This is a genomic window from Neorhizobium puerariae (assembly GCF_042429745.1).
In the GTDB taxonomy this organism is placed as follows: domain Bacteria; phylum Pseudomonadota; class Alphaproteobacteria; order Rhizobiales; family Rhizobiaceae; genus Neorhizobium; species Neorhizobium puerariae.
In genome coordinates this window covers 1-56794 of the sequence record NZ_JBHMAA010000014.1, presented here as the reverse complement: position 1 = coordinate 56794, position 56794 = coordinate 1, and the positions used below count along the sequence as shown (strand labels likewise).

Below are 56794 nucleotides of genomic sequence, written 5' to 3'. Positions count from 1 at the left end.
TGCCAAATTTGATGGCAGTGTGAATTGCCGCATATATATTGTCAATAGTTGAAATTATTTTCCCAAATATTGGGAAATATAGAGTACTGCGTATGCCTGCTCGGGAAAACTCGACGTTCGCGAAGTCCTTGGAAAGGGATGCCAAAGGCGCGCCGGCAAGGCTTTTGCCGGCATCGGGGCAGCGTCATCAGGCCTGCACGAGCCTGACGATACTCGGCCGGCTTGCCGGAAGGGCGGCAGCCCAACCCTGCCTGACCGTGTGCATGGGCTGCACCGCGAAGAGTTCAGTACAGCGCAAGGGCCGAGCTCGCCGTCATCCGGGCAAGACGGAGTTGTCTATTATTGGAAAACCGTCGGAAACGCGTTCTCAATCAAGGCGCGGCGGCCTTGCAAGACCCATGCGATCGCGCAGGGTCGTTCCCTCGTATTCCGTCCGATACAATCCCCGCTCCTGGAGGATCGGCACGACCATGTCCACGAAGTCGGTCAGGCCCTGCGGGAAATGGGACGGCATGACGTTGAAGCCGTCCGCCGCACCGGTCGTGAACCAGGTCTCCAGCGTATCGGCCACATATTCCGGCGTGCCGCAGAGGACCCAATGGCCACGCGCCGCAGCGACGAGATTGTAGAGATCCCGAAGCCGCATGTTCTCGCGCCTTGCCTTGTCCAGCATCACCCGCGCGAAGGCATGGTAGTTGTCGGAGGGACCGAGATCGGGAACAGGCCCGTTAAGATCGTATAAGCTCATGTCGACACCGAAACGGTCGCTGAGCAGGGAAAGCGCATTGGTCTCGCTGATGAAGCCCTGCAGTTCGGCAAGCTTGTCATGCGCCTCGCGCTCGGTCCGCCCGACGATCGGCATCACGCCCGGCAGAACCACGAGCGAATCCGGCGTCCGGCCATATTTCGGCAGCCGGCCCTTGAGCGAGGCATAAAAGGCGCGCGCCTCGTCGAGATTCTGGGTCACGGAGAAAACGACATCCGCCGACTTGGCGGCGAGTTCCTGCCCCGGACCCGATCCGCCGGCCTGGAGGATGACTGGTTGCCCTTGCGGAGACCGGCCGATGTTGATCGGACCCTTCACCTTGAAATGGACGCCGTCATGATCGAGCGCGCGAACCTTCGCCGGATCGATATAGACACCGGTTTTCCGGTTCGCGACGATGGCGTCGTCCGCCCAGCAATCCCACAGGCCGCGTACGACCGTCAGGAATTCCTCGGCGATCTCGTAACGTTTGGAGTGATCCGGATGGATCGTCCCGAAATTGGCCGCGGCGGCGGGGTTGGCCGTCGTGACCGCGTTCCATGCCGCCCGTCCGCCGCTGATGTGATCGAGCGAGGCAAAGGCCCGGGCAACGGTGAAGGGATCGCTGTAGGTGGTCGATACCGTTGCCCCGAGGCCGATGTGGCGCGTCGCCCCCGCCACCGTCGCAAGAAGGGTCATCGGCTCCAGCCGGGCCGTATAGGAAGGATGCGCGCCGGGGTCCGCATTGAGATTGTCGCCCATGAATATCAGGTCGAACAGGCCGCGCTCCGCCTCCATGGCGATGCGCCTGATCATCTCGATATCCTGGAAACTGTCCATCGCCCCCGGCATCCGCCAGCCGGCGACATGGCTGCCGGTACCGAGAAGAAAGAGGCCGAAGTGAATATTGCGCGTCATCCTGATGATCACCTCCAGAAGATATAGCGTCGTTCGATGAAGCTGATCACGCCGAAGAAGGACAGGCTGATCGCCGACGCGACGATGATGGCCGCCCAGACCTGGACGAAATCGATCTGCAGCACGGCCTGGTAGATGACCCAGCCGAGACCGCCATAGGCGCCCAGCATTTCCGTGACGATGGCGACGATGACACTGCGCACGGTGGAAACCCGCATGCCTGCGATGATCAGCGGCAGGGCTGTCGGAAGCCTGAGCCGCCACAGGACGGCCAGACGGCCCGCGCCGAAAGAGCGGATGAGGTCGACCGATTTCCGGTCGACGCGGTCGAGTCCCGCGATCGTGCTCAGAAATACCGTGAAGCTGACGGCGACGGCCACCATGACGATCTTGGACGCCATGCCGATGCCGAACCAGAGCAGGACGAGCGGCGAGTAGGCGACCACCGGCACGGAGTTGACGGCCGTCGCCACGGACAGGACAGCGCCGCGGCTGCGCGGCGCCATGCTGACCGTCACTGCCGCGGCAATGCCGACGGCACAGCCGAGCAGATAGCCGGCCAGGGCCTCCACGGCGGTGAAACGTGCCGCCTCCGCAAGCTTGCCCGCATCGGCGACCAGGCCCGAGAAAATGCTGCTCACGGACGGCAGCACATAGGCCGGCAGGTTGAACCCGCGCGCACAGAGTTCCCACAGCGCGGCGAGGAGAAAGGCGCCGGCGAAGCCCCGGCCGATACGCCGCGCGCTGCTGCTTTCGACGGTGCTGTTCATTGTTCCGCTCCCCAGAAGACGAGGCGTCGCTCGATCTCGGAAACGAGGGTGTAGAGCCCGATTCCCAGGCACGCGGACGCAACGATGGTGACCCAGATGCCGACCACGTTCTCGTTGTACATGGCCTGCAGCAACAGGACGCCGAGGCCGGTCGTATCGCCGAACCACTCGCCGACGATCGCACCGATCAGCGACAGCGAGGAGGCAAGTTTCAGGGCGACGAAGATCTGCGGCAGGGCTGCGGGAAGATAAAGGCGTCTCAGGATCTGCCCCTCCTTCGCGCCGAAGCTGCGCATCAGCGCCACCTGGCGCGGATCGACGGTTGCAAAACCGAGAAGCGTGTTCACGGTGACAGGCAGGAAACTGATGTAGAAGGAGATGACCGCCTTCGCCAACAGCGTGTTACCGAACCAGAGGACGACGACGGCGCCGAACGCGATGACCGGAATGGTCTGCGATACCACGAAGAGGGGGAAGAAGAGCTCCTTCAATGCCGTCCAGCGATGGAAAAGCACACCCATTCCGATTCCGAAAAGGCTGCCCGCCGCAAAGCCGATGACCGTTTCCAGCAGCGTGCGCCACATGCCGAGAAAATAGGCTTGCGGCGTGGCCGCGAAGGCGGCGGCGATCGCGCTGGGCCGCGGCAGATAGTAGGGCCGGATGCCGAGCGCGAGGATGATCAGTTCCAGGGCCAGCAGGAACGCGATTATCCCGATCGAGGTCTTCAGGAGCGACGCAAACCTGCCCGCCTTTGCGGCGGACAGGAATGCACCGGCTGTGCCGGACATGCTCATAGGCGCTTTTCCGCCGGCGGGATTTTCGACAGGAAATCGTCGTTGAACGCGGCGTCGAGATCGACCGGCTTGGAGATGACCTTGTATTCGGCGAGCAGGCTGTTGGCGGAGCCCACGGCAGCCTTATCGATGGCGAAGAGGCCGTCGGCGCCCGCCTTGCCCGCGATCATCAGCTTCTTGATCTCGGAAAGCATGACTTCCTGCTGCTGGCGGTTGAGGGTCGGCGCCACCTTCATGACGATGTCGATCGCCTCCTTTTCGTTCGTCAGGGCGTCCTTCCATCCCCTGATGCTGGCGCGGAGGAATTTTTCGACGAGTTCCGGCTTCTCCCTGGCCGTCTGCTCCGACACGATCAGGGTATCCCGGGGAAAGGAAACGCCGCTATCCTCCGGAACGAAGATGCGAAGGTTCTCCATCCCGGCGCGCTGCGCGACGATCTGCAGTTCGTTGTAGCGCGTCGCGGTGGCCACATCGACCTGCTTGTCGATGAAAGGCGTCATCGAGACCTGCTGCGGCTGCAGGTCCATGTCGCTCGTCTTGACGCCCGCCTTGGCCAGCATGGCCGAGAGGACATGGTTGGCGCCGGTGAACCAGGCAGTGACCTTCTTGCCCTTGAAGTCCTGAAGCGTCTTGACCGGACCATCCTTGTACGTCACGAAAACAAAAGGAGTGACCTGATGCGCCACGCCGATGCAGACGATCGGCATTCCCTTGTCGCGCGCGGCAAACACGCTGTCCGTGCCGCCCGAAAGACCGAACGTGTCGGCGCCCGTAGCCACCAGGTTCTCGGTCAGAAGGTTCGGCCCGCCGGGATTGATCGTCAGGTTGATCCCCTCGTCCTTGTAATATCCCTTTTCAAGCGCGACGTAGAAACCCGCGAACTGCGCCTGCGTCAGCCATTTGAGGCGCAGGCTGGCATTCACCATGTCCTGGGCCGCAGCCGGCCTTGCGGCAAAGCCGAACCCCTGGACGCCGATGATCGTTGCGGCAAGCGCCGCCAGTAGCTGTCGTCGATTAAGCATGGTTCCCTCTGTTGGTTTATGGTTGGGTACGTCTTCCTCCTCCCGTCCCTATCGGCGGTAGTCCGATCCCTCCCGGTCAAGCTGGCGGAGGAAGGCCGGCCATTCCCGCTCCCCCGCGATCAGGATATCGCCCTTGTTCTCCCAGAATTGCCGTGCCGCCTTTTCGCAGACCTCATGGGGCGGGATCAGGAGATCGGCGCCGGAAGCCTGCAGGTCGAGCTGGATGCGGGCAGCCCGCTCGAAATAATAAAGCAGCATGAAAGCCTCGCCCGGCGTGCGGCCGAGCGTCATGATGCCGTGATTGCGCATCAGCATCACGCGGTTGTCGGCGAGATCGGCGATGATGCGGGCCTGCTCGTCCATGTCGATGGCGACGCCTTCGTAATCGTGGAAAGCCTGCCGCCGGTAGAAGCGCATGGCGAATTGCGTCAGCGGCAGAAGCCCGTCTTTCTGGCAGGAGATGGCGGTGCTGGCGTCCGAATGGGTATGCAGGACGCAGGACGCATCATGCACCGCCTTGTGGATGGCGCCATGGATGACGAAGGCGGCCTTGTTGACCGTATAGGGCGTGTCGTCGAGCTTGTTGCCTTCGATATCGATGCGAACGAGGCTCGACGCCGTGATCTCGCCGAACAGGAATCCGTATGGATTGAGCAGGAACTGATCTTCATGCCCCGGCACGCGCATGGAGATATGGTTGTAGATCAGATCGTCCAGGCCAAGTCTCGCAACCATGCGGTAGCAGGCGGCGAGATCGACGCGGGCCTTCCACTCGGCCGCGGGAATGTGGGCGGGGCGGTCTGCATATTCACTGGCCATGAGCATTTCCTCTTTTCTTTTAATGTCCTGAAGCCATGAACGACTTCATGCTCTCCTCCTCGATGGCGTCGAGGAGTGTCTTCTTCAGCCCGATGAATTCGGGGGACGTGACGATATCGGCCTTGCGGGGGCGTGGCAGCTCGATCTTCTGCTCCAGTTTCACCCGGCCGGGCCGGGCGGTCATGACGAGGACGCGATCGCCGAGGAAGATCGCCTCGTCGACGTCATGAGTGATGAACAGGACGGTTCGCCGGTGTTTCTGCCAGACATCGAGCAGCCAGCGCTGCATCATCGTCCGCGTCAGCGCGTCCAGCGCCCCGAACGGTTCGTCGAGCAGCATGAGATCGCGCTTGAAGAGGAAGGTGCGCATCAGCGCCACGCGCTGGCGCATGCCGCCTGAAAGCTGGCTGGGATATTGCGCTTCGAACCCGGCAAGCCCGAATTCCGGCAACATCTCCAATGCTTCGGCGCGTGCCTGCGCCCGCGGCACGCCTTCGATCTCCAGAGCAAGGATCGCATTGTCGATGACGTTCCGCCACGGCAGCAGCAGATCCCGCTGCGGCATGAAGGAAACCTGTCCCAGCAATTCGGAAGCAGAGGAGCTCCGGCCGCGGAAACGCAGGATATTGCCCGGATCGGGTTCGTCGAGACCAGCGAGGATGTTGAACAGGGTGCTCTTGCCGCATCCGGAAGGCCCGACCACGGTGACCAGTTCGCCGGGCCGGATTGCAACCTCCAGGTCCTGAAGCGCCATCACGGGACCGAAACTCTTGGAGATCTGCCGAAGCTCTATCAGCGGCCTGTCTTCCGATGGTATCCAGGCAGGCGAGGCGACTGCGACGCTTTCGGCCTTTGCCGGCCCCAGCAAGCCCGCCAGGCCGCGCGCCCCGGAATTCAACCCGCAGGCATATTCCTCGCTCCAGGCGATAGACATATCCGTCATCGAGACCGCATCTCCTTGCATGCAAATATTACCTTTAAGGATACAAGCAAGTGACGTGCCAAACTGGCCTCGCGGTTGATCGCCGGAAAGACGGTTTTCGGGCATGTGTTTCCGCAGAAATTTGCCTTTCACAATGATTGCGAGGGTATCATTCCCAGTATAAATATCCAATATTGAAAACTATGAATACGATATGCCCATTTTTCGGACACAGGTTTGATGCCTATTGCGGCAATCGGATGTGGATGCCTTCGACAAGGCATCCACATCCGGCGGCCGCGGTGACCGAAGGGTGATGGCATGGCGTTTGCTTCGAAACGAAGGAAGCGCCGCCGCGGCCGGCAATCGCGATGACTCGGTTGACCGCAGGCCCGAAACGCCAGGAGGTGAAAATCATGGAAGATGAACCGAGGCGCGTTGCCTATGTCGCCCACTGTCTCATGAACCAGAATGCGAAGGTCAGCGAGTTTGCCAAGTGCGCCGGGGTCTTTTCCCCGCTCGTCGAACGCCTGGTCAAGAACGGCTACGAACTGCAGCAACTGCCGTGCCCCGAGATGAGCCATATGGGCGCCGTGCGCTGGTGGGCGTCGCGCGAACAATACGACACTCCCGGTTACCGCCGCCACTGCCGCAACCTTGCCAGGGGCGTCGTGGACCTCGCGACCATGCATCAGGATGCCGGTTACGACGTCGTCATCGTCGGCCTCGACGGCAGCCCGTCGAGCGGGGTTCGCCTGACCAGCACCAAGGCGTCCTGGGGCGGGCGTCCCGAAGGCGCTGTCCACGGCGGCAGCGACCGGCGGCCGGGCATGGGCGTCTGGATGGAGGAGCTGAAGTTCGAGTTCGAGGAACGGGGCCTTGAATTCCCGCGCGCAACCGGCGTGGCAATGGACGCGCAGGATTTCGACCTGCAGAAAGCCATGGTCGAGCTTGACGAGTTCCTGACCGAAGACAAGGAGAATGCCGCGTGATCCGGGAAGACCTGAGAAGCCGCCGGATTGCGGTCGTCGCCGATTTCGTCGTCAATCCGGGCTCCGCGCTCTACGGCAGGCGGCAGGCGCCGCCGACGGATTTCGTCGACGCGCTGATCACGCGCGGCTGGGGCATCATGAAGATGCCGCCGCATGTCGCGAAATTCGAGAGCTGCGAACGGCTGATCGAGGTTTCGGTGGGCGACCTCATCGACTATCGGAAGAACGGCTACGATGTCGTGATCGCAGCCGTCGAGGACCTGCCGCAGCAAGGCGTCTGGCTGGACGCGATGACGGCCTGTTTCAGGAAACTCGGCAAGGATCTGCCACCTGTCGTCACCATCCGGCCGGATGCCGCGGCCACCGATGCGGATCTGCTTGAGACCGCGCTCGCGCCCGCAACCTGCCCGCAACCTGAATGACGGCATCCGACGGAATGCCGGATTTCTCCGGCATTCGATCCCGCCACATCACGGCTGGTCTTCGGCGAAAGCCTGTTTCATCATCCGCAAGAAGCCATCGTTCGAGGCTTTTTCGATAACGCGGGCATTGACCTTGTATTCCGGCCAGCGATTGCCGAGCTTCGGCGGATGGATGGCTGAAAAGCCGCGGGTGATCTCACCCATCGTTTCGATACGGACCACGGCCTCGCGCGAGGACTCGATCAGTTCCGGATTGAGCGCGCAGGCGCAGGTGAGTGAATCGGGATGGGTGCTCACCGGGCGACCATAACGGGCTTGCGCCGTCTCGCGCGGCACGCGCGAGACCTTCCGGTAGAATTCCGAAAGCGGCGTGTTCATCGCGAAGATCTCATCGAGCTGATCGCCTTCGAACAGCCCGGAACGCATCGTCAGCGTCCAGGTCGACAGCGTGATATCGAAACCGGCCTCGAAGACGATGCGCGCCGCTTCCGGATCGATGAAGAAATTGTACTCGGCACAGGGCGTGATGTTGCCGACGGCATTGTCGGTGCCGCCCATGATCCACAGATGCCGCACCGCCTTGGCAATCCGCGGCTCCTTCATCACGGCGAGCGCGATGTTGGTGAGCGGCGCCTGGGCGAGGATGTCGATCTTGCCGGGCTCGGCCATCACCCGCTCGATGATGGCGTCGACCGCATGCTTGGTTTCGGGCCGCTGCCGGGCGATCGGCAGGTTCGCGCCGCTCATCCCATCGTTCCCGTGCATGGTCGACGGCTCCCACGGCTTGACCATGGGACGCCGCGCGCCGGGATAAACGGGCACCTTGCCGGAAAAGCCGGCCGCCTCGATGGTCGCCAGCGCGTTTTCCACCTGCTGGTCGAACGGCACGTTGCCGACGCAGATGGTCACCGCCTCTAGCGTCGAGCCGGGCGTGCGCATGGCAAGCAACAGCGAATAGGTGTCGTCGCCCGCCGTATCGGTATCGATGATCAGCCGCATCTCAGTAGAACTCGAAGCCCATGGTGCGCGCATGATAATAGAAGCCGCCATCCTGTACGATCAGGAATTCGGCGCGCGTATTGCCGTCGTTGTGGTGGCTGTGCCTGGCGGCCGGCGGCGTGACCAGCGTCGCCCAGGGCGACCAGTCGCATTTGGCGTCGGCCACCATCGAATACGCAGGATCGCCATTTAGAACCAGTGTGATGGCGGCCGAATTGTGCTTGTGCGGCGGCTGGGAGCTTTGCGGCTTCAGCGTGTTGAGCGACAGCGTCATGGTCGGCGTGATGTTGCGGCTCGGCTCGGTCTTCTCGGCCGAAAAGATCAGCGCATGGCCGGACGTGCTGGCATTGGCATTGGAAGCGTAGACCACATCGAGCTGATGGGCGATCTCGTCGGCCGGATAATGCACGAAGCTGACGGCCGCGCCTTCGCCGGTAAGCGGCGCCGAAGCGTCGAATTTCAGCTGCGGATCGTTGCCAACCAGCCAGAAGACGCTGTCTTCACCGGCGGTGATCTGCGACGGCACGCCGCCCGGCAGGAGGAAGACGTCACCCTTGCCGAGCACGGCCTTTTCCTCGCCGACGGCCAGATCGGCCTTGCCCTTGATCATGTACCAGATCGACGCCGTGTTGGTGAGCGTCGAATCCAGCGTCTCACCGGCCTTCACCGCCGCATAGCGGGCAAGCATCAGCGGCGTCGTCGCCGGGAAAGGGCATCTCATCTGGTCGGAAAGATCGCAGTTGACGAAACCGGTCCTGTCCAGCGCGAACGCCCTGGCCGGTTCTTCGGTGAAGATCTTGCCCGGAACGGGAGGAAGCTTGATGTTGAAGGCGTTGCCGGAATTGAAATAGCGGCTGCGGGCCTCTGCGGCGTTGGCGGGATCGCGCGGCAGCTGGACCGGCATCTCGGCCATATCGTTGACGGTGCTCATCATGCATCTCCTTGTTTCGGCGAAAGACCTGCCTGTTCCAGAAGCAGGTCGAGAAGAACGGTCGCACCGGCCGCGACATGCGCCGGCTCGGCCCACTCGTCGGGATGGTGGCTGATGCCGCCACGGCACGGGATGAAGATCATCGCACTGGGCGCAAGCGGCGCCATCTGGCGGGCATCGTGCCCGGCGGCAGAGAGAAGGTCCAGCGTCTTGTAACCGTGCTCCGCCGCCGAGCTGCGAATGGCGGACTGCAGCCCTTCATCGAACCCGTTGGACGGCGCATCCACCAAACGCCGGACCTGAAAATCGCAGGGGCTCGCCTCCTCCGCCACGATCTGCTCGATCCGCAGGCCGAGCCGGTCGAGCATCCCGTTTTCCGGGTGCCTCAGGTCGATGCGGAAAACGACCCTGGCCGGAACGACCGAGGGAGCGTTCGGCTCCACCTCCAGCCGCCCGATCGTGAATTTCACCACATCGTCCACGGCCATGTCCTGCTGCATGTGCAGCGCCATGCGCGCGAAAGCCTGCAGCGCGTCCTGCCGGCGCTCCATGGGCTCGGTGCCGGCATGCGCTTCACGGCCCGTAATCGTTATCTCGTAGGTTTTCTTGCCCTGGATGCCCGAAACGACGCCGATCACCGCACCCGCGCGTTCGAGCACATCCGCCTGCTCGATATGCGGCTCGATATAGCCATGCACCGGAAAACCGAGCGGCCGGCGTTCGAGTTCGGGAAAAGCCTCGTGAACCGCCTTCAGCGCCTCGGCGACGGAGACGCCCGCGGCATCCCGAACGGCCATGACCTCCGCCATCGTCCGCTTTCCGGCGAAGAGCTCGGACCCCATCATCCCCGGCGCGAACCGGCTGCCTTCCTCGTTCATCCATGCGACGACCGTCACGGGCCGCTCCGGCGCCAAGCCTGCCTCGGCGATTGCCGTCACGGCTTCCAAGGCCGCCAGCGTGCCGAACGCCCCGTCAAAAAGACCGCCCGTCGGCTGGCTGTCGACATGACTGCCGGCGACGACGGGCGACAGGTGGGGAAACTTGCCGTCAAGCGTGAGAAAGAGATTGCCGGCGGCATCCGTCGCAGGCTTCAGACCGGCCTCACTCCCCCAGGCGATGATCCGGCGCCAGGCGAGGATGTCTTCTGCGGAGAGGGCCTGGCGATTGACGCCCTTTCCCGGCAGGGCGCCGTCCCTGCCGAGCTCCATCAGCCGCGACCAGAGACGCTCCGGGGATATCGAGGCCCTGCCCGCCATCGCCTTACTCCGTCCGCATGACCTGCCCCGGATCGGCGCGAGGGTCGCGCGCCGTCCAGGCACCGGCTTCGACCTGGGCGATGAAGTCCGAAACCAGCGCGTTGAACATGGCCGGTTCTTCCAGATTGAGCGTGTGTCCGGTCTTCGGCAGAATGGAAAGGCCGCTGGCGGGGATCGTCCTCTTGAGGAAGAGGCTCGGCTGCAGGCAATGGTCGTCCTCGTCGCCGGTCATGATGAGCGTCGGCACCATCATTGTCTTCAACTCGTCTTCCAGATCCCAGAAGGACGGCCGGCGGCATTGCACGCCCCGCATGGTATTGGCCGCGCCGACCGCGGAATGGCGCGACAGCCGCTCGGCAAACGCAGCCCAGCCGCGCGGGTCCTTGTTCTGGAATTGCACGCGGCTCGCGCCGAGCGAATAGATCTTCGAAAAGCCGACCGGGTCCTTTTCGAAATTGTCGGCCACCTTCAGCGACGTGTTGCGGAAATAATCCGCGGTTGCGCGCTCCGTGCCGTAACCGGCACCGGCGACCGTCAGCGACAGCGCCCGTTCGGGAAAACGCAGGCCGAAATGCAATGTCGCGAAGCCGCCCATCGACAGGCCGACGATATGCGCCTTTTCGATACCGAGACCATCGAGCACGGCCAGTGCATCCTCGGCCGCGAGCGCCTGGGAATATCGTTCGACATCCGCCGGAATATCCGAGGGCGCATAACCGCGCGCCGCATAGGCGATGCAACGGTGACGCCGCGGGAAGAAGTTCATCTGCGGTTCCCAGGCATCGTAATTGCCGCCGAACTCATGGACGAAAAGAATCGGCGTACCGGTTTCACCAGCCGTTTCGCAGTAGAGCTTAATGCCGTCCTTGGTGGTCACGAACATGAGGCCATCATTCCTTGCCTTGCAATGCTTGTCGGCGCTCCGGCCCTTAGAAAAGGGCCGGCACGTCATTCAGCGTCCGGGCCGTCGCGATATAGCCGGGAAGCCCCTCGCAGAAACGCTCCGCCCATGCAGTCGGCACCGACGTCGAGACCTTGATGAACCGGTCTCCGAACCGGGCCGTATGGTATCGGCCCTGCCGGATCATCACGCCTTCGCGCCGCGCCGCCTCGACGATCGCTTCCGGGGAGACGCCCGTCGCGACAGTTTCCAGCACGAGGAAATTGCCGTGCGACGGCTGGACCGGCACCGCAAGGCCGGCCGCTTCGGCCGCCGCCACGATCATCGCCTTGTTCGCCCGATCGATGGCGCGCACCTGCCTCATCCACTCGGCCTTGACCGAAAGACCCGCCATGGCCGCCCGCTGGGCGATGACGGACGCGCCGAGCACGGATGTCGACGCCGCGGAGAACTCGTCCACCAGCCTCGGCTCGGCGACAAGGGCGCCGATGCGCATACCGGCGAGCCCCAGCCACTTGGAGAAACTGAGCGAAACGACCGTGCCTTCCGGAGCGACCTGCAGGACCGGCGTATGGCCGTCCGCGAAATCCCGGTAGGTGCAGTCATGGATCATCAGCGCCCCGACGGAGCGGGCGATCTCGGCAAAAGCCTCGATTTCCCCGCGTTCGTAGCGGATGCCGAGCGGATTGTTCGGATCGACGATGTAGATCAGCGCGCAACGTTCGTCGACGGCGGCGCGAAGCGCATCCGGCGTCAGCTTGTAGTTCGTCGCCGGATCGTAGATCGGAATCTGGATGACCTCTGCTCCGGCCTGCTCGGCGAAGAGGCATGGCCATTTCCAGGTCGGATCGGTCGTCACCAGCGTCGTGCCGGGCCGGGCGCGCGCCTTGCAGATCATCGCAAGCGCGTTGACCCCGCCTTCGGTTACCAGGGCCTCGCCGGACGAAACGCCGAGATCGGCGACGATCGCGCTTCTCAGGGCCTCGAAGCCCATCGGAGGTGCATAGGCGTTGAATTCACCCGCCTCGACGGAGCGGATCATCGCCTCCCGCACCGCCGGATGCGACGGGACGTGATTGGTGTTCTGCCCCATCCAGGCCAGGTCGGGCGTGGAGAACAGATCGTCGAAATACCGGTTGCGAATGCGTGCGTCGCTCATGGCCGTCAGATGACCGAGCCGCGGGCGGCGATGCCGCCATCGATGGTCACGACCGTGCCGGTGATATAGCCGGCCTTGGGCGACGCGAGGAAGGCGCAGAGATCGGCGACTTCCTCGGCGGTTGCCGGACGCTTGCCCGGATATTTCGCATAGAGTTCCTGCCAGCGCGATTCGTCACCGAGCATGTCGATCGCCTTGCGCTTCATGATCTTCAGCATCCGGGCGGTATCGACCGGGCCGGGATTGACGCCGATAACGCGGATGCCGTGATCGAGGCTGCGGCCGCCGAGCGCCTTGGTGAAGCTCATGAGCGCGGCATTGCCGGTCGAACCGGCGAAATAGGCCGCATCCCAGTTCTCGCCGGAATTGCCGATGACGTTGATGATCACGCCGCCCTTGCCCTTGCGGCGCTTCCAGAACTCGCGGGAAAGCGTGATATAGCCGAACACCTTGAGATCGAAACCGCGGCGGATCGCTTCATCCGTCACGTCCTCGATCGTGCCGGCCGGGATATCGCCGGCATTGTTCATGAGAATGTCGTAGTCGCCGCACGCCCTGTCGAGGGCGACCATGGCTTCCGTCGTGCCGAGGTCGCCCTCGTGAACGGTGACGTCGACCGGATATTGCGCCAGCTCCTTCTTCAGGTCCTGCATGGCCGCGCCGTTCCGGGCCGCCAGGTGGAGATGACATCCTTCGGCAGCCAGTACCTTGGCGATCGCATAGCCGATGCCCTGGGATGCTCCGGTGATAAGGGCCGTTTTGCCGGCAAGATTGAGTTCCACCTGGGGGTCTCCTGCAATGAATACATTTTACGTATTTCTGCATACGTGATTTTCGAGACCTGTCCATAGCATTTTTTGGCCAGATATAAAAAATTTTCCCGGAACGACATGTATGAGATACGAAAACTATCAAAATGACGGTAAAATGGGCAATAAGATAACGTTTATTGTCGGTTATTTGTGCAATTATCGGATTTTGATAAAAATTTCCTCACAGTATACATTTATCTCTTGCAAGGATACGCATTCTCTCCTTAATCTTTGCACGGAGGAGCCGCCCGGCTCCGCACCGATCAACCGGGAAAGGGCTACAAGGCCGGCATGGCAGACGTTCAGCTCAAAAGGGTGGGAAAAACCTACGAGAGTGCTTCGGCAACCACGATCGATGGACTTGACCTGCATATCCGCAGCGGTGAATTCGTCGTGCTCGTCGGTCCTTCCGGCTGCGGCAAATCGACGACGCTCAGGATGATCGCCGGCCTGGAAGAGGTCAGCAGCGGCGAGATCTGGATAGCGGAGCGCCGCGTGGACGAACTTGATCCGCGGGAGCGCAATATCGCGATGGTCTTCCAGAACTACGCGCTCTACCCGCACATGACGGTCGCCCAGAACATGAGTTTCGGCCTGCGGCTTGCAAAGCTGGACAAGGCGGAAATCCGCCGCAGGGTGGAAGAGGCGGCCAGGGTGCTGGAGATTTCCAGTCTGCTCGACCGGCGGCCGAAGCAGCTTTCCGGCGGCCAGAGGCAGCGCGTCGCCATGGGGCGCGCCATGGTCCGCGATCCGGCAGTGTTTCTCTTCGACGAACCGCTTTCCAATCTGGACGCCAAGCTGCGCGGGCAGATGCGGACGGAAATCCGGCGGCTGCACAAGCGCCTCAAGGCCACGACCGTCTATGTCACGCACGACCAGGTCGAGGCGATGACGCTTGCCGATCGGGTGGTAGTGCTCAACAACGGCAAGATCGAGCAGGAAGGCACGCCGCAGGAACTCTACGAACGCCCGGCCACCCGTTTCGTGGCGGGTTTCATCGGCAGCCCTTCGATGAACTTCCTCCCCGCCGAGGTCGTCGTGGAGAACGGAGAACCCGCCCTGAAGCTCGACGATATCATCCTGCCGCTGTCGGTCGAGCGGGCAGGCGCGGTATCCGCCCATGTGGGCAGGAAGGTCGAGGTCGGGCTGAGGCCGGAACATTTCCTGGCCGGTGACGCGGAAACGGATTTTTCCGTTCCGGTCGACATGGCCGAACTGCTCGGCCCGACGACGCTGGTCCACTTCACTCTGGCCGGCGTGCCCTGTGCCGCCATGCTCGCGCCGCAGGATGCAAGGCCGGACGGCGGCCGGCAGCCGCTTCGCATAGCGCGTGATCGCATGTCGCTTTTCGATCCCGATACCGGCAGGGCCATCTGAAGCACTGTCGCAAAAAAAACACCAGAAGGAGAACGGCTGATGAAGGTCTATCATATTGTTTTTGCCGGCCTGCTCGGCGCGACAGCGCTGAGTGCGACGGCTGTTCGGGCGCAGGACAAACCGGCCTGTACCGGCGAGAGCGTGACCCTGCGCATCCTGCGCACGCCCGGAAACTACCCCTATCCGAAGCCAATGGAAGCCTGGCAGAAGGAAAATCCCTGCGTCCAGTTCGAAATAAACGAAGTGCCCTTCGCACAGCTCGCAGACACCATCTCCGTCCAGGCGGCAAGCTCCAATCCGCCAGACGTGATCGTCTACGACGGGCCGAACACGCAGTCCTATGCGGCCTCCGGCGTCCTCCTGCCGATCACCAAATATCTGCCGAAGGGCTGGGACGACGACATCCTGCCGGCGACCAAGGCCGAGCACAGCTACAATGGCGAGGTCTATTCGCCGGGCATCGAGCAGACGACCGTCGCCATGTACTACAACAAGAAGCTGGTCGAGGCCGCGGGCGTCAAGCCGCCGCAGGCGCTCGCCGAGGCCTGGACCTGGCCCCAGGCTCTCGAAGCCTTCAAGAAATGCCAGCAGGGTCCCGCAGGCGCGGCGACCGTCTGGGGCCTTGGACCGACGCGCTTCGGCAACGGCCAGCCGGGCCTCGTCTACCAGGATCTGATCTACCAGCGTTCCGCCGGCGACCCGAAGGCCGATCCGTCCAGCAGCGCCTACAAGACCTTCTGGGCCTTTGCTCCCGACGGCAAGACCGCGGAAGGTTACCTCAACACGCCGGAAGCGGTGGAAGCGCTGAAGTTCTACCAGTCGCTCTTCAATTCGGAAGGTGTAGCCCCGAAAGTCGGCATTCCGAATGCCTTCTTCGACGGCAAGGCATGTTTCTACATCGATACGCCGGCGGCCGGCAACGCGCTCACCAAGGACCCGAAGATCGAATGGGGCACCACGCCGATCCCGTATTTCAAGACGCCGGTCGTCCATACGGGTTCGACGACATTCGGTGCGACGGCCCGCTCCAGGCATCCGGAGATCGCCGCGAAATTCGTCGTCGACATGTCCTGGGGCGAATATGCCTACATGAATGTCAGCCAGCGCGGCAACCTCCCGACGCTGAAGAGCCTGTTCCCGCGCTTTGCGATCTACAACCAGTACCCTATGAAGGTATTCGTCGATCAGCTGCAGTCCTGGGGCCAGCCCCGTCCGCCAGGTCCGAAATTCGCGCAGTATGACAAGATCGTCAGCGAGGCGCTTCGCGGCGTCGCATTCGGCGGCGATCCGGCATCCCTGATGGCGGACGCCGAAAAGAAGGTCCAGCGCGTACTCGACCGCTGATGACAATGGACGCGAGAATGTCGACAGGCGAACAGACGCTTACCGCTTCGGCGGCCACCAAGACCCGGCCGCGCAAGGCCGCCACCCGGCGGCAGAGGCGGGAGCGTCTGGTCGCTGCCGGCTTTCTCGCGCCTTTCATGCTGCTGCTGCTGATCTTCCAGTACGTGCCCCTGCTGGTGATGGCCCGCAACAGCTTCTATGACTATTCCCTGCTCAATCCGGCTGCGGAAAAGTTCGTCGGCCTGCGCAACTTCGCAGACATGATCGAATACGAGGATGCCGCAACGAGTTTCGGGATCACCTTCCTGTTCGCCCTCGGCGTGGTGCTCTTCGTGATCCCGGTCGCCTTCGCGCTCGCCCTCTTCCTCAATTCGAAACTGCCGGCGCGCGGCCTCGTGCGCACGATGATCATGCTGCCGGTCGTCACGTCCTCGGTCGTGGTCGCCACGATGTGGTCCTTCCTCCTGGACCCCTCGAACGGGCTCATCAACGGCGCGCTGGACATCGTCGGGATCAGCCGGCAGCCCTTTCTCACCAGCACGGGCCAGGCCCTGCCCGCGCTGGTCGCCATGACGCTCTGGCAGCAGGTCGGGTTCGGCGCCATCCTCTTCCTGGCGGGGTTGCAGGGCGTGCCGGCGGAACTCAGCGAGGCCGCCCGCATAGACGGCGCGACACGCTGGCAGGTGCTCTGGAACATCACCGTGCCGCTGCTCTCGCGGACGACGTTGTTCATCGTGGTGATCATGACGGTGTTTTCGCTGCAGGCCTTTGCGCCGGCATTCCTCATGACCCAGGGCGGCCCGCAGGAAAGCACGAACCTGATCGTCTACCACATCTACAACACCGCCTTCATCATGCAGCAGGCCGGTTACGCATCGGCGCTTTCGGTCGTCCTGCTGCTCGTCGTCCTCGCCATCTCGATGATCCAGATGGCCCTCCTGCGGTCCCGGTGGAACTACTGACATGAAGACCAGACACATGCGGCGCACCGCCTTCACCGTGATCGTGATCCTGCTGATCGCCGCCTGTTTCCTGGCACCCTATGCCTGGGTGGTGTCGTCCTCGTTCAAGAACCAGTTCACCGTCTTCGGCGACGTGACACCTCTTTCCTGGCGGGCGTTCCTTCCGGTCGGCGCAACGGTTGAGAACTACGTGACGCTCTTCCAGCGCACGAACATACTGGGCGCACTCCTGAACACCGCGATCGTCGCCATATGCCAGGTGGCGCTGACGCTGCTGCTCTGTTCCATGGCCGCTTACGCACTGACCCGCATCAGGTTCCCCGGCGCGAGTATCGTCTTCGTGCTCATATTGCTGACCTTCCTGTTGCCCATCGAGGCGATGATGGTGCCTCTCTACCAGGTGGTCTCCGGGCTCGGTCTTTCCAATACGCTGCTCGGGATCATGATCCCCTGGATCGCCAGCCCCTTCGGCCTTTTCCTGCTCAAGCAGGCCTTCGAGGAACTGCCGGTCGAACTGGAGGACGCGGCCCGCATAGACGGCGCGGGGCATGTCCGCATCTTCTTCTCGATCGTCCTGCCGAACGTCAAGGTGCCCATGGTCACGCTGGGGCTCATCACCTTCCTGTTCTGCTGGAACAGCTTCCTCTGGCCGCTGGTCATCGTGCAGGACCCGGCCCGCCAGATCATCCAGGTGGCGATCGCCCAGCAGGGCTCCCCGACGCAACTGCCGAACTGGGGTGAGACGTTCGCCGGCGCCACGGTCGCCACCCTGCCGCTCATCCTGCTTTTCCTCGTCCTGCAGAAATACTTCACCCAGGGCATGGCCACGAGTGGCATCAAGGGGTAGCCGAATGGACGACCTCCTTCTGCTCGACGCCCCTTCCGGTGGCCAGATCGGCTGCCGCACATTTGGCGATACCGGCGATTGGCTCGTCCTGATCCATGGCTGGTGCGGCAGCGCCGGCCATTGGGACGTCATCGCTCCCCGGCTGGCGCGTGATTTCCGGGTGCTCGTCGTTTCCCATCCCGGTTTCGGCGGCATGTCGCCGCCACCCCGGAGCGGCCAGACCGTTTCGGCCATGGGCGGCGCGGTCGCCCATGTGCTCGACAGCCTCGATATCCCGGGCGCGATCCTCATCGGCCATTCCATGGGCGGGCCGATCGCCACCGAGACGGCGATTGCCGCACCCGGAAGGGTCGCCGCGGTTCTGGGACTCGATACGCTCTCCGACCGGGGTTATTACGGACCTGTGCCGGACGCGGAGATCCGGCGCCGGCGCGAGGATTTCCTCGTCGACTATCCGGTCCGCATGCGCGCCATGGTGGATATGATCGTCCATCCGACGACCGGAGAAGCCATGCGGGCGCATATCACGCAAGGCATGCTCGCCGCCGCACCGCCCGACTTCGCGCTGAACGTCAAGGACGATCTCTTCGCCTGGAACGCCGAGGACCGCTGGCCGCTCGTCACCTGTCCCAAGATGCTGCTGAACTCCCCGTACGTGGCGCGTCTGGCGCATCCCGACCCGATGCCATGTTTTGCCGAAACACCGGTCGACACCTACGATTCCGGCCATTTTCCGATGCCAGAGTCGCCGTCGATGATTGTGGACAAGATCAGAAGTTGCATCGCCAGCATGGTATACTGATTGTATGAACTTGAATGCAGCAGAGAAATAAACGTATATGCGCCCGACAAAAGCCCGCCTCATCATCAACAAGGCCGACAGAGGAGCATTCGAATTGAACCAAGATGCGGCCCGCGCATCCGGCGTCGCCCAGACGCGGCAGCCGACGCGGTCGGACGAGTTGCGCGATCATCTGGAAGAGATGATCCTGGACGGCCGTCTGGCGCCTGGCGAGCGGCTGGACGAGATGGAATTGTCCCGCCGCTTCGGTCTTTCGCGCACGCCGGTCCGTGAGGCCATCAAGTCGCTGCTCGCCATCGGCCTGATAGAGACGCGCGGGCGGCAGGGCACGCATGTCGCCCTCCTGTCGATCCCCGCGATCATCGAGATGTTCGATGTCATGGCCGCCCTTGAGGGGTTGTGCGCCAAGCTTGCGGCCCGCCGCGCGACGCCTGCCGAACGCGCCGCCATGCGCGAGGTTCACGCGGAACTCGTCAAGGCCTATGAAGGCGGCGACCCCGTGACCTTCTACAAGATCAACCAGAAATTCCACGACCTGCTCTATGCGGCCGCGCATACGCATTTCATCGCGGAACAGGCGATCCAGCTTCGGCGGCGGATCGGCGCCTACCGGATGCGGGCCACCTATCAGCCGGGCCGCATGCTGGGGACGCTGACCGAGCATGTGCGGATCATGGATGCGATCGACGCGGGCGATCCCGAGGCGGCGCAGAAGGCGGCAGGCGACCACGTCCAGCTTCTCGGCGATCAACTGACCGATTTCATCTCGTCACTGCCTCCTCATCTCAGCCTCGCTCAATAGGGTTGCGCAAAGCCCCCGGCGATATTCGGTTTGAGGCGGTCGCCCTGTTCACCGGCGCCGCCGAATTCCTCCGGATCGATGCATGTCGTTCGCCGGCCGGATGACGAAACGAGCTGATCGCTAAACTTTTAGATCTCCCCGTAACAGGCGACTTACGTCTGAACCATATGATGGCGGCAAGGAAGCTGAAGGGGGTCACATGAGTTGGCAGATCTTCGCCGCGACTGCGGCGACACTCGCCGTGCGGTACAAGTCTTATTTGCCTGAACGGCGCCAGCAGGAGCCCCTTGTGGCTTCCTGTCCGCACAGCCTGCCGATGGAGCCAAGGCCGATCGAGCCGAGCTGGGTGATCTCCGGCACCCCTGTCGCACGCGCGGCAAGCCATTCCCAGGCGGACGACAAGTGCGCCACTACGACCGTGTGGGATTGCACCGCCGGCCAGTTCCGATGGTTCTTCGGATGGGACGAAGTCGTGGTGATCCTCGAGGGCGAGGTCCATGTGACGGCGGAAGACGGCACCGTGCGCGTCCTTCGAAGCGGCGATCTGGCATATTTCAAGGCAGGCACCTGGGCCACCTGGCGCATCGACGACTACGTCAAGAAGATCGCGGTCGTACGCAAGCCGTTCCCTCTGGCCGTATCGCTGTATTACCGGATTCTCAACCGGCTGCTTGGCGCCAGGCGGCGCGTCGGCCTGGCGGCCTGATTTCTCCCCGAAGAGGCCGGGTCCTGGAAGAGATCACGATCTTTCTGGGCACCGGCTTTCCCATTCGACAACGGTCTCGGTCATCGTGGCGCCGATCATCGCTTCGCGGCCGATGAGACCACGGACCTCAGAGCGTTGAGATAAGCCGCACGGGCATGTCCCGGTGTGAAGTTGTGGTCGGAATCCTGCACCACCGAGAAGGTGACGTTCGGGAAACGCCGCATGCCCTTTGCATCCTGGCCGAAGAAATGCGCCAGTTCCTCCAGCCCTATGTCTCCGGCGCTATAGAGAAGCGAGACTGGCACGCCCCGGCCATGAAGTGCGCGAAACCCCGCGAGAACTGCGCGCTCCCGCGCTGACAGCCCCCCGACGGCCCTTGCCAGAGGCCGGACAGCACGCATCGCCAGACGCTCGAAGATTTCGGCCACCTTCTGCACGACATTGATTTCGCCCCGCAGGACACGCTTCAGCGTCCCGAATTCGAGGAGCCGCTTGCTATAATGCTCCAGGGTCTGCACCGGGTTTTCAAGCGCCTCGTCGACCGATCGTCCCTCCTCCCACTGGAAGACCACCGGATTGACACCGACCAGCCCGACGATCCGCGGATCGACAAGGGCGGACTGGAATCCGAGATAAGCGCCGCTGCAACGCCCCGCCGCCACCACCGGAGCCATGCCGCGGCTTTCCAGAAAATCGATCGCTTCCCGGACGTCGGCGACCTGGACATCGTCATAAAGAACCTGCCCCGTATGGCCATCCACCGGCGGGCTGTCGGCGACGTTGGCGCAGTCGAAGCGCAGCGAGCCTATGCCCTGTCCTGCGAGAGACCGCGCAAACTCGACTGTCGAGCGCCCCCATCCCGCAAGGCGGTCGTAGCCGGATGACATCAGCAGCACCGTCGGCTTCCCTTCCGCGGCCTGCGTCAAGGGCTTGCAGACGATACCGAAGAGCCTTCCGTCCCGGCCGAACCTGACCGCGGTCTCCACATAGTCCGCGCCCTGATGGCTCGATGCCTCCGCGGGAAGCGAAGGCCCTCGCTCGGCGCCCTCCCTCGGGGCCAGTTCCGCAACCCAGGACACCAGTCGCGAAACAACCGTTTCCGGCACGACGGCGACGGTCGGATTGGAGGTGAGCTTCTCGTAGCCTTCGAACGGCGCTTCGAGAACATTCCCGCCAAAGGTCCGCAGATGCGCGGCAAATGCGCTGTCCGCCGGGCGATCGCTTCTGCAAAAGACAATCGCATTCCCTGCAGGCGCCTTGTCCGTCTTCATGAGATCGATGTCCCTGAGGCCGCCCACGATCTGCGGCGGCATGGAAAGGCCGGCGATCTCGATTGCGGCTTCCGTCTCCTTTTTCAGGCCGAGCTTGTCGTTGATAAGCTGGGAAAAGGCCGAAAGCTCGCGAATGTGGAAACGGCCCGAGACGACCGGTGCAAGAAACGCAATGCCCTCCAGTCCAGACATCTGCTCCACCGCCCGGCCGGCCACCGCCGCTCCGACGCCCTGGGCAACGATCACCAGACGATCGCAACCCGACCGCTGCTGAAGGAGACGCGCGGCGGCGGCCAATGTCTCCGACCATGTCTCGACGCCGGGGCGAAAGGATATCCCGTCGAGAGCATCGCCCGTGCCGGGATAGTCGAAGCGCAGGCTGCCGATGCTCTCCTGAGCAAGCCGCTCGGCAAGGATGCGCCGGAACTTCCGGGTGCACATTTCCTCAAGCCCCCATGGGCTTGCGAACAGCACGGCGAGAGGCCGCGCCCGGCCTTCCGCCGGCGTGAACAGCCCTACCGTCCCGTCGAAGGTGATGGGCTCGGCGGCAGGTTGCGCCCCGGGCACGTCGCGTCGGCCCGGTCTGGCCTCGATATGGTGCATCGGATTTCCTGTAATTGTCTGGGACCAGGTTAGAGTGTCACGATTGCCATTCGCCTAAGCGTTTCGATCAGATTTTTCCGAAAAGGGCCAGACGCACCGAAATCGGACAGGGCGCTGCCAGCATGAGTTCATGGCCCCGCCGGAATGGCGCCCACGGGTTGGAGGACGGTTTCGACGCCTTCCTCGCCGACCTCGCCGCGCCATGCGATGCGCCGTGCGGGGACTTTCACGCCGAAGCGTGGCGCGACCCAGCCGCCCTCGCCCGGCGTTTCGCCCCCGCTTCGAACCGCGATCACGCCATGCGGGAAGCGGATCGCAAGCAGCGTCCGCCCATCTTCCATGATGTTTGCCACTGTTCCAGCAACCTCCACGGTCAGACCGGAAGCCACCTGGAAAACGATCTCGGCCTCGCGTACCTGCCCTATAAGGCGATCGGTCACGAGGATAGCCTCGCCCGCACGCCGGACGGTGCGACGGTGCATCACGCCAAAACGCCGCAGGTATCCGTCATGCTCGGCTGTCACCGACCAGTCCGGCTCCGGAACCACCTCGATCAATCCGGCCGTGGCCTTGTGGGACCAGTTGAAGGCGCCGGACATCGTGCTCTGGTCTTCGGAGGCGATGTTGAGCGTGTTGTGGGCCCGCGTCGAGCGGAACCAGTTCCGCCAGACGCCACCCGAACCGTAGAGCCATGTGCCGGGGTCCACGAGGACCGGCTTTCCATCGAGCCGGAGTGCCAGGGAAAGCGCGTCGGCATGCCCGTGGGCGGCGATGGAGAGATAACCGAGAGGCCCGTGGTCGAAGGTGAGCTCGGCGCATCGCCCCGCCAAATCCCCACGCCAGACGGAGATTCCGCCGTCCCTGAATGTGCGTAGCCCGTGATGGCCGCCTGCCTCGCCGGCCGGCCGGCCGAAGATGAGAGACCGGAAATCATGGCTCTCCGAAACCCGTCCCGGCTGGCCCGGAAAGCCCCGGATGGAGGAAGCGACGGAAGCGGCATAATCCGCCTCGTCGCCGAGCGTCATCACGCGCCCTTCGTCGTCGTCGCCGAAGCCCGCCCGTTCCGGCAGCCACTCGATGAATTCCGCAAAGGCGGAGAGCCTGTCCTCCGCGGCCTTGCCGAAGGATTGTCCGTGGCATCGCGCCGCCGCCATGCAGAGAAGGATGAATTCGGCGGTAAAGGCGGCATAGGTCGGGCTTTGCTCGGCGCCGCAGCCGTCCGGCAGGATCTGCTTGAGGGTCTCCGCCGCAAGCCGGTCTGCCGCATGCCTCGTCTCGCGCCCGAGCGCCAGACCCAGCAGATATTCGCCGGCAAGCTCCGCGACGAGGTGGTTGTTGGCGGACGAAAACCTTGAGGGAAAGCGAGGCAGCCAGTAGGCGCTCGCCGCAAGGATTTCGCCGATGCGGTTGCGGCACGCCACGCTCATCCGCTCGGAAACGAGATCATGCGTGACGATCAGGCTGATCGCTCTCAGCGCGACTTCGATGCCCGACGCCCATCCGACGCCGCGAAAGGGCGGATTGGCCCTGTGCCAGCTTTCGACGGCCGCCTCGATCGCACCGATCGGGCGGGGATCGTCGCCGAAAACGGCATGGGCCGCAAGGACCGGAAGCTGCTGGAGCCTGCCGATCTCCCAGACGTATTTGATATCCCCGCGCCCGCTGCGATGACGGTAGTCTATGTCGAAAGTGTACGTTTCCGGGCCGGGCCATGTGCCGCCGGTCACCGGATCGAAACGCCAGAGATCGTCCGGGTAGAGCGAGCGCGCATCCCGCCGGGGCCAAGTCACCCCAAGGGCGGCGAATTTGCCCGAGAGGGCATCTTCCGCAGCGTTTCCGATCGCCTGCCGTTGTTCCGGCGAAGCGTTTGCAAGCCGCTCCCCGAGGTCGGTGAACACCGGCAGGAGCTTGCGCGCCGGATGGTGCCGCCAGCCGTTTTTCCAGTGGCGCGACACGGTCTTGCGTCTCAGCTCGCCGACCCGGTGAAGGATTTCGGCAGGCTCCATGCTGCGCAACCGATTGATGTACCACCTGAGCTTCATGGGACCCCGCTGCAGCGGCCTTCGACATTTACCATCCCGTCAGGCTTTCGGGACGGGCGGTTCTCTTTTCCCATGCATGGGTTAACATCCCTTTCAAGCAAAGGGAGCCACGCCTGATGAGACTGATCGCTGCATTGCTTGGCATCATGATCGCGGCCTCGACCGCCCAGGCAGCGCCTCTCGAGCTTGACCGCGGCGTCGGGCTGCATGGCTGGTTGAACTGGTCGCCGGTCGAAAAGGACCGTTCCTACCGCTGGCCGCCGTACCGCACCGTCGAGCAATGGCTGTCATCCGGGCGGCCGATCGGGGACTGGCCGAAAGGCAACGAATTCGCCCGCATCCGGACGCTCGGCTTCGACTTCGTGCGCCTGACCGTCGATCCAGGCCCGCTCGCCGCCAGCGAAGGGACCCGCAGAAAGGAAGCGCTGGACGTGCTCTCGAAGGCCGTCCGGCGCCTGACCGCAGCCGGTCTCAAGGTCGTCTTCAACCTGCATGGCGTCAGTCAGGTGCCTGCCTACGGCATGGAGATGATCTATGGAGGCGCGGACAGCGACGGAGTTGCCCGCTACCGCGAGATGGTGAAATCGGTGGCGTCCATGCTGGTGGAAATCGGCACGGACAAGGTGGCTTTCGAACCCTATAACGAACCGGCCTACTATCCCTGCGACGCAAGCGGCACGGACGACTGGCAACGGATCATGACGGACACGGTCGCCGATATCCGCTCGGTCAGCACCGAACTGACGATCGTCGCGACCGGCGCCTGCGGCGGCAGCGTCACCGGGCTTGCCAATATCGATCCGACCTTCGATGACGAAAACATCTACTACAGTTTTCACATGTACGATCCGCACAGCTTCACCCACCAGCGCTCGGACAGGCCGGACGGTTTCGTCTCGGGCTTTCCCTGGCCGGCCAGGAGCGGCTCGCCGGAAAGCGTCATCCAGGGATTGAAGGCGCATATGCAGGCGGCGGGTCTCGGCCGGATCGAACAGGCCGCGAACCTCGCAAGGGTCGAAGGGCGCATCGCCGAATATTTTCAGGAAAACTGGGACGATGCGAAACTGAAGGCGCGTATCGGCGAGGCGGCGGACTGGGCGAAACGGCACGGCATTCCATCGGCGAGGCTGTTCATGGGCGAATTCGGGGTCATCCGGATATCCGCCGACGGCCGCTCGGGCGCCTATGACGCCGACAGGCTCCGCTATCTGCGAACGGCCCGCCAGACGGCGGAAGGCTATGGCATTCCGTGGTCCATCTGGGAATATTCCAACCCCTACGGCATGACGGTCATCGAGCCGCAGGGGCCTGCCGTGCCGGACACGGACCTGCTGCAGGCGATCGGGCTGCCGGGGCGGCCCGTTCAATAGCGCGTGACGTCGAGCCGCTGATCGATGAAGGCCCGCTTGCCACCCCGCCCGCTGGCGATCTGCGGAACACCCTCCACCGTAAAGGCGAGGCTTCCCCGGCTCTTCGCCGAGACATGGGAACGCAGCCTCTCGACATCCGCCGTGGAGCCCTCCCGGTCGAGGATGTAGCGGATCACCACCTCCCCCGGCTTGTCCTGGTAGAATTGATATTCGGCAATTCCGTTGAAAAGTTTCGGATCTTCCGGCGTGAGGTCGGTCGTCACGACCCGCTGCCCGTCGAAGGAAATCAGGAAGCCCGGCTTGCGGCGAGGCGCCAATGCCCGGATGCGAAGCCGCTGTCCATTTCCGGGCGTCGGCAGTTCAACGAGCCTGCCGAAATCACCCGTGTCGTAGCGGATGAAGGGCATGCCCGTCGAAAGGAAGCCGGTGCCGACGATACGCCCTTCCCGGCCCGGCTCGGTGACGGGATTATCGTTCTCGTCGACAAGTTCCGTAACGCCGTAGAGTGGATCGAATTCATAGAGCCCGTCTTCGCCCTGCACCTCGACCGCGAAGGCCACCTTCTCGCTCAGCCCGTAGAAGACGCCGAATTTCACATCGCCGAGCACGCTGCGGATCAGGGTGCGCTGATGATCGTAGAGCGGCTCCGAGATCGGCAATATTCCCTTTACGCCGGAACGCGGAATCCGCCCGAGCTGGCGCATGCGGCGGCATAGAAGCTCGATGGCGGACGGATAACCGTACAGGAACCGGATCTCCCGGCGGTCGATCTGGTCGAGGTAGACCGCCACGTCCTCGACGGTCATTGGAAAAACCGCAAGTTTCAGTTCGCGCAGCGCAGGGTCCCAGTCGTAAAGGCCGGGACCGCCATCCTTCAGGTGAAAGCCGCGCAGGCTGGCCCGAGCATCGCGCTCATTGAAGCCGATCCTCGACCAGGCATCGTAGACGAAGGCCATCTCCTTCGCGCTTCGATCCTTGTCGAGGAAAAAGCTGAAAGGAGGCTCCGCGTTGGACCCGCTGGTGTCGGTCCTGTCCAATTGCCAGCGCGGCACTGCCAGGGCGGCCTCGCCGGCCTCCCGCAACTGCGTTTTGCCCAGCACCGGCAGGCGGCGCAGATCCTCCGGCATGAAGACCGAAGCATCGAAGCCGGTGCCAAAGGCTTCATCGATGAGACCGCGGTAGAACGGGCTGCCCTGATGCGCCTTGGCGAGAAGCGCGCGAAGAGATGCCAGGTGCTGTTCATGCGCATGATGCGGATCGCTCCCGGCTCTGGCGATGCGGGCGCGCCAATCCGCATAGGTCTTGCCGAACTTCATGCCGGTCGGCACGAGGGAGATCAAAGGCCTGACCGCATCGCGCACGAAACGCGGGCTGCGGACATAGAAGCCGCGCATGATGTCCAAAGGTTTCATCAGCTTTCCACCCGGGTTTTGCCTGTTTCCGCCGTCGCCTTCCAGATATCGCACAGCCTGTCGGCATAAGGCGCCACGTCGAGCCGAAGTCGATGCGCGGCGCGGGCCGCATTGCCCAGGCGGTTGCGAAGGTCCGACTCCCTGACCAGCCGCTCCAGCGCATTTTGCAGCGAACCGGCATCGCCGGGCGGGACGAGAAGGCCTGTTTCCCCGTCGCTGACGATATCCTCGATCGCGCCGACCGGCGTCGCAACGACAGCAAGGCCGGCGGCCATTCCCTCGATGACCGAGATAGGCAGGTTTTCCGCATGGGATGGAAGGGTGAGGACATCCGCCTGCGAAAGCAGGCGGGCGACATCCTCCGGCCCCTGCCATCCGGGAACGCTGACCCGTCCGGAAAGACCGAGCTCTTCCAGGCAAAGGCGAAGTTTCTCCACCTCGCCGTCTCCCGCGATCGTCGCGCGCCATCCCGGCAGGTCGACCATCGCGGCAAGCGCCTCGCAAAGCTCGGGAACTCCTTTTCTCGGCTCGATCCTTCCCAGGAAAAGGATATGGACGGCGCCGCCGCCGCCTCTGTGGGGCAGGGAAGGAACTTCCGTCGCGTTCGGCACGATGGCCAGCCGTTTCTCCGCTTCCGGCACCTTCCGGAGAAGGAAATCCCGCCAGACCGTGCCGAGAACGACGATTCCGCTGGCCTGCGCGAACATGGATCGAATTCTCCGGTTGAGGAACGTGTCCTCGTCCGACCAGAACGTCATGTATTCGGCGCCATGGAGATGAAGAATATAGGGAATGCCTAGCATTCGCGCGCATATGGCAATAACAAGCTTGCGATAGGTGCTGCCGTAACTGGCAAGATTGACATGAACCACATCCACCTCTTTTCGCATGCGGGCGATGAACATGCTGAAGCAGAAGCCGGACAAGTATAGGATGGAATGGGCAAGATGCCCGTTTCCCCGGGTCGCCAGGAAGCGGGCGTTGATGTCGCGGCGCGCCTGTCGCTCAAGCTCGCGCTTCAGCGAGGCCATGATCCTGTCGATGCCACCCTGCCCCGTCCCGCCGGCCGGCGTGGCCACCATGACGTTGACGATACGGCCGGCATAGGTGCGCTGCAGCATGTCTTCCTCGCTTAACATTGGCCTGAGACCAAACCACCGTTACTGTTAATATTTGACGACTAGGATTCCGTTAAACCAGCCGACACTTCCATCAATACTGCCGTGTCTGCTGCTCCGATCAGGCTGAACCGTTTCAAGGAAATTTCTTTGCTGCTGAAATCCACACTCATCTACGGCCCGGCCATCCTGCTGACGCGCATCTCGGCACTCCTGTTTCTGGTCATCGCCACGCGCCTGATAGACAAGACCGAATATGGCCTGCTGACGCTGGTGGTGACGGTCGGGGAAATGACCGACGTGGCGGTCACGAACTGGCTCCGCATCTCCCTGCTCCGGCTGGGCGGCAAGGGCGACGTCACCCGCGGCAGCCTCGTGCGCGCCGGCAACATCCTGCTCTGCACCACGCTTCTTGCCCTTGTCATCGCCGTGGTGGCCAGCAATCTCGTCGTGCCCGAGCGTTGGGCGGATTTCTCGGTCGCCGTCTGCGCCTATCTCGTCGCCGGCGCGATCGCCCGTTATGCGCTTGTCATCCTCCAGATGCAGCAGCGGCACTCGGCCTATGCGATGCTGGAATTCCTGCGGGCGCTCCTGCAGCTCGTCTTTCCCGTGGCCACCATGTTCCTGGTGGAGCACAATTCCTTCTTCGCGATATCGCTCTCCTCCAGCTTCGGCACGCTTGTGGCCGGCATCGTCGCCGGCATCGTCGCCTCCCGCCAGATCGTCAGCGGCCCGCCGCGTTTCACTCATCGCGAATTCTTCGCGCTCGGCGTGCCGATCGTCGTGATGGCGCTCGTCAGCTTCGGCCTGGCGAATGCGGAGCGTGTGTTCCTCAAGATCTATCACGACGCGACGGCGGTCGCCGTGTTCGCAGCCGCCTATGCGCTCGCCCGCCAGCCGGTCGACATGATCGCGAACGCCATCAATATGGGCGCCTTTCCCGAGGCGGTCGGCCGGTTTGACGAAGAAGGGCCGGCTGCCGCCGCGGCACTTCTCAAACAGTTCCTCGCTCTCATCTTTACCCTCAGCCTGCCCGTCGCCGCCCTTCTGGCCGCCCTCGGCCACGATCTGACGGAACTCCTGCTTCCGGCAAGTTACGACGGGCCTTACAATCTTCTGTTCGCGATCGTCGCCGGCAGCGCCGTCTGCACCAACCTGGCGGATTTCGTCTATGGCGCGGTGGTTTACGCCCACAAGAGGCCCTGGCTGCTCATCGTCAGCAAGTTTTCCGGCTCCACCGCGACCATTGCCCTTTCCTTCATTCTGATCCCCCGGATGGTGGAGGTCGGAGCCGCGCTCGCGCTTGCCGGCGGCGCTGTCGTCAACCTGCTGGTTTCCATGGTGATCAGCGAACGCCTGACGCCGATACCCCTGCCGTGGCGAGCGCTCACCATTTCCCTTGCGATCTCGGCCGGCATGGGCGTCGCGGCGGCGCTCGTGAGCCACTATCTCGGCGATATGCATGTCATCGTCCGCCTGGCCGCCGCCGGGTCTGCCGCGGGCATCATCTTCCTCGGGCTCAACGCCCTGTGTTACCCTGAGGAAACGCGGCACGGCTTCGACATGGTGCGAAACCGGTTGCAGCAATTCGTCTAGCGCCCGGACCGTGAGGAAGCAGGACCCCGGCACCCGTCGACCGGCATCGAAATGGAAAAGGGCTGCGTTACCCACAGCCCTTGTCGCATGAAATCGAGGCGTCAGCGGTGAATGCGCCGGCGACGGATCTCCTGGCCGAGCAGCAGGGCATAGGCGGTATTCGTCTCGTAATAACGACGCCACAGCCGCTTGGGCTCCTGCATCACCCGGAACAGCCATTCCAGGCCGAGCGCCTGGACAAGCTTCGGCGCCCGGGCAACCTTGCCGCCATAGACGTCGAAGCTGCCGCCGACGCCCATGACGAAGCTCGGCTTCAGCACCTGACGGTACTTCTTCAGGAACCGCTCCTTGCGCGGCGTCGGCATGGCGACGAGCAGGCAATCGGCTTCCGACTCGTTGATCGCCTGGACGATGCCGTCCTCGTCCTCCGGCTTGAAATAGCCGTTGCGCATGCCGGCGATCTTGAGCCGCGGATGCTCCTTCGAAAGCCGCGCGACCACGGCGTCGAGCACCTGCTGCTCCGCTCCGAAGAGGTATGGCCGGTAACCGCGCTTGGCACAGAGCTCGAAGAGTTCGAGCATGATGTCGACCCCGGCGACGCGTTCCGGCAATTGCAGGCCGCAAAGCCTTGCGCCCCACAGAACGCCGACGCCGTCGACATTGATCACATCGGCGCCGACGACATCCTCCTGCAATTCCGCGTTCTTGCGCATTGTGATGAGTTTCGCGACATTGACGACCACATGATGAAGAGACCGCTTTTCCCGCATCGCCTCCTCCGCGAGGCCGAGCGTCTCTTCCATGGTGATGCCGTGCATCGGACAACCGAGGAAGTCGATCTTCCTGGACGAAAGCAGCGGATGGCCGGACCAGCCCGTTTCTTGCTGGATGCTCATGCTGCCTTCCCCACGGACAACAGGGCCGGTTTGCCCTTGCTCTTCTTTCCTTCGATACGGGCATCCGGCTTGCGCGCCTTGCGCCACGTCCACAGGCCGCGGGTATCGATGAGCTTCTTGCCCTTCAGCGCTTCCGGATCGACGAAGTTGAATTGACGATGGTCGACCAGCAGCACGACGATGTCGGCTTGGTCGATTGCCGAAAGAGCGTCGGTAAAGACGATGCCCTTGCCTTCAAGCTCCTTGGGAAGCGCCCGCGTGTTCGGTTCGGCGGCGACGATCTTGACGTCCTTGTGCTCCGAAAGCAGCTTGACGACCTCGACCGCCGGGCTTTCCCGCAGGTCGTCGATATTCGGCTTGAAGCTCAGGCCGAGGCAGGCGATCGTCTGCTGGCGACCGGGTTCCAGCAGCGACTCGATATCCTTGACGACGGAATGCGGCCGGTGCGAATTGATCCGGCGGGCGGACTGCATCAACGGCGTGCTCTCGGGCGCCGCATCGATGATGAAATAGGGGTCGACCGCGATGCAATGCCCTCCGACGCCGGGACCGGGCTGCAGGATGTTGACGCGCGGATGGCGGTTGGCGAGGTCGATGACTTCCCACACGTTGAGCGAGAGGTCCTGGCAAACGGCGGCAAGCTCGTTCGCAAAGGCGATGTTCACGTCACGGAAGGCATTTTCCGTAAGCTTCACCAGCTCCGCTGCTTCCGCGACGGTGATGAAGAGATCGCCGGCGACGAAGCTCGAATAAAGGGTTGCGGTCCGCTCCGAGGAACGGCGCGAAAGTCCGCCGATCGAACGGTCGTTGTTGATGAGTTCGTTGAGGACATTGCCCGGCAGAACCCGCTCCGGCGAATAGGAGACGTAAACGTCGGAATCCTCGTCCGCGGCGCCCGGGAACGTCAGATCCGGGCGAAGCTCGGAAAGCAGCAGGTTCATGGCCCGCGTGGTGCCGACGGGCGACGTCGATTCCAGCACGACCAGATCGCCCTTCTTCAGGATCGGGGCAACGGCGCGCGCTGCCGCGAGCACGTAGCTGATATCCGGCTTGCGATCATCCGTGATCGGCGTGGGAACGGCGATCACATAGGCATCGGCCGGCTGCGGGGTGCTGTAGGCCTTCAACTTGCCGCTAGCGACCATCTTCTGGACCAGACCGTCCAGATCGGGCTCCACGATGTGGATTTCCCCGCGGTTGACCTTCTCGACGACGGCCTCGTTGATATCCACGCCGATGACGTCGAACCCGCGGCTGGCAAAGATCGCGCAGGTGGGCAGTCCGATATACCCCATTCCAATGACGGAAACGCTCTTGATCTCAGACATGCAGTAATTCCTCCAGAATCCGGTGGCTGGCTTTGCCGTCACCATAGGGATTGTGCCGTTCGGCCATGCCCTTGTAGGCGGCCTCGTCATCCAGCAAACTGTTTGTGTTGTGCAGTATGGTATCGATATCGGTGCCGACCAGCCGGGCCGTCCCGGCGGCCACGCCTTCGGGCCGTTCGGTGTTCTCCCGCATCACGAGTACCGGTTTGCCGAGGGAGGGGGCCTCCTCCTGGACGCCGCCGCTATCGGTCAGAACCACATAGCTCTTCTTCTGCAGATAGAGGAACGGCAGATAATCCTGCGGCTCGATCAGATGGATGTTCGGAACGGCGCCCAATACCTGATCGACGACCTTGCGGACGTTCGGATTGGGATGGACCGGGTAGACGATCTGCACGTCGCCGCGCGTTGCGAGCACCGTGAGGGCCTTGCAGATGCGTTCGATCCCGCCGTCGAAATTCTCGCGGCGATGGCCGGTGACCAGGATAAGCTTCTTGGACGGATCGAGAAACCCGAAGCGTGCGGCAAACTCGGCGCTCTTGGCTTCATCGGCGTCAAGAATTTCCGAGAAGTGGAGAAGCGTATCGATCACGGTATTGCCCGTGACGAAGATGCTGGCTTCAGGCTTTCCTTCCGCCACGAGATTGGCGCGCGCTTCCGGGGTCGGCGCGAAATGCCAGCGGGCAATGTCGCCGGCGATCTTCCGGTTCAGCTCTTCCGGAAAGGGAGAGTCGATGTTGTGGCTGCGAAGCCCCGCTTCGATATGGGCGACGGGAATGCGCTTGTAGAAGGCCGCGAGCGCGGCCGTCATCGCCGTGGTCGTGTCACCCTGAACCATGACGATATCGGGCTTCGCCTTGTCGAGCACGTCTTCCATACCCTTCAGCACGCGCGCCGTCACATCGAACAGCGTTTGCCCGGGCTGCATGATATTGAGGTCGTAATGGACTGGTAATCCGGTCAGAGAGATGATCTGATCAACCATCTCCCTGTGTTGCGCAGTTATACAGATCTGCGTCTCGAAACCTGCATGCGAGAGTGCCGCGCGCGCCACCGGGAAGCATTTCAGTGCCTCCGGCCTCGTACCGAATACGATGAGCAGTCGCTTCCGTCCCTGGGGCTCAAGACTTGGCATGAACTTCATGATCAAAACCCGTGTCTTCACTTTGAATGCGGGCAAAATGACGCGAATAGATTTCGGGCGGGTTGAATTGATCGGTACAATTTTAGAGACCTGTGCAAAAATATGCACCAATTGCCACTGGTAAAGCGTTCATTAACTTTAACCTGCAATCGGTAGGCGAAACCCCCGGGGGGCTGGTGGGACGAATACGGGGTGGGGCATTTGAAAAAAGTACTTATTATAACATTCAAGGACAGTATCAGGCGCTGGGAACACGATCTCGGCGCCAGGTTGCGCTCTCTTGGCCATGAGATTTATTTCGAATACTGCGAAGGCGCACCCTCGACTCTTTTCCTGGACGCCGTTCTTGCACTGGAATCATGGTGGATCGGCTCTTCGTCGGCTTCCCTGACAACGCCTGCACCTTCCGGTTGTCCAGACGATGCTCCGGATCTGGTCGTCGATCTCACAGGCAAGTCAGGCGCGCGCCAGGCTCCCGTTCTGACCGTCGAGATCAACGGCTATCCATATCTTCCAGAGGGGTTCTCCCTTTTGCGAACGGGCTCCGGCCTGGTTGACCTCGTCGCGCGGCTTGACGGCATGCCGGTGGGGCACGCCTGTCCGATGATCAGCGACAGGGTCTGGCTATCGCGGGATGCCAACGAGGTCCTCGCCGCCGCGCAGTCGTTGATCGTCCAGTCACTGGCCCGCTTCGAGGCCCGCCGCATCAGGGAGATCGCCGCGCCGCAGCTCGAACGGCGGGCAGGCCCGCTTGCTCCGGCCTATCTGAAGCGGCTCGCGACGGGCCTCACCACGCGCACCTTGCACAAGCTGAATCCGCAACACCGGGAATTCTCCTGGCAGACCGCTTACCGCCTTGTCGATGGACCCGGAATAGCCGAAAGCAGGCAGATCGGCGGCACGCCTTTTGCGGCGCTCGCCGATGACGGACAGCGCTTCTATGCCGATCCGTTTCCCATGGAACATGAAGGACGGCTGTATCTCTTCGTCGAGGAGTTTCCCTACGCGCTCGGCCGGGGCATCATCTCGGTTGCCGAACTTGGCCCGGACGGAAAGTTCGATCGCCCCCGCGCCGTTATCGAGGAACCACATCATCTTTCCTATCCGAACGTCTTCGCGCACGAGGGGGCGATATTCATGATCCCCGAAAGCGGCTCCGCGAGCGAGGTCGTCCTCTACCGGGCCGACCGCTTTCCCGACCGGTGGGTCCGGGACACCGTGCTGATCGCGGGCAGGAACTTCAACGACGCGACCCTGCTCCGGCATGAAGGCCGGCTCTGGATGTTCGGGACGGAGCGGTTTGGCAGCGGCAGCACCTCGGATACGATGGTGGTCTACAGCGCGCCCGACCTGCGCGGCCCCTGGGAACCTCATCCGCTGAATCCGATCATCATCGATCGCGCCGGCGCGCGCCCGGGCGGAAAGTTCATCCGCCTGGAAGACAGGATCTTTCTGCCGGTGCAGAACGGAACCGAGACCTATGGGGGCGGCCTCGGGCTGCGCGAAATTACGACGCTGAACGCGCTGGACGTCGATCTCGGCCCGGTACTGCCGGTTACGGGATCGGTTTTCGAGGGGCGCACGCATGTCCACACCCTCAACCGGATCGGCCGGCTGGAAGTTATCGATTGCGCACAGTGACGCCGCTTCTGCGGCCGGCCGCCGGTGCGGGGATGGCCGTCGCCGGGTTGCGGAACCCCACGATCAGGATCGTCAGGAGGATGATGTCAGGCGTTTTCGTCGCCAGCGCATTGTTCGACAGGTCGATCAGGACGAAGATCGCAGCCGCGATCCTGGCCGCGGCCGGAGTTCCCCGCAGGAGCCGCAGGACATACCGGACCACGATAAGCGTGAACATGATTGCCGCAGGCAGCCCCAGGAGCATGATGATGATGACGGGAGCGCTCTCGATGAAAGGAAGCCCGAGCTTCTGGTTGACGAGCGTCAGAAGGGCGGTGGCGTCCATACCGGTCAGGATTTCCTTCCAGCCGACATAACCGAAGACCTGATAAATTCTCACGCGCGCCATGGAATTCGCGTCGACGACGGAATTGCCGAACCGGCCGAGAAAGCCGCCGGCGAACAGCACCGCGATCAACGCCGCTCCGACGAGAAGCGTGAACAGCAGGGCAATGAACTTCCCCTTGCGTTCCTGGCGCGGCGAAAGCCCGGGCCAACGCATGAAAAGCAGCAGGAGCATGATCTCCGCCGACGAAAGCATCAGCGCGAGACGGGCTCCCGCTGCGGCACAGCCGACAAAGAGCAGGAAAATGACCGCAGCCTTGACCCAGATTCGCCAGCGGGTAAGGGGGACGAAGCCTATGGCGATGGCGCAATGGGCGCCCAGCGCCAGCGGATGGCCGGAGAGACCGGTGGCTCGGAAGAAAGGCTCGCCCTCCGTGAAGGGCATGACCCGACGCTGCGTGAGGGCCTCCCCGATCGCGATCACCGCGCTGCAGATCAGGATCAGCAGGACCGTCGTGGCGATGATCCTCCGGCTCTGCTCATTCTGCGTCAGCATCAGGAGAGCCACGAGAACCGCCATGAAATAGGTATCGATCAAAAAACCCGTGGCCCCCAACCGCCCGACGAGGATGAGGTAGAAGACAAGGCCGGCCAGCAGGGCCGCATAACGCACCAATGTGCGAAAGAGGCCGATATCGTCGCCTGCAAGGACGAAAGGCCGGACAAACAGCGCCGCAAGAAGCGTTCCCGTAATCGCGTAGGTTCCCAGATGGAACTTGGCGTAGAAAGGCCCACCCTCGCTCGTATAGTCCATGAACATGTTCATCAGATGCGGCGTCATGAGCAGGCGAAACAGGAATACGCCGGTCGTCAGGAAAAGAAACAGGATCGCAAGGGCGTTCTGATGAACATCGACGCTCGCTCGCCGGCGTTGGGGGACTGGGGCAGAATAAGACATTTCATCTCCGCGCCGAATAAGATCCTTGTCCGCCATCCCCGGCCTCCGGGGCCATCCCGATCCGCTCAGGCCGGCGGGGGAAAATAAGACGTTAACCGCATGCCTCTATAACTACCGCCAGCATAGGAAATGAGGCGTTAACCTGATGGCTTCTTCTCTTCTCGATTATTTGGCTGATCCCTCCCGGGGTCGCGCTTCCAATCGGCAAGATTTCGACCGGGACAGGCATCAGGCCGAGGCTCCCGCCGTCGCGGAGGATACCGTGACGCTCGACAAGATCGCCAGTTTCATGGAACTCGATCTGCGCCGCGTTTTCGTCTGGCTGAAAGCCGGCCTCAGACTGGCCGCCGTGCTCGCGGTGCTGGGGGCGGTCATCGCCGCCGCATACGGTGTCGTCAGCCCTGCCCGCTATACCGTCACGACCGACGTCCTCATCGATCCGACCAATCTCCAGGTCATCAACAACGATCTTTTCGCGCCGCCGGGCCAGGTGGACGGGCAGCTCCTCAGCCTCGGCAGCCGTATACGCGTCATGACCTCGGGCAATGTCATGTCACGCGTCGTGAAGGAGCTGAAGCTCTATGAGGACCCGGAATTCTACAAGCCTCCGTCCGCCGGCCTTTTTGACTTCCTGAAACGCGGCGAAACCTCCAGGCCCGATCCCGAACTCTCGGCCCTGAAGGCCCTGCGGGCCAAGGTGGGCATCAGTCCCGACGAAAGGTCGTTCATTGCCGCCTTGTCCGTTTCGGCCGAGACGACGCAAAAGGCGATCACGATCTCGAACGCCATCGTCAGCGCCTTCCAGGCCGAACTCGCCGCGGCGGATTCGGAAGGCGCCAACCGCGCCGCCACGGCGCTCGACGACAGGCTCGAACAGCTCAAAAGCGACGTGCTGGCCGCGGAGGAACGTGTCGAGGCCTATAAACGCCTTCACAACCTGGCCACCGGCGAGAACGGCCAGCTCGTCAGATCCCAGACGATCAGCCAGCTGAACAGCCAGATCGTCGCCGCCCGCTCGCGGGTCATCGATGCGCAGGTGACCTACAATGCGCTTCAGAAGGCCGGCGGCGCCCCGGCCGGCAGCCAGGTGGCGGTCTCCCCGGCATTGGCCGAGCTTCTGCAGCGCGCCGGCACGATGGAGCAGCAGTTCGAGGACCAGAGGGTGATCTTCGGAGAGCGCCACCCCTCGATCGTCCGCCTGAAGGCACAGCTTTCGTCGGTTCGCGAGCAGGTCAGGGTCGAACTGGCGCGGGCCACGAGCGCCGCCAAGTCGGAACTGGACAAGGCCAATGCCGCACTGGCCGAGCTTACGACCAGAATGACGGAGCTCGAAGGCTCGGTCTTCAACGACAATCAGTCGCAGATCGAGCTGCGCGAACTTCAGCGCGATGCGGCATCCAAGACTACGATATACGAGAGCTTCCTTTCCCGCGCGCGGCAGATCACCGAGCGCGAACAGATCAACACCAACAACATCCGGGTTATCACCAGGGCCCTGCCCCCGGGTGGCCGCTCATGGCCGCCAAGCACGACGGTCCTTTTCGTCCTTGGAGCCATAGGCGGCTTCGTCCTCGGCCTGGGGCTGGCGATCGTCCGCGGGATCATCGGCGATCTGCGGCATCCGCCCCGGACCCCGGCCGACTATTCGTGAACCCGGACATGGGAAAGCGGATCGTATTTCACGTACCGAGCCTGAGGGGCGGCGGCGCGGAACGCGTTTTTGTGCTGATGGCCAACGAAATGGCCGCACGGGGCCATTCGGTGACGCTCTTCGTCTGGAATGCCGAGGGTCCCAATGCCGAATTGATCAGCCCGGCGGTAACTCTCGTCAACCTGGGCATGCCCATCCATGGCGAAGGATTTGGAAAACCCGCAACGCTCCGGGGACTTGTCCGGTCCGCTACCTTCCTGCGGCATACGCGGCCCGATGCCGTCTTCTCCGCGCCTGAATTCGCCAATCTGCTGACCGCGCTCGCCCTCGTTCCCGTCGGCCGGAGAACCGCGTTCTTTCCGAGTTACCATGCCGCGGCATCGCTGGAAGGCAATGCATTGGGCTCGCGCATCGCGCCCTTCCTTGCGCGTGTGGTCGCCTGGCGCGCGACAAAGGCGATAGCCGTCTCCAGGGGGATCGGCCTCGATCTTTCCGCCCGCGGATTTCCCGACGAGCGGATCGCCGTCATCCACAACCCGCTTCCCCCTCCCGGGAAACGCAATCCTTCCGCCTATCCCTGGCAGAAAACCCTCGACGCCATGGGAAGCGGTCCTGTGATCATCACGCTGGGGCGCCTCGTCCCCGTCAAGGATCATCGAACGCTTCTCAAGGCATTCTCCCTCCTCGATCCCGCTCAAGAAGCACGACTGGTCATCTTCGGCGAAGGTCCCCTGAAGGAAGACCTCGTCGACTATGCCGGCGAGCTCGACATTTCCGGCAGGGTGCTTTTCCCCGGCTACGTCAACGACCCCGCCGCATGCTACGCGATCGCAAATCTCTTCGTATTGTCTTCGACAAGCGAGGGTTTCGGCAATGTGCTCATAGAGGCCATGGCAGCCGGCGTTCCGGTCTTATCGACGGACGCTCCACATGGCCCGCGCGAGATCCTCGCCGACGGCCGCTTTGGCGCACTGGTACCGGTCGGCGACGCCACTGCACTGTCGGAAGCGATGAGTGCAAGTCTGGCACCCCCCCTCCCCAGCGCGGAACTCAGGGCGCGCGCTGGGGATTTCGGCATTAGCCTGATCGGCGATCAGTACGAAGCGTTGATCAACAATGCAGATTGAGCCTTCCTGATAGCAACGTATGCCTTCGGCGAAGGCCGCCTTGTGACGGGAGTTTGCGGCTGTGATCATGCGCTCTTACGAGTGAGCTAAAGAGCGCATTGAGCATTCATGGTACAGGCAGTCTTGTTGGCGGGGCCAGAACGGCGTCGGCGGTGGTCGGCGGATGAGCGTGCCGAGATATTGACGGCGGCATTCTCACCCGGAGCGGTCGTTTCGCAAGTGGCTCGCCGTTATGACGTTTCGACGGGTCTCATTTACACGTGGCGTCGGCAATCGACCGTGGAAGTCTCGGCTCCGGGATTTGTCCCCGCGACGATTACAGAAATGCCTGACCGCACTCTACTCGAACCAGCGGTCTTTGTGGAGTTCCCGACCGGCGTGGTGGTCAGGATCAATTCAGCCGCACCGGCCGAACTTGCTGCCACTGTGCTGCGAGCTCTCAGATGATCCCCATCAGCTCTGGCGTCCGGGTCTGGATCGCAAGCGGCCACTGCGATATGCGCAAGGGAATGCAGGGGCTGGCACTTCTTGTACAAGAGGGTCTCGGCCGCGATCCGTTCAAGGGTGACGTCTTCGTGTTTCGCGGCCGCGGCGGGAGACTGATCAAGGCTCTTTGGCATGACGGGATCGGCTTATCACTTTACGCCAAGCGCCTGGAACGGGGCCGTTTCGTTTGGCCGTCAACGGATGGGGGAGCGATCGCGCTTACCGCGGGTCAAATGTCCTATTTGCTTGAAGGGATAGACTGGCGAAATCCCCAGCAAACATGGCGACCATTGAGCGCCGGATAGAGCATGATTGCCGTGAGCCAAAGCGGTGAATTAGCCGAGAAAGCTATACAAATCAGGGCTTTTGTGGTTCACTTCGAGCATGGAGACCAGCTCGGAACAGCACTCTGACTATACTGCGGCGCTCGAAGCGGAGCTGGCCATCGCACGTGCGGAAAAAGCTGCTGCATTAGCCGAGGTTGCGGTTGCCAAGGCCAGAGAAGCCGATGACGCAGCGATCATTCTACGGCAAAATCTCTATATCCAAAAGCTTCAAAGAGAATTGCGCGGCCAGAAGTCAGAGCGGCTATCTCGCTTGATCGCGCAGATGGAGTTGATGCTCGAAGACGCGGAGGCGACTGCAAGCGAAGACGAGCTTGCGGCCGAAATGGCTGTTGCTGCGGCCGGATCGATCCCTGTCATTGGCTTCACGCGCAAACGTCCGGTCAAAAAGCCCTTTCCTGACCATCTGCCCCGTGAACGTGTTGTCGTTGCTGGGCCGGCGGCCTGCACCTGCTGCGGCGGTGAACGTTTGCGCAAACTCGGTGAAGACATCACGGAAACCATGGAGAGTGTCCCGCGCTCCTGGAAAGTCATTCAAACCGTACGAGAGAAGTTCTCGTGCCGGGACTGCGAAGCGATCAGCCAGGCACCGGCACCTTTCCACGTCATCCCAAGAGGCTGGGCGGGCCCGAGCCTTTTAGCGATGATCCTTTGCGACAAGTTCGGCCAGCACATCCCTCTCAATCGCCAGGTCGAACGCTTCGCTCTGGAAGGCGTGCCGCTCAGCCTGTCGACGGTGGCCGATGCGATCGGGTCGTGTTGCCAGGTGCTTGAGCCGCTTCTTCGAAGGATCGAGGCGCATACCTTTGCCGCAGAACGGCTGCATGGCGATGATACGACCGTGCCGGTCCTAGCCGCCGGAAAGACCGATATCGCCAGGATTTGGTCATATGTGCGGGTCGATGCTCCATTCGGCGGATCCGCGCCGCCATCTGCCATGTTCTACTATTCCAGGGATCGGGCTGGCGAGCATCCTCAAACGCATCTCGCCGACTACAGCGGTATCCTTCAGGCCGACGCTTACACTGGGTATGGGCAGCTTTATCTTCCGGATCGAAGTCCCGGGCCGATCTATGAGGCCGCGTGTTGGGCGCATGCAAGGCGACCGTTCTTCGCTCTCGCCGATGTGGAGACGAGTGCGCGTCGCAAAGCGCGGGGCAAGTCTGCTTTTATCATATCGCCGATCGCCATCGAGATGGTCCGGCGCATCGATGCGCTTTTTGCCATCGAGCGCGAGATCAATGGCCTGCCTGCGGACCATAGAAAGGCAATCCGTCAACTGCAAAGCATGCCGCTGATAACGGAGATGAGGCCTGGATGCGTGAGCAACGCGTCAAGCTGCCTCGCGATCATGATTTGGCGAAAGCGTTCGACTATATGCTCAATCGTTGGCTCTCTTTTACGAGGTTCCTCGACGATGGCTGCATTTGTCTTTCGAACAATGCGGCTGAGCGTTCTTTGCGCGGTGTTGCCTTGGGCAGAAAAGCTTGGCTATTCGCCGGCTCGGACCGTGGAGGTCAGCGTGCCGCGGCGATGTACAGCTTGATTGTCACCGCGAAAATGAACCGCATTGATCCGCAGGCTTGGCTTGCCGATGTTCTCGCTCGGATCGCTGACCACCCGGCAAACCGCATCGATGAACTGCTCCCTTGGAACTGGGCGAGGAACGCGATGAAAACTATGCCACAGGCGGCCTGATGCCGGCCCCGCTCGTTCGTTTGAAGGTCACACTCGATGACGTCGAGCCGCCGGTGATGCGGCGTGTCGTTGTTCCGTTCCGCATTCGATTTAACCGACTTCATGAGGTTCTTCAGGCCGCGTTTGGCTGGACGGACAGCCATCTCTACGAATTCTGCATCCGTGACGTTGGCTTCGGCATTCCGGACGGCAGCATCGACGACCCTGTCGATGCTCGAAGAGCGACGCTTCTTTCCGCCATCGAAGATATCGGCGCACGGTCATTCAAATACCTCTATGATTTTGGTGACGGCTGGACGCATACCGTCAAGATCGAAAAGACCTTTCCTGTTATCGCGGACTTTACCGATCCCGTACTCCTGGATGTTGTCGGCCGCTGCCCTCCGGAAGACGTCGGCGGGCCGTGGGGATACGAAGAGTTCCGTCAGGCTCTAGCTGACAAAAACCACGAACGTCACGATGAGTTGAGCGAGTGGTGGGGAAGCAGTAACTACGACCCGAGCGAAACACGCGCCGATGATCTTAGAAGAGATGTCGACGCGCTTGCCGCAAAATGGAAGCTTCGTTCACGGAAAAAGTCTTGACGCTGCGGTCCTTGGCGAAGGCATACATAGCAACAGGGAGGAAGAACCGGACTTCCTGAAGGAGATGCGGGTTCTCGAAGAGCTTATGGGCCGGGCTGAGGCTGTTGGAGCCCAGAAACGCAAAAAGCCCGCTCGACGCGGGCCTTTTGTATTTAGTTGCGGGGGCAGGCTTCAACCGCTGGCATAAAACCGGGTTGCCTGCTGGCTTCTTCCGCCTTGATAAAGTCGAGAATACCAAACAGCTCGCCGCGTAGCGTGGCGTGAACCTCACCGCGCTTGGCTCCCGGCGTGAGGACGATTTCCCCGATGAGGCTACGCAGTGCCTCCGCCGCCTGCCTGCCGCCGTCCGGGTCGCTGAGGGCGTCGGACAGGCGCTCGACGCGGCGGCGGTAGAGGGCGGCAAGATTCGGGTGAATATCGGGCATGTCCGCAGGCGCTTGCGCAAGGCGGGCGACAATCTCGGCCTTCTGCCGCTCAAGGTCGTCCATGCGCGCTTTCATGCTCGGCTGATACATGCCGTCCTCGATGGCCGCGATAATCCCGGCGATTGCCTTCTCGGTCTTGGCAAGCGCCTTTTGGTCGGTTTGCGCCTGTGTGCGGCGGTGGCAGTTGAGGCGGTTCATTTCCTCCGTATAGGCTTTGACTGCCTCGGCAACCGCTTCGCTGGAAACAAGGCGCTCTTTTAGCCCGGTCAGCACGCGGGCCTCGATCTTGTCGCGGGTGATGGAGCGGCCATTGTCGCAGGTGCCGCGCCGATGATGGTTGAGGCAGGCATAACGGTTCGGCGTGATAATGCCGACCTTGCCGCCACAGCATCCGCAGGTCAGAAGACCGGAAAGCAGATGAACCGGACGGTTCGCCAGATGCACCCGCTTCATGCGCCCTTCCAGCGTGTTGGCCGGGTTCGGCCCGAAGATGGCGGATATTTGCTTCTGACGGGCGCGGGCGGCATTCCACAATTCATCGTCCACGATTCGCAGGTGCGGAACCTCCGTCCTGATCCATGCGCTTTCGGGATTGATGCGTGACACGCGCTTGCCGGTGGACGGGTCCTTGATGAAGCGCAGCCGATTCCACACAAGGACGCCCGCATAAAGCTCGTTGTTGACGATGCCGGTTCCGCGCGAAGCATGGCCGCGAATGCTGGTGTCTCCCCATGCGCGGCCAAGCGGGCCGGGAACACCTTCCCGGTTCAGGTCAACGGCAATCGCCTTCGGGCTTTTGCCCGCTGCAAATTCCTTGAAGATGCGGCGGATGGTGTCGGCTTCCTCGGGGATGATTTCCCGGTCGCCCCGGATCGGCTCGCCGTTGGCGTCCAGCTTCTTGAGAACCTTGTAGCCGTAGCACAAGCCGCCGCCTGCCTTGCCCTTCTCGACGCGTCCGCGCAAACCGCGATGCGTCTTCATCGCAAGGTCTTTCAGGAATAGCGCGTTCATCGTGCCTTTCAGCCCGACATGAAGCTCCGAGATTTCGCCCTCGGCCAAGGTGACGATGGTGACGCCCGCGAATTTCAGATGCTTGTAGAGCGTGGCAACGTCCGCCTGATCGCGGCTGATGCGGTCCAGCGCCTCGGCAAGCAATATCTTGAACTCGCCGCGCTGCGCATCCCGCACAAGGCGCTGGATGCCGGGGCGCAGGATCGTGCTCGATCCCGATATCGCCGCGTCCTCATACGAACCGACGATCTGCCAGCGCTCCCGCCCTGCATGTTCCCGGCAAAGCCGGAACTGGTCTTCAATTGACGCCTCGTTCTGGTTGTCGGATGAATAGCGGGCGTAAAGGGCTGCGCGGGACACAAGTCGGGACATGGGGCGATTCTCCGTTCGGTCTATTCGGTCTCCGTCCCGTCCTCCGTCTCTCCGACATGACCGGGACTGTTATCGTTGGCGGTCGCAGCGCGCAGCCGCTCGTAGTCTTCGCGGGCCATCTGCCTGCCGATCAGGCGGGCGATATCGAACACCACCCTGTCCAGCTTCTCCCACGGCGCGATATCTGCATCAGCAGCATCGCCGTTGGGCGGGGTATTGTCGTTCGCCGGAACAATGGTTTCCGGCCCTATATGCTTGTCTTCCGGCATGTTGGTCGCTCCGAAACTGTGGATCGACCTGACAAAAGATGCGGACAAACTCCCGATGGGAAGTACAAAAATCGTATCGTAGGGCTATCGGCGGTAAATACTTGCGCGTTGCGGTTTCGACGTAGATCGCAAACGGCGGATTCAAGCGGCCGAAGCCAGCGGTCTGGCCCGTTCGATTCGCTCGCGCTCACGCGGCGAGTGCATCGCCTCCCACAAATCGGTGCGGCGCTGCACGTTCAGCCAGAAATCGGGGCTATTGCCGAATACCCGCGCCAGAATGAGCGCGGTCGGAGCCGTGACGGTTCGCCGGTCGTTGCAAAGCTCGTTCACATGCTTGCGCGGAACGCCCATCGCCTCGGACAACGCCGATTGCGTCAATCCCAAGGGATGCATGAACTCTTCCACCAGAATTTCCCCGACTGTCGCCGGTTTACGCGTGGTCATAAGCATTCCCGTCACCTCATCGATAGCTATGGTCGTCCAGATAGAGGCCGGACGCTTCGCCCCTGTTTCCATCCCATTGGAACACCAGCCGCCATTGCTTGTTGACGCGGATGGAATGGAAACCGTCGAGATTGCCTTTCAGCTTCTCGAAATGATTGCTTGGCGGCACTCGCAAGTCCTGATCGGTCGTCGCATCGTCGATCATCTGGAGCTTGCGGAACAAACGGCTTTCTAGATCGGCCGGGATGTTGCGGGAATGAACGTCATCCACGAAAAAGGCCCGCAACCATTCATCCCGAAACCCTAAGATCATTCCCTATCTCCAACATTGTCACAATGTACCACCTAATGGGACATATGGCAATCTGTTTCTTTGTCATCGCGACGTTTCCGCCGCCCTTCCCTTCGTCGGAAGTGGAGCGCCTGCGCTCCCACTCCCGCCTTATTCGGCTTCCCTGCGAAACGTCGGGGCGGAGGCGGGCGGTCAAGGCTGGCGCAGCCACCGCGAAGCGGCTTGGCCTTGAGGGGCCGGCTTCGCTCCGACATGCTTTCCCGAAGCTGACAAGGCTTTCCCTCCCGGCTGTTCCATGACGGCCATTGCTGCCGTTTGGGATTGGACGGGTCAGCCCGCGTTGCGGTTGCCCGCTTTTCCGCCGGGGGCCTCGTTGTCGTTTGCTGGCCGCCACGCGACGGGATTCTCAACCCACCGGTTGATGTCGGATTCCTTCCAACCCGCGCCGTTGACGCTGATTTTGATCTGGGCAGGAAAGGTGCCTTCGGCGATCTTTCGATAGATGGTAGACCGGGACAGGCCGGTACGGGAAAGAACGCTGTTCAGGCGAATGATACGATCTGGTGCGGGCATGGCTGCGCTGCCTCCTACTGGTTGCTCCTGAATGCTGATGGAACCAGACAGATCGACGATTTTCCGCCGTGCAAGCGGTATTTAGCCGTCATAGTGCTGCGGCGTACAAAGGGCGGCAAAAAGGCGGGTTCTACAATCCGATTCCCCGGCCCCTGCCGAGACCGTGACTGAGGGCAAGTTGCTGGCCGAGCCTCATGCCTGAGTCGAAATCCATGCTGATGCCGAGTTGCTTCTTGCGGATTTCCAGCATGGATTCCATCTGCGGATCGCGTTCGAGGCTCATCGCCATGTTGCCCATCTCCGCGCGCGCAGCCCGGTAACCGGAATAGTCGCCCGCCGCATACTGGCGCTGGCTGGTCTGGTCCAGCTTCTGGAAACGCTCCACGAAACGATCTGCGCGGGCATGTGGCGTAAGGCCGAACTCGGCGTCCCTTCCGCTGCGGATTTCGGTTTCGAGCTGGAGGGCGCGAATGGCGCGGTTGATCCGGCCGCCGCCCGCCTCGCGGGCAAGACTGTTGTCCCTGCTGTAGGCGGCTTCCGCATCCTGCCAGCCATGGGGGCGGACCTCATTGAAAGCGCGCCGTGCCGCACCCAACTCACGCCGCTGCTCGTCGGACGGCGTGAGACCCTGTTGCTTGGCGTCAAGGATTGCATCGGACGCGCGGGCATGGCGAACAAGCGCCTGCCTGCGGGCGCGGCGCAAGGCGGCTTCCGGGTCTTCCTCATCCTTCCGTTCCGGTCGCCGCACCGCGTCTGAACCTGCCGCACCGTCTGCGGCCAGGTGCAGACCGTCGAACATGCTGCGCACCTTCTCCGGCACGACCCTACGCACGATTTCGGCGACACGCTCGCGGAAGGTGATGCCGCGCCGCTCGGCATAGTCCTGTGCCGGGTCAATCTGTTCGTAATCCGATGCCATGTCCTTGGCGCGGTCGCGCGACAGGGTGCGGGCAAGACGATCCTGACTGGCGAAGTCGTCGCGGCCATAATGCAGGTCCGTGCCGTCGCGATGGCGCGACAGGGAAACATAGCTGCCGTGGGCGTCCATGCCGGGTGTCGCCAGAACATGGGTGCGGTCCACCGTCATGCCCTGCGCCTTGTGGATGGTCGCCGCATAGCCGTGGTCGATGCGGTCGTAATCTTTCAGGTCGAACGCGATGTTGCGCCCGTCATCGGTGCGAACGCTCATGCTCTGGGCGCTGACCTGTTCTATGGTCCCAAGCGTTCCGTTTTTCACGCCAAGCCCGCGCTCGTTTTGCAGGAACATGACGCGATCCCCGCTGGCGAAGTTTCTTGATCCGCGCTCGACGGTAACACGCACATCCTCGCCCAGATCGCCCGCCTCCCGCATCCGCTCGCGGGCGGCCTCGTTGAGTTCCCGCACCTCGGCATTGGTATAGGTGAGGATGATGCGGCTGCTGTCGGGGGAAGCCTGCCGCTCGCGGTCCCAGCGGTCGATCAGATCGCCGCGCGCCTGTTCGCGGGTTTGCGCCTCATGCACCATGCCGTGACGGTCATAGGCATGGATCGCTTCGCCGGTCCTGCCGGTTGCCAGATCGCGGGTAGCATCCCGTTGCCAGTCCTCGCGCTGACGGCGCACTTCATGGATTTCGACGCCGCCATGACGCTCGTGGATGGAGCGGAAGGCCGCACCTGCCTCGATAGACTGTAGCTGCTGCGGATCGCCGACCAGCACGACCTTTGCGCCCGCCTCCGCCGCATGGGACAGCACGCGTTCCAACTGCCGCGTGCCGACCATGCCCGCCTCGTCGATGACAAGCACATCGCGAGCCGTGAGCACGTCGCGACCGTTCTGCCAACCGTGTTCCATGCTGGCGATGGTGCGGGACGCGATGCCCGAGCCGCTTTCGAGATTTTCCGCCGCGATGCCCGACAGGGCAACGCCTCGAACCTCGTAGCCCGCCGCCTCCCATGCCTCGCGCGCCACGCCGAGCATGGCGCTCTTTCCCGTCCCGGCATAGCCGACGACAATGCCAAGGTCGCGCCCGTCCGTGACATGCGCCAGCGCGTCGGCCTGCTCGCCGGGCAGGACAAGGCCGCGCTGTTCAGCACGAAGCAACGCGGCTTCCCTTTCCCTGTCGCTGACCTCGTGCAGTTCCTTCTCGGCCATCAATTCAGCAGCACGATGCAAACGCTGTTCGGCCTCGATCATCTCGCGGGTGGTGAAGCGACCTTCTCCCCGGTCGTCCTGACCCAATTCGACCAGATCGGGCGAATTGCCTATGGCCCTGACCACCTCGTTGAACTGGTCGATACCGTCGCTGTGGCGATGCGCGAACTTCGCCATGTCGCGCCGTGTGAAGGTCGATTGCTGCTGTGTGATCGCATCCAGCGCAACGGAAGGATCGGCGATGATCCGTTGGCCATTGTTGCGGGCGATCTCCCGGTGCATGTCGGCGCGGTCTGCGGCTTCAACGCCTTCGCCCTCGATGCGCTGCGCCGGAGCGCCGATCTGGCTCTGAGGCTCAAGCCCGATGCCCTGCGCCTCAAGGCTGCGATGGTCGATCCGCGCATCGATGTCGAGTTCGGCCAGCCGTTCGTTGACATGCTCGGCCCAACGCTCGCGCCAGCGTTCCACCATTTCGGTGCGGTTCCAGTCCCGCACCTTCTGGCCGAAACCGTTTTCGTCCACGCTGCGCATGGTGAGCATGACATGGGCGTGTGGTTTGGGGCTGCCGTCCTCGGCGAAATCCCAATGCACATTCAGGTCGGCAATCATGCCCTGATCGACAAATTCCGACTGAACGAAGTCGCGGGCAAGCTCGATGCCTTGGCGCTCCGTCATCTCGCGCGGGATGGCAAACTCGACCTCGCGCGCAAGCTGCGCGTCCTTGCGCACCTCGAACGCTTCCACATCGTTCCAGAGCCGTTCGCGGTCGCTCCATGCCTCCGGTGCGTTCTCGGGCAACAGCACCTCGGAATGGACGACGCCGCGCTTGGCGGAAAAGTCCTGCACGCGATCCAATCGCTCGTCGCGCATGCGCGAGGCCGAGCGGTAGGCGGCGGACGCCACCGCGCTCGATCCGGCCTTGCGGCCGATGACCTTGACGTGAAGATGATAGATCGCCATGCGCCATCATCAGCACGGCAAAGCGCACGTCGGAACGACGTATAAGCGCGCCCTCCCTCAAAAAAATCTCGGGCGGGACCAACCCGTGCCACACCGTCCTGGCAACAATACTGCGTTCAGCAACCTGCGCAACTATCATGACCGCATCGATAACGAACCAAGATTATGGAGACGACGATGCGCAAGCCACGCGACTACGACGCCGAACTGAAAGCGCTGGAGGACAAGGCGCGTGAACTGAAAACGCGCAAGGTGCAGCAATTGGGCGAACTGGTCATCGCTACCGGAGCCGATACGCTCACGGCGGAAGAACTGGCCGGTGCGCTGATCGTGCTGGCCGAAACGAAGGACGCGGCGAAACGGGAGGCGTGGGCAAAGCGCGGGACGGCGTGGTTTCGAAGCAAGTCGCGGCGAGCTGCATCGGCAACTGATCGCGACAACGGCGGCGCTCCGTCGCAACCGGGCGGCGCGCAATCGGCATCAGGCGCAACGGGCGCGGCATGACATGCGGGACTGGCAGGTCGAGCGCCGTAGGCGCACACGCCATCTGATCGAACTCGGCGGGCTCGTCGTCAAATCCGGCATCGTGGACCTGACCGAAGATGACCGCGCCGTCATTCTCGGCGCGCTGCTTTGGATGGCCGAAAAGCTCAGAAGCGAGGAACGCGAGAGGGCATTGGCGCTCTGGGCAGAAAAGGGAAAGAAGGCGTAAGAGACAAACCGCGCCACATGATGATGTTATCGAGGGGGCGGATCATTAACCAAAGACGTGCTCCGAAAGCGCGACTCTGAACGAAGGACAATGTTGGATAACGGCCTCACGAATAAGTAGTGTGGGCGGGTCCCCTCCAATATAGATATGGTCTTCGTCATCGTAGCGTTCGCTTGCCGCACCGCCAACAGGAGTGTGAGCCGAACGTCGCCTGTCGGATTTGTCATCGACGCTTTGGAGCAGGCAGCATCATTAGCACCCCTTTCATGCTGGCGGCTTTAGGGATCAAATCATTCTCCGAGAGAAGGTTATAAAGAAAACGACACCCCGCCAGCGACGCGGAATAACTTCGGACACTCAAAGCGTATTTTGTCGGCCAAATCAACCTCAAGTTCAACGAGCCCGAAACCAGCCAAAATGAAACACCCAACCATGGCTTTATGCGGTCCAATTCCCGGAAACTGCTGTAGTCGCCCCATAAGGTCCGACCCATTTGGTCGACCGTTCCAAATTCTCCGTGCGTCGGATTCGTATTCAGATTGAAGGATACCGGCAGCAATAGCGATGCGTCGCCCCACTGTCCGGGGAAATCGATGCAACGCTGGCTTTACACTGAGAAGACTTGCAAGCTCATCTTCCGCTGGGGCCAACATTTGCGGCTCCAAAGAACCGAACCGCTGCTCCAATATGTATGGTGCGGCCCAAGAACGCGAGGCATCTTGGGCATGATTAAATATTAGCCCGAAAATGAAGGCATTTGCATGCCGGAGATTGTCTGGTGGGTGTGGCAACTCCATGCGGACTTCAACTGACACCGATGAATGCTCCTTTGTCGTTCCAGTGCGCGTTTCCCTCAGATAGGCAATTAGCACAGCAGACCAATACGAAAGATGTCAATCCGAAGGAAGGCATAGTCGCCTTTTTCGTCGGCACGGCAAACGTGCTTCCTAGTCGCACCCATTGTCACAAAACTGAAACACTCCGAAGGCAATCATAGGGTGTAAATGGTCCAAAACTAGGAGCAATTATATATGTCGCAGAAAATCTCCACGAATACATCTCGCCAAAATCTGGCGATCAAAACGTCTGCAGAACCCAAGAAGGACGCCAGTTCAATCAAGAAGCGTATCTTCAAGGTTTCGACCTTCCATCATTGATATTTTTCGATAATTCATAGGCGGGGTTTCCTGATGAGATACATACTTAGAAATGAGTTCTTCGGCGGCCTCGCCTATGATCGGCACGAAAAAGACTACATCCACCTCGACCACTTGGCGGTTCGCCTGCTTAAAAAGCCTTCCGTAGAGCTTACACCTCACGAATATGACCGTTTTGAAACAAACTCTGATGAGGTTGAACTGATAGTCGAGGAACTGAGGAGCAGAGGAATCCAGGACAACGTCCGCTACCTCGACAATAAGCCTGGCACCAAGATCCTCTCTGCACCTACTCGCGTATTTCTTGAAATCACCTACCAATGTCCCGAGAAGTGCGCGCACTGTTATACAGAATCTGGACCAAAGCGTTCCGATGAAATGCAATTGGAACACAAACTAGCCATTGTAGATCAGATGGCTGAAATTGGTTGCTACAGATTGTCTATCGCAGGCGGAGAACCTTTGGTCGATCCCGACTTCTTTCCTGTTGTTGAACGCGCGCTGAACAAAGACATTGACGTCTCCTTTTCCACGAGTGGTATCCCGGTTACTGACCGCGTAGCCAAGAAGCTTTCTGAACTGGACGTCCGAACTGTGAACATAAGCCTTGATGGATGGGATGACACATCCTACGATATCGTACGAGGTAGTGGTCGCTTCAAATACATGCTTCGGGGCGTCGAACGGCTTCGTCGCCATTACCATGGTAAGCTTGCCGCCAAATGCACATTGATGACGACCAATATCCGCAATCTCGATAAAATCATCGAATTGTCGGAGGCACTGGGTTTTGATGTCGTTAAATTCAATTGTGTTCGCGAAGCGGGGCGCGCCGTCGGTGAGAATTCGCTTATTCCGACGCAGGATGAATATATTGCGTCTATGAAATATCTCGCTGATTTCTACAATTCGAAGAAATCTAAAATTAAGATGGTCCTTCCGGTGAACCCCTATCAGAAATTCGAGGGGGAGGCGCCCGATGTGATCGGAGAACTCGGCTTTGGCTGTTATGCGGGAAAGGAGAGTTTCTGCATTACGGCAACAGGATCGATACAGCCTTGCACGAGCTTCGGCGAATTCATGTTTGTCGATGGGAACGTTCGCGACACGCCGTTGTCAACCGCATGGCTTGATGGAACGTCAATGCGCATGTTCAGAGGCCTTAACGGAAGTACCGCCTGTCAATCGTGCAAGTCGTATGCTGGATGCCGAGGGGGGTGCTATCTTCGGTCGTTTACCGCCACTGGGGATATGAATGCGACCGATCCCTATTGCTACGAATACAGGAACCTTGAACCGGCAGTGTAGCTCATCCTCGGAAGATCGATCACAACTATGTCATCAACTTTGTACATTAGGGAAGAGTATTTCGGCGCTACCGTGTATGAACCAAATGCTGGGAAATTCTTTCATATTGGGACTGACGACTACTACAAGCTGACGACAGGCGCGACACTTCTTGACCTGGAATCGCTTCGCATTTTCTACCAAGGAACCGACGTCAAGCCTCGCGACATTCGTACCGTCAAATTGGCGGTCACTAAACCTGAACGCCCTGTGCTCTCAGCGCCTCTCAAGGTTTTCTTGAACATAACCAAAAAGTGTAACCTCTTCTGTACTCATTGTTTCAACGACTCAGGCCATGCCAGCTCTCCAGAAATTCCGAAAGAGCATTTGTTCACTATCTTGGACTCCCTTGCGGCGCGCGGCATTTTCAAGGTCACACTAGCAGGCGGCGAACCTCTATTTCATCCGGCATTCGACGACTTGATTGATAAACTAGATGCGTCCGATTTCTTCGTATCCATTGTGACGAATGGAATTTGTGTGACGGACCGGAGAGCAGCTAGGCTTGGAAACAGTCGAACCGTGCGGTCGATAACTATCTCGCTGGACGGGGCAAATGCGGCGGACAATGATGCCATACGGGGTCCCTCGTCATTTTCGAAGGCTGTCTTGGGTGCGAGACGCCTATCCAAGAGCTTCAAGGGCGATTTGTCGCTGCGGATCACACTTGCCCAAGGAAATATCGGACATGTTACCGACTACGTTGATCTAGCCGATGAACTGGGGATCAGGGAGATTAAGGTCAATCGCATCAACGCTTATGGCCGAGCTCAAAATTCGCCCAACCTAATGATCGACACGAAGGTGTATGAAAACGCAAGGGATCATTTGGCCAGAGTCGCCTCTTCCCGGGGGATAGCGGTCGAAGTCCCTGCCAATAAGTATCGCCGCGAGGACAATGGTGAACTGGGTCTTTGCCGCGCTGGAGAGGAGACATGCGAGATCGATGGCGACGGCACGCTGTATCCATGCTCCTTCACATTCGGCCGCCTAGCCGCTGGCAACCTTTGCAGGGAACCTCACTCCGCCGTCTTTTCAAATTTGCGTCTACACACAATAAACCATCCATGGTGCTATGCCTGTAAAGGTAGAGGCGGCAATGCCGAAAAGGCGTACGGTGCACCTCCTCGCCTTGTAAGTCCGACAAATTCGTTACCGCAGGGCCGGTTAACATGACGCAGACGTTGACGGCTTTGGCAGAAATTCTGGAGGATATCTCCAGACGATATGCAGAAACGTTCTCGATCGAGCGAGACGGAGACTGGTTCGCCTTGAAACTCCAAGAGGAGGTCGGAGAACTGACCGCTGCTTGGCTAAGGGCCACCAGTCGCAGCCGTAGGGCGTCTGACGATGATGAGAACTTCCAAAATCTCGGCGACGAAATAGCTGACGTGATAGGCCATGCCTTACTCATGGCACGCCATAATGGAATCGATATTGACGCCGCGATTGCGCGCAAATGGCTAGTCTATCAGGCCAGAGAACAGCAACCATAAAGCAGATTTATCCATAATTTATCCGCCATAAACGTGGCGTTTACATATAGAATGTGCGGTCAATGATGGAAGATATACATATACAAGCTCGAAATCTGTATAAAACATACTACCCTGCCCTTAGCTTCGGTCAAACATTTAAAAGTTGGTTCGCTTATTCCTCAACTCCAGCAGGACAAAATGCCTTGTCTGACATTTCGTTGGAGATTCCTCGCGGGGCGGCGGTTGGCCTGATCGGCCCCAATGGTGCTGGGAAATCGACGCTAATCAAGATTATTGTCGGTGTGCTTCGTCCTACATCTGGGCAAATTATCGTTGCCAACCGAGTGCCCTACAAAGACCGTATGCGACACGTCGCCGACTTGGGGGTTGTCTTCGGACAGCGCACACAGTTGTGGTGGGACCTCCCTGTCATAGACAGCTTTAGATTGCTCAAGGATATATATGACCTATCCAACAACGCTTACGTTGACTCTTTGGACGAATTGGTTGCCCTGCTCAAACTAGAACCCATTTTAAAGAAGCCGGTTCGTCAACTTTCGCTTGGGCAACGGATGCGGGCGGAATTCGCTGCCGCGCTAATTCACCGTCCTTCCCTACTGATCCTGGACGAACCGACAATTGGTCTCGATGCTCTGGCGAAACAAGCCATTCGCGGCTTTATCAAGCACAACCTGCGCAACCGCGGGACAACACTTTTGCTGACGACCCATGACATGCAAGATGTCGAAGAGATGACTGACAGTCTCTACTTGATTGGGAAAGGACGTATTTTGAGCAAGGGGACGTTGGCAGATTTGCGCGCCCGCTTCTTTCCCGACCGCATTCTTGATGTCGAGTTTAACGAACTTCCCGATCTGAACACTCTTCCGAAGGGTCTACGGATCGACAATATCTCGGGAAATAACGTTTCGTTTTCGCTATCCAAGAGCGCGGTCTCGTCGAAGAGTATCATTCCCAGCCTGTACGCACAGTATGACATCATCAGTCTACGTTTCGGCTATCAATCTGCCGAGGAGGTTGTGCGCACGTTCTATGAAGAACACGAGGCCTAAATTATGCGGGGGAGATTTAAACCCTATCAAGCGTATTTCCTGGCGCGCCACAAGGTCCTAGCACAGTGGGGATTGACCACTTTTGCAAGCATTGTTGCCCAGACGTGGTGGGCTGCTCTCAATATAAGCGTGTACTATTCCCTTTACATGTTTCAAACCGGAACTGACTTCACCTTTGGAAGCCAGTCCGCTATTTCCTATGTGTGGCTTCAACAAGCCACGCTGGCTTTACTCCCATTTTATTGCGATCCAGATATTGCAGGATCTATTCGATCGGGATCTATTCTTTATGATCGAACGAAACCGGTCGATACCTATTCTTGGTGGTACACACGCAACCTAACGCGCGTCGCATCGAGGCTGTTCCCTCGATTTACAGTTATTATCGTCTTTGCGGCAATTTGCCTGCCCACATTTAGCTACAACGGATATGCGCTTGAGAAGCCATCTGAGGCGACCCGGCTATTTGCCTTTTTTGTCTCAATTTTTCTCGGGCTTCTCGTCTCCGCAGCGATCGCAGTAATCATGGATGCAATCGCCGTGCGGACGCTCTCGGTCAATGGGGTCAACGCCGTTGCCATGCCCCTCGTGCTGTTTTTCGCTGGAGGTGTTATCCCGCTCCCATTCCTACCAGAATGGGCGCAATTTCTCACCTTTCTCCTCCCTTTTTCGTCCTTGGTGGATATCCCTATCCGAATATACCTTGGCGTTGCCATCGATGGGTACACTTATACACTATCCCTCATTCAAATAACGTGGCTAATTCTGCTGATTTCAGCGGGGAGATACATCATAAACAGAACCATTCTCCATTTGGAAGTGCATGGGGGATAGTACGGAGAATGGAAAAGTAGTTATGAACAGCACCGAAATTCGCTCCCGCTTTCCGCGAATATTAAAGTCAATTCGACTATATGCGCTCTATCTTCGATTGTCCATTAACGCACAAGCACAGTACAAATCAGCTTTCATCATCCAAAGTTTAGGGCAACTCGCCTCATCCGGCATGGGATTTGTCGGAATATGGGCATTGCTCTCGCGTTTTGGCAGTTTTCAGACTTGGAATATCTACACCATTGGCGTTCTCTACGGCCTGATAAACACCTCCTTTGCCCTAGCGGAAGCTTTTGGGAGAGGTTTTGACGTTTTTGGCTCCGATTTCGTGCGAAACCGCGAATTTGACAGGCTTCTTTCTCGCCCAAGATCACCTATCCTGCAGCTTCTAGGGCATGAAGTCCGCATCAAATCCTTGGGTCGGCTTTTACAGGGCGTCTTCGTCCTAGTTTTCTGCCTCGCTAATGCGGGAGATTTTACGCTGGGATCATTTCTTGTCATTGTTTGGTGTATTGTAGGGGGCTTTTTTCTGTTCCTTGGCATCTTCATCATCCAGGCTACGCTGTCCTTCTGGACGATCGATGGCCTGGAAGTCATGAACGGGCTCACATACGGTGGGGTCCAAGCAGCTCAGTATCCAGTTGATGTCTACCCCGGCTGGATCAGGTTTCTGTTTATTTTCGTGGTCCCCTTTTCGGCAGTGGCTTATTTTCCCACTGATGTATTGCTGCACTACCATGACCATTGGGGGGTAGTGGAGTATGTGAAAGCCATACTGCCCATCTTGGGACTAATATTCTTCTGCATCTCAACATTTTTGTTTCGAGTCGGCATCTCTTATTATATCTCGGAACGCAACTGAACGAAGTTTTACGATGGAAGTCCTTTCCCTTTGCCGCAAGCGCCTGTTCAATGAAATATCGAAATAGTTTTTTTGTGATTACGGGAGGACCAGGCGCCGGCAAGACCACTCTGGTCGAAGCTCTCAAGCGACAGGGCTTCAGGGGAGTTGATGAACCCGGCCGCCGGATTATTCAAACACAAACTAAATTCGGGGGGCGTGCGATTCCCTGGTTGGAGCCAGAATTGTATGCCGAGGTTGAATTGGCTGTCAGCATCTCGAATTTCCTCGGCACCAATCCCGCAGAAACAACCTTTTTTGATCGGGGCATTGCCGATGTCATAGGGCTTCTTGTCTGGTTAAAACTTCCTGTGCCCGCCTACGTCATCGAAGCCGCACGCCGCCTAAGATACAACGCTACGGCTTTCATCGCACCAGCTTGGGAGGATATCTACGTTACTGACGAAGAACGGCCACAGAGTTTCTCTGAAGCTTCTACTGTTTATGATGCGATGATAAAAGCTTACACGTTAGTCGGATACAATCTTATTCACCTGCCGCGTTCGAGCGTATCTAACCGAGTTAACTTTGTACGGGGTGTGCTAATGACCAACACTGATTGAGGTTTCGATTTTGTTCGCGACAGGCCAAAAGGTTGCGGAAGTGAAAACCCTGGCTGCAATAGGTGTTGGATCATACATCGGAGCTTTAGAAGCGAATTTTTTGGCTTCACCTCGTGGGTTTCCGTCGAAGATCGTGACCACATGAAGGAGCTTGCTGCAAAAATGGAGCGGCCCATGGCGTGCGATACGGGCCATCTGTCATATACTGACAACGAGCGAATTATGTATGAATTGGTTGCGGGGGCAGGATTTGAACCTGCGGCCTTCAGGTTATGAGCCTGACGAGCTACCGGGCTGCTCCACCCCGCGCCAAGTGCAAAACCCTTTGGGTTTTGTCACGGCGGCATCACAGCGTAT

At 60.9% G+C, this 56794-nt stretch carries 53 protein-coding genes and 1 tRNA gene; 27 read left to right on the top strand and 27 right to left on the bottom strand.

The window, feature by feature from the left end; genetic code table 11:
• Window positions 1–367: 367 nt before the first annotated feature.
• From ACFFP0_RS12190 to ACFFP0_RS12165, 6 genes are read right to left on the bottom strand one after another with little or no spacing between them, the layout of a single operon-like run.
• Window positions 368–1663 carry an LLM class flavin-dependent oxidoreductase gene (locus ACFFP0_RS12190; protein WP_377260842.1) on the bottom strand — a complete coding sequence of 432 codons (1296 nt, stop codon included), beginning with the start codon at window positions 1661–1663 and terminating at the stop codon, window positions 368–370.
• 8 nt (window positions 1664–1671) lie between these two features.
• On the bottom strand, window positions 1672–2433 hold the full coding sequence (locus ACFFP0_RS12185) for an ABC transporter permease (RefSeq protein ID WP_377260840.1): 762 nt from the start codon (window positions 2431–2433) through the stop codon (window positions 1672–1674).
• Window positions 2430–3227 (bottom strand): ABC transporter permease, encoded by a 798-nt coding sequence (locus ACFFP0_RS12180; RefSeq protein WP_377260838.1) that lies wholly within the window; start codon window positions 3225–3227, stop codon window positions 2430–2432. Before ACFFP0_RS12180 ends, ACFFP0_RS12185 begins: the two co-directional genes overlap by 4 nt.
• On the bottom strand, window positions 3224–4249 hold the full coding sequence (locus tag ACFFP0_RS12175; RefSeq protein WP_377260836.1) for an ABC transporter substrate-binding protein: 1026 nt from the start codon (window positions 4247–4249) through the stop codon (window positions 3224–3226). Before ACFFP0_RS12175 ends, ACFFP0_RS12180 begins: the two co-directional genes overlap by 4 nt.
• Window positions 4250–4297: 48 nt before the next feature.
• Complete coding sequence (locus tag ACFFP0_RS12170) at window positions 4298–5068, bottom strand: class II aldolase/adducin family protein (protein WP_377260833.1); 771 nt, start codon at window positions 5066–5068, stop codon at window positions 4298–4300.
• A 19-nt stretch (window positions 5069–5087) separates the two neighbouring features.
• The gene (locus ACFFP0_RS12165; RefSeq protein ID WP_446692710.1) at window positions 5088–5822 is read right to left on the bottom strand and encodes an ABC transporter ATP-binding protein; all 735 of its coding nucleotides are present in this window, start codon (window positions 5820–5822) and stop codon (window positions 5088–5090) included.
• 584 nt (window positions 5823–6406) lie between these two features.
• Here ACFFP0_RS12165 and ACFFP0_RS12160 point away from each other — a divergent pair.
• Together ACFFP0_RS12160 and ACFFP0_RS12155 are read left to right on the top strand one after the other, a co-directional pair.
• Window positions 6407–6982 (top strand): hypothetical protein, encoded by a 576-nt coding sequence (locus tag ACFFP0_RS12160; RefSeq protein WP_377260827.1) that lies wholly within the window; start codon window positions 6407–6409, stop codon window positions 6980–6982.
• Entirely contained in the window at window positions 6979–7404 is a 426-nt protein-coding gene (locus tag ACFFP0_RS12155) for a hypothetical protein (protein ID WP_377260824.1), read from the top strand. The genes ACFFP0_RS12160 and ACFFP0_RS12155 overlap by 4 nt, the downstream gene beginning before the upstream one ends.
• Before the next feature lie 48 nt (window positions 7405–7452).
• Here ACFFP0_RS12155 and ACFFP0_RS12150 read toward each other — a convergent pair whose 3' ends face one another.
• From ACFFP0_RS12150 to ACFFP0_RS12125, 6 genes are read right to left on the bottom strand one after another with little or no spacing between them, the layout of a single operon-like run.
• Complete coding sequence (locus ACFFP0_RS12150; protein WP_377260822.1) at window positions 7453–8403, bottom strand: nucleoside hydrolase; 951 nt, start codon at window positions 8401–8403, stop codon at window positions 7453–7455.
• A 1-nt stretch (window position 8404) separates the two neighbouring features.
• Window positions 8405–9334 (bottom strand): cupin domain-containing protein, encoded by a 930-nt coding sequence (locus ACFFP0_RS12145; RefSeq protein WP_377260820.1) that lies wholly within the window; start codon window positions 9332–9334, stop codon window positions 8405–8407.
• Window positions 9334–10590, bottom strand: a complete 1257-nt coding sequence (locus ACFFP0_RS12140; protein ID WP_377260818.1) for a Zn-dependent hydrolase — start codon at window positions 10588–10590, stop codon at window positions 9334–9336. The genes ACFFP0_RS12145 and ACFFP0_RS12140 overlap by 1 nt, the downstream gene beginning before the upstream one ends.
• 4 nt (window positions 10591–10594) lie before the next feature.
• A complete protein-coding gene (locus tag ACFFP0_RS12135; RefSeq protein ID WP_377260816.1) occupies window positions 10595–11473 on the bottom strand; it encodes an alpha/beta fold hydrolase in 879 nt (292 codons plus the stop codon).
• A gap of 46 nt (window positions 11474–11519) precedes the next feature.
• On the bottom strand, window positions 11520–12650 hold the full coding sequence (locus ACFFP0_RS12130) for a pyridoxal phosphate-dependent aminotransferase (protein WP_377260814.1): 1131 nt from the start codon (window positions 12648–12650) through the stop codon (window positions 11520–11522).
• A gap of 5 nt (window positions 12651–12655) precedes the next feature.
• Complete coding sequence (locus tag ACFFP0_RS12125) at window positions 12656–13432, bottom strand: SDR family oxidoreductase (protein ID WP_377260812.1); 777 nt, start codon at window positions 13430–13432, stop codon at window positions 12656–12658.
• 321 nt (window positions 13433–13753) lie between these two features.
• Between ACFFP0_RS12125 and ACFFP0_RS12120 the strand changes: the two genes are divergently transcribed.
• From ACFFP0_RS12120 to ACFFP0_RS12090, 7 genes are all read left to right on the top strand, one after another.
• Window positions 13754–14839 carry an ABC transporter ATP-binding protein gene (locus ACFFP0_RS12120; RefSeq protein WP_377260810.1) on the top strand — a complete coding sequence of 362 codons (1086 nt, stop codon included), beginning with the start codon at window positions 13754–13756 and terminating at the stop codon, window positions 14837–14839.
• 39 nt (window positions 14840–14878) lie between these two features.
• Window positions 14879–16183: an extracellular solute-binding protein gene (locus ACFFP0_RS12115; RefSeq protein WP_377260808.1), complete on the top strand. Its 1305-nt coding sequence runs from the start codon at window positions 14879–14881 to the stop codon at window positions 16181–16183.
• 17 nt (window positions 16184–16200) lie between these two features.
• Window positions 16201–17145, top strand: a complete 945-nt coding sequence (locus ACFFP0_RS12110) for a carbohydrate ABC transporter permease (protein ID WP_377260806.1) — start codon at window positions 16201–16203, stop codon at window positions 17143–17145.
• Window position 17146: 1 nt separating this feature from the next.
• The gene (locus tag ACFFP0_RS12105) at window positions 17147–17992 is read left to right on the top strand and encodes a carbohydrate ABC transporter permease (RefSeq protein ID WP_377260804.1); all 846 of its coding nucleotides are present in this window, start codon (window positions 17147–17149) and stop codon (window positions 17990–17992) included.
• Window positions 17993–17996: 4 nt separating this feature from the next.
• Entirely contained in the window at window positions 17997–18794 is a 798-nt protein-coding gene (locus tag ACFFP0_RS12100; RefSeq protein WP_377260801.1) for an alpha/beta fold hydrolase, read from the top strand.
• Between the two features lie 94 nt (window positions 18795–18888).
• Window positions 18889–19596, top strand: a complete 708-nt coding sequence (locus ACFFP0_RS12095) for a GntR family transcriptional regulator (RefSeq protein ID WP_377260798.1) — start codon at window positions 18889–18891, stop codon at window positions 19594–19596.
• Window positions 19597–19795: 199 nt separating this feature from the next.
• Window positions 19796–20302 carry a cupin domain-containing protein gene (locus ACFFP0_RS12090; RefSeq protein ID WP_377260796.1) on the top strand — a complete coding sequence of 169 codons (507 nt, stop codon included), beginning with the start codon at window positions 19796–19798 and terminating at the stop codon, window positions 20300–20302.
• Window positions 20303–20397: 95 nt separating this feature from the next.
• On the opposite strand, the gene ACFFP0_RS12085 is transcribed toward ACFFP0_RS12090, so the two are convergent.
• Together ACFFP0_RS12085 and ACFFP0_RS12080 are read right to left on the bottom strand one after the other, a co-directional pair.
• Entirely contained in the window at window positions 20398–22176 is a 1779-nt protein-coding gene (locus ACFFP0_RS12085) for an alpha/beta fold hydrolase (RefSeq protein ID WP_377260794.1), read from the bottom strand.
• A gap of 128 nt (window positions 22177–22304) precedes the next feature.
• A complete protein-coding gene (locus ACFFP0_RS12080; protein WP_377260791.1) occupies window positions 22305–24218 on the bottom strand; it encodes a heparinase II/III family protein in 1914 nt (637 codons plus the stop codon).
• A 116-nt stretch (window positions 24219–24334) separates the two neighbouring features.
• Here ACFFP0_RS12080 and ACFFP0_RS12075 point away from each other — a divergent pair, with 116 nt between their 5' ends.
• Window positions 24335–25588: a glycoside hydrolase family 5 protein gene (locus ACFFP0_RS12075; protein ID WP_377260789.1), complete on the top strand. Its 1254-nt coding sequence runs from the start codon at window positions 24335–24337 to the stop codon at window positions 25586–25588.
• Here the strand turns inward: ACFFP0_RS12075 and ACFFP0_RS12070 are convergent.
• Both ACFFP0_RS12070 and ACFFP0_RS12065 read right to left on the bottom strand, forming a co-directional pair.
• Window positions 25582–27000 (bottom strand): phenylacetate--CoA ligase family protein, encoded by a 1419-nt coding sequence (locus ACFFP0_RS12070; protein WP_377260786.1) that lies wholly within the window; start codon window positions 26998–27000, stop codon window positions 25582–25584. The two genes, ACFFP0_RS12075 and ACFFP0_RS12070, sit on opposite strands and share 7 nt — an antisense overlap.
• Window positions 27000–28121, bottom strand: coding sequence for a glycosyltransferase family 4 protein (locus ACFFP0_RS12065; RefSeq protein ID WP_377260783.1), 1122 nt, complete (start codon window positions 28119–28121; stop codon window positions 27000–27002). Before ACFFP0_RS12065 ends, ACFFP0_RS12070 begins: the two co-directional genes overlap by 1 nt.
• A 147-nt stretch (window positions 28122–28268) precedes the next feature.
• Between ACFFP0_RS12065 and ACFFP0_RS12060 the strand changes: the two genes are divergently transcribed.
• The gene (locus tag ACFFP0_RS12060; protein ID WP_377260780.1) at window positions 28269–29714 is read left to right on the top strand and encodes a lipopolysaccharide biosynthesis protein; all 1446 of its coding nucleotides are present in this window, start codon (window positions 28269–28271) and stop codon (window positions 29712–29714) included.
• A gap of 101 nt (window positions 29715–29815) precedes the next feature.
• Here ACFFP0_RS12060 and ACFFP0_RS12055 read toward each other — a convergent pair whose 3' ends face one another.
• Genes ACFFP0_RS12055 through wecB form a run of 3 tightly spaced genes read right to left on the bottom strand, consistent with a single transcriptional unit; the run spans window position 29816 to window position 33082 of the window.
• The gene (locus tag ACFFP0_RS12055; protein WP_377260778.1) at window positions 29816–30610 is read right to left on the bottom strand and encodes a WecB/TagA/CpsF family glycosyltransferase; all 795 of its coding nucleotides are present in this window, start codon (window positions 30608–30610) and stop codon (window positions 29816–29818) included.
• Complete coding sequence (gene wecC / locus ACFFP0_RS12050) at window positions 30607–31938, bottom strand: UDP-N-acetyl-D-mannosamine dehydrogenase (RefSeq protein WP_377260775.1); 1332 nt, start codon at window positions 31936–31938, stop codon at window positions 30607–30609. Before wecC ends, ACFFP0_RS12055 begins: the two co-directional genes overlap by 4 nt.
• On the bottom strand, window positions 31931–33082 hold the full coding sequence (gene wecB, locus ACFFP0_RS12045; RefSeq protein WP_377260773.1) for a non-hydrolyzing UDP-N-acetylglucosamine 2-epimerase: 1152 nt from the start codon (window positions 33080–33082) through the stop codon (window positions 31931–31933). Before wecB ends, wecC begins: the two co-directional genes overlap by 8 nt.
• Before the next feature lie 201 nt (window positions 33083–33283).
• Here wecB and ACFFP0_RS12040 point away from each other — a divergent pair, with 201 nt between their 5' ends.
• Window positions 33284–34723, top strand: coding sequence for a glucosamine inositolphosphorylceramide transferase family protein (locus ACFFP0_RS12040; protein ID WP_377260770.1), 1440 nt, complete (start codon window positions 33284–33286; stop codon window positions 34721–34723).
• On the opposite strand, the gene ACFFP0_RS12035 is transcribed toward ACFFP0_RS12040, so the two are convergent.
• Window positions 34704–36005, bottom strand: a complete 1302-nt coding sequence (locus ACFFP0_RS12035; protein ID WP_377260767.1) for a VpsF family polysaccharide biosynthesis protein — start codon at window positions 36003–36005, stop codon at window positions 34704–34706. The two genes, ACFFP0_RS12040 and ACFFP0_RS12035, sit on opposite strands and share 20 nt — an antisense overlap.
• A gap of 145 nt (window positions 36006–36150) precedes the next feature.
• Here ACFFP0_RS12035 and ACFFP0_RS12030 point away from each other — a divergent pair, with 145 nt between their 5' ends.
• From ACFFP0_RS12030 to ACFFP0_RS12005, 6 genes are all read left to right on the top strand, one after another.
• On the top strand, window positions 36151–37656 hold the full coding sequence (locus ACFFP0_RS12030) for a GumC family protein (RefSeq protein ID WP_377260764.1): 1506 nt from the start codon (window positions 36151–36153) through the stop codon (window positions 37654–37656).
• An 8-nt stretch (window positions 37657–37664) separates the two neighbouring features.
• Window positions 37665–38783 (top strand): glycosyltransferase, encoded by a 1119-nt coding sequence (locus tag ACFFP0_RS12025; RefSeq protein WP_377260762.1) that lies wholly within the window; start codon window positions 37665–37667, stop codon window positions 38781–38783.
• 108 nt (window positions 38784–38891) lie between these two features.
• Window positions 38892–39230: an IS66-like element accessory protein TnpA gene (gene tnpA / locus ACFFP0_RS12020; protein WP_377260759.1), complete on the top strand. Its 339-nt coding sequence runs from the start codon at window positions 38892–38894 to the stop codon at window positions 39228–39230.
• A complete protein-coding gene (gene tnpB, locus ACFFP0_RS12015) occupies window positions 39227–39574 on the top strand; it encodes an IS66 family insertion sequence element accessory protein TnpB (RefSeq protein WP_377260757.1) in 348 nt (115 codons plus the stop codon). The genes tnpA and tnpB overlap by 4 nt, the downstream gene beginning before the upstream one ends.
• Window positions 39575–39653: 79 nt before the next feature.
• Window positions 39654–41311 (top strand): IS66 family transposase gene (gene tnpC, locus ACFFP0_RS12010; protein WP_377260755.1). Its coding sequence is split into 2 segments (ribosomal slippage): window positions 39654–40920 and window positions 40920–41311, totalling 1659 coding nucleotides; the frame shifts between segments, so codons are not numbered across the junction.
• Window positions 41311–41895, top strand: coding sequence for a plasmid pRiA4b ORF-3 family protein (locus ACFFP0_RS12005; protein ID WP_377261272.1), 585 nt, complete (start codon window positions 41311–41313; stop codon window positions 41893–41895). The genes tnpC and ACFFP0_RS12005 overlap by 1 nt, the downstream gene beginning before the upstream one ends.
• A gap of 152 nt (window positions 41896–42047) precedes the next feature.
• On the opposite strand, the gene ACFFP0_RS12000 is transcribed toward ACFFP0_RS12005, so the two are convergent.
• The 6 genes from ACFFP0_RS12000 to traA all read right to left on the bottom strand — a co-directional run bounded on the left by ACFFP0_RS12000 (window position 42048) and on the right by traA (window position 48372).
• The gene (locus tag ACFFP0_RS12000) at window positions 42048–43703 is read right to left on the bottom strand and encodes a recombinase family protein (protein ID WP_377260752.1); all 1656 of its coding nucleotides are present in this window, start codon (window positions 43701–43703) and stop codon (window positions 42048–42050) included.
• Between the two features lie 20 nt (window positions 43704–43723).
• Complete coding sequence (locus ACFFP0_RS11995; RefSeq protein WP_377260749.1) at window positions 43724–43972, bottom strand: hypothetical protein; 249 nt, start codon at window positions 43970–43972, stop codon at window positions 43724–43726.
• A gap of 141 nt (window positions 43973–44113) precedes the next feature.
• The gene (locus ACFFP0_RS11990; RefSeq protein WP_377260746.1) at window positions 44114–44422 is read right to left on the bottom strand and encodes a HigA family addiction module antitoxin; all 309 of its coding nucleotides are present in this window, start codon (window positions 44420–44422) and stop codon (window positions 44114–44116) included.
• Window positions 44423–44432: 10 nt separating this feature from the next.
• Window positions 44433–44729, bottom strand: coding sequence for a type II toxin-antitoxin system RelE/ParE family toxin (locus tag ACFFP0_RS11985; RefSeq protein ID WP_140023266.1), 297 nt, complete (start codon window positions 44727–44729; stop codon window positions 44433–44435).
• A gap of 309 nt (window positions 44730–45038) precedes the next feature.
• A complete protein-coding gene (locus tag ACFFP0_RS11980) occupies window positions 45039–45281 on the bottom strand; it encodes a helix-turn-helix transcriptional regulator (RefSeq protein WP_377260744.1) in 243 nt (80 codons plus the stop codon).
• A gap of 130 nt (window positions 45282–45411) precedes the next feature.
• Window positions 45412–48372: a Ti-type conjugative transfer relaxase TraA gene (gene traA, locus ACFFP0_RS11975; protein WP_377260742.1), complete on the bottom strand. Its 2961-nt coding sequence runs from the start codon at window positions 48370–48372 to the stop codon at window positions 45412–45414.
• A gap of 177 nt (window positions 48373–48549) precedes the next feature.
• Between traA and ACFFP0_RS11970 the strand changes: the two genes are divergently transcribed.
• The 9 genes from ACFFP0_RS11970 to ACFFP0_RS11930 all read left to right on the top strand — a co-directional run bounded on the left by ACFFP0_RS11970 (window position 48550) and on the right by ACFFP0_RS11930 (window position 56437).
• Entirely contained in the window at window positions 48550–48876 is a 327-nt protein-coding gene (locus ACFFP0_RS11970) for a conjugal transfer protein TraD (RefSeq protein WP_377260739.1), read from the top strand.
• A gap of 1 nt (window position 48877) precedes the next feature.
• Window positions 48878–49084, top strand: coding sequence for a conjugal transfer protein TraD (locus ACFFP0_RS11965; protein ID WP_377260737.1), 207 nt, complete (start codon window positions 48878–48880; stop codon window positions 49082–49084).
• Between the two features lie 1190 nt (window positions 49085–50274).
• Window positions 50275–51549 carry a radical SAM/SPASM domain-containing protein gene (locus tag ACFFP0_RS11960; RefSeq protein WP_377260735.1) on the top strand — a complete coding sequence of 425 codons (1275 nt, stop codon included), beginning with the start codon at window positions 50275–50277 and terminating at the stop codon, window positions 51547–51549.
• Between the two features lie 72 nt (window positions 51550–51621).
• Entirely contained in the window at window positions 51622–52764 is a 1143-nt protein-coding gene (locus tag ACFFP0_RS11955; protein WP_377260733.1) for a radical SAM protein, read from the top strand.
• Window positions 52761–53084, top strand: coding sequence for a pyrophosphohydrolase domain-containing protein (locus ACFFP0_RS11950; protein WP_377260731.1), 324 nt, complete (start codon window positions 52761–52763; stop codon window positions 53082–53084). Before ACFFP0_RS11955 ends, ACFFP0_RS11950 begins: the two co-directional genes overlap by 4 nt.
• A gap of 62 nt (window positions 53085–53146) precedes the next feature.
• Window positions 53147–54139 (top strand): ABC transporter ATP-binding protein, encoded by a 993-nt coding sequence (locus ACFFP0_RS11945; RefSeq protein ID WP_377260729.1) that lies wholly within the window; start codon window positions 53147–53149, stop codon window positions 54137–54139.
• Between the two features lie 72 nt (window positions 54140–54211).
• Window positions 54212–54973, top strand: a complete 762-nt coding sequence (locus ACFFP0_RS11940) for an ABC transporter permease (protein ID WP_377260726.1) — start codon at window positions 54212–54214, stop codon at window positions 54971–54973.
• Between the two features lie 22 nt (window positions 54974–54995).
• Window positions 54996–55835: an ABC transporter permease gene (locus ACFFP0_RS11935; protein WP_377260723.1), complete on the top strand. Its 840-nt coding sequence runs from the start codon at window positions 54996–54998 to the stop codon at window positions 55833–55835.
• A gap of 50 nt (window positions 55836–55885) precedes the next feature.
• Window positions 55886–56437 (top strand): AAA family ATPase, encoded by a 552-nt coding sequence (locus ACFFP0_RS11930; protein ID WP_377260720.1) that lies wholly within the window; start codon window positions 55886–55888, stop codon window positions 56435–56437.
• 232 nt (window positions 56438–56669) lie between these two features.
• Here ACFFP0_RS11930 and ACFFP0_RS11925 read toward each other — a convergent pair.
• Window positions 56670–56746 (bottom strand) — tRNA-Met (locus tag ACFFP0_RS11925).
• Between the last annotated feature and the right edge of the window lie 48 nt (window positions 56747–56794).

Excerpts from the sequence above, each read along its gene's own strand:
- ACFFP0_RS12190 (WP_377260842.1), bottom strand. The coding sequence starts at position 1,663 with ATGACGCGCAATATTCACTTCGGCCTCTTTCTTCTCGGTACCGGCAGC.
- ACFFP0_RS12185 (WP_377260840.1), bottom strand. The coding sequence starts at position 2,433 with ATGAACAGCACCGTCGAAAGCAGCAGCGCGCGGCGTATCGGCCGGGGC.
- ACFFP0_RS12180 (WP_377260838.1), bottom strand. The coding sequence starts at position 3,227 with ATGAGCATGTCCGGCACAGCCGGTGCATTCCTGTCCGCCGCAAAGGCG.
- ACFFP0_RS12175 (WP_377260836.1), bottom strand. The coding sequence starts at position 4,249 with ATGCTTAATCGACGACAGCTACTGGCGGCGCTTGCCGCAACGATCATC.
- ACFFP0_RS12170 (WP_377260833.1), bottom strand. The coding sequence starts at position 5,068 with ATGGCCAGTGAATATGCAGACCGCCCCGCCCACATTCCCGCGGCCGAG.
- ACFFP0_RS12165 (WP_446692710.1), bottom strand. The coding sequence starts at position 5,822 with ATGGCGCTTCAGGACCTGGAGGTTGCAATCCGGCCCGGCGAACTGGTC.
- ACFFP0_RS12160 (WP_377260827.1), top strand. The coding sequence starts at position 6,407 with ATGGAAGATGAACCGAGGCGCGTTGCCTATGTCGCCCACTGTCTCATG.
- ACFFP0_RS12150 (WP_377260822.1), bottom strand. The coding sequence starts at position 8,403 with ATGCGGCTGATCATCGATACCGATACGGCGGGCGACGACACCTATTCG.
- ACFFP0_RS12145 (WP_377260820.1), bottom strand. The coding sequence starts at position 9,334 with ATGAGCACCGTCAACGATATGGCCGAGATGCCGGTCCAGCTGCCGCGC.
- ACFFP0_RS12140 (WP_377260818.1), bottom strand. The coding sequence starts at position 10,590 with ATGGCGGGCAGGGCCTCGATATCCCCGGAGCGTCTCTGGTCGCGGCTG.
- ACFFP0_RS12135 (WP_377260816.1), bottom strand. The coding sequence starts at position 11,473 with ATGTTCGTGACCACCAAGGACGGCATTAAGCTCTACTGCGAAACGGCT.
- ACFFP0_RS12130 (WP_377260814.1), bottom strand. The coding sequence starts at position 12,650 with ATGAGCGACGCACGCATTCGCAACCGGTATTTCGACGATCTGTTCTCC.
- ACFFP0_RS12120 (WP_377260810.1), top strand. The coding sequence starts at position 13,754 with ATGGCAGACGTTCAGCTCAAAAGGGTGGGAAAAACCTACGAGAGTGCT.
- ACFFP0_RS12115 (WP_377260808.1), top strand. The coding sequence starts at position 14,879 with ATGAAGGTCTATCATATTGTTTTTGCCGGCCTGCTCGGCGCGACAGCG.
- ACFFP0_RS12110 (WP_377260806.1), top strand. The coding sequence starts at position 16,201 with ATGTCGACAGGCGAACAGACGCTTACCGCTTCGGCGGCCACCAAGACC.
- ACFFP0_RS12105 (WP_377260804.1), top strand. The coding sequence starts at position 17,147 with ATGAAGACCAGACACATGCGGCGCACCGCCTTCACCGTGATCGTGATC.
- ACFFP0_RS12100 (WP_377260801.1), top strand. The coding sequence starts at position 17,997 with ATGGACGACCTCCTTCTGCTCGACGCCCCTTCCGGTGGCCAGATCGGC.
- ACFFP0_RS12090 (WP_377260796.1), top strand. The coding sequence starts at position 19,796 with ATGAGTTGGCAGATCTTCGCCGCGACTGCGGCGACACTCGCCGTGCGG.
- ACFFP0_RS12085 (WP_377260794.1), bottom strand. The coding sequence starts at position 22,176 with ATGCACCATATCGAGGCCAGACCGGGCCGACGCGACGTGCCCGGGGCG.
- ACFFP0_RS12080 (WP_377260791.1), bottom strand. The coding sequence starts at position 24,218 with ATGAAGCTCAGGTGGTACATCAATCGGTTGCGCAGCATGGAGCCTGCC.
- ACFFP0_RS12075 (WP_377260789.1), top strand. The coding sequence starts at position 24,335 with ATGAGACTGATCGCTGCATTGCTTGGCATCATGATCGCGGCCTCGACC.
- ACFFP0_RS12070 (WP_377260786.1), bottom strand. The coding sequence starts at position 27,000 with ATGAAACCTTTGGACATCATGCGCGGCTTCTATGTCCGCAGCCCGCGT.
- ACFFP0_RS12065 (WP_377260783.1), bottom strand. The coding sequence starts at position 28,121 with ATGCTGCAGCGCACCTATGCCGGCCGTATCGTCAACGTCATGGTGGCC.
- ACFFP0_RS12055 (WP_377260778.1), bottom strand. The coding sequence starts at position 30,610 with ATGAGCATCCAGCAAGAAACGGGCTGGTCCGGCCATCCGCTGCTTTCG.
- wecC (WP_377260775.1), bottom strand. The coding sequence starts at position 31,938 with ATGTCTGAGATCAAGAGCGTTTCCGTCATTGGAATGGGGTATATCGGA.
- wecB (WP_377260773.1), bottom strand. The coding sequence starts at position 33,082 with ATGAAGTTCATGCCAAGTCTTGAGCCCCAGGGACGGAAGCGACTGCTC.
- ACFFP0_RS12035 (WP_377260767.1), bottom strand. The coding sequence starts at position 36,005 with ATGTCTTATTCTGCCCCAGTCCCCCAACGCCGGCGAGCGAGCGTCGAT.
- ACFFP0_RS12030 (WP_377260764.1), top strand. The coding sequence starts at position 36,151 with ATGGCTTCTTCTCTTCTCGATTATTTGGCTGATCCCTCCCGGGGTCGC.
- ACFFP0_RS12025 (WP_377260762.1), top strand. The coding sequence starts at position 37,665 with ATGGGAAAGCGGATCGTATTTCACGTACCGAGCCTGAGGGGCGGCGGC.
- tnpA (WP_377260759.1), top strand. The coding sequence starts at position 38,892 with ATGGTACAGGCAGTCTTGTTGGCGGGGCCAGAACGGCGTCGGCGGTGG.
- tnpB (WP_377260757.1), top strand. The coding sequence starts at position 39,227 with ATGATCCCCATCAGCTCTGGCGTCCGGGTCTGGATCGCAAGCGGCCAC.
- ACFFP0_RS12005 (WP_377261272.1), top strand. The coding sequence starts at position 41,311 with ATGCCGGCCCCGCTCGTTCGTTTGAAGGTCACACTCGATGACGTCGAG.
- ACFFP0_RS12000 (WP_377260752.1), bottom strand. The coding sequence starts at position 43,703 with ATGTCCCGACTTGTGTCCCGCGCAGCCCTTTACGCCCGCTATTCATCC.
- ACFFP0_RS11995 (WP_377260749.1), bottom strand. The coding sequence starts at position 43,972 with ATGCCGGAAGACAAGCATATAGGGCCGGAAACCATTGTTCCGGCGAAC.
- ACFFP0_RS11990 (WP_377260746.1), bottom strand. The coding sequence starts at position 44,422 with ATGCTTATGACCACGCGTAAACCGGCGACAGTCGGGGAAATTCTGGTG.
- ACFFP0_RS11985 (WP_140023266.1), bottom strand. The coding sequence starts at position 44,729 with ATGATCTTAGGGTTTCGGGATGAATGGTTGCGGGCCTTTTTCGTGGAT.
- ACFFP0_RS11980 (WP_377260744.1), bottom strand. The coding sequence starts at position 45,281 with ATGCCCGCACCAGATCGTATCATTCGCCTGAACAGCGTTCTTTCCCGT.
- traA (WP_377260742.1), bottom strand. The coding sequence starts at position 48,372 with ATGGCGATCTATCATCTTCACGTCAAGGTCATCGGCCGCAAGGCCGGA.
- ACFFP0_RS11970 (WP_377260739.1), top strand. The coding sequence starts at position 48,550 with ATGCGCAAGCCACGCGACTACGACGCCGAACTGAAAGCGCTGGAGGAC.
- ACFFP0_RS11965 (WP_377260737.1), top strand. The coding sequence starts at position 48,878 with ATGCGGGACTGGCAGGTCGAGCGCCGTAGGCGCACACGCCATCTGATC.
- ACFFP0_RS11960 (WP_377260735.1), top strand. The coding sequence starts at position 50,275 with ATGAGATACATACTTAGAAATGAGTTCTTCGGCGGCCTCGCCTATGAT.
- ACFFP0_RS11950 (WP_377260731.1), top strand. The coding sequence starts at position 52,761 with ATGACGCAGACGTTGACGGCTTTGGCAGAAATTCTGGAGGATATCTCC.
- ACFFP0_RS11945 (WP_377260729.1), top strand. The coding sequence starts at position 53,147 with ATGATGGAAGATATACATATACAAGCTCGAAATCTGTATAAAACATAC.
- ACFFP0_RS11935 (WP_377260723.1), top strand. The coding sequence starts at position 54,996 with ATGAACAGCACCGAAATTCGCTCCCGCTTTCCGCGAATATTAAAGTCA.
- ACFFP0_RS11930 (WP_377260720.1), top strand. The coding sequence starts at position 55,886 with ATGAAATATCGAAATAGTTTTTTTGTGATTACGGGAGGACCAGGCGCC.